The 57,671-nt window shown below is 54.4% G+C and carries 51 protein-coding genes, 1 pseudogene, 1 CRISPR repeat array and 1 riboswitch (1 of these 54 running past the window's edge); of the genes and pseudogenes, 20 read left to right on the plus strand and 32 right to left on the minus strand.

Features of this window, described 5'->3' with window-relative positions; translation table 11 throughout:
- Positions 1-286 precede the first annotated feature (286 nt).
- Positions 287-1,679: direct repeats of the CRISPR family, unit length 37 nt; unit sequence GTTCCAATCCTCGATCGCCCCGAAGGACGATCGCAAC.
- Positions 1,680-1,863: 184 nt separating this feature from the next.
- From cas2 to secG, 13 genes are all read right to left on the minus strand, one after another.
- Positions 1,864-2,154, minus strand: a complete 291-nt coding sequence (gene cas2, locus JX360_RS09215) for a CRISPR-associated endonuclease Cas2 (protein WP_244350365.1) — start codon at positions 2,152-2,154, stop codon at positions 1,864-1,866.
- 11 nt (positions 2,155-2,165) lie between these two features.
- Positions 2,166-3,197: a type I-C CRISPR-associated endonuclease Cas1c gene (cas1c, locus tag JX360_RS09220; RefSeq protein WP_244350366.1), complete on the minus strand. Its 1,032-nt coding sequence runs from the start codon at positions 3,195-3,197 to the stop codon at positions 2,166-2,168.
- Complete coding sequence (gene cas4 / locus JX360_RS09225) at positions 3,194-3,811, minus strand: CRISPR-associated protein Cas4 (RefSeq protein ID WP_244350367.1); 618 nt, start codon at positions 3,809-3,811, stop codon at positions 3,194-3,196. The genes cas1c and cas4 overlap by 4 nt, the downstream gene beginning before the upstream one ends.
- The gene (locus tag JX360_RS09230; RefSeq protein WP_244350368.1) at positions 3,801-4,247 is read right to left on the minus strand and encodes a DUF29 domain-containing protein; all 447 of its coding nucleotides are present in this window, start codon (positions 4,245-4,247) and stop codon (positions 3,801-3,803) included. Before JX360_RS09230 ends, cas4 begins: the two co-directional genes overlap by 11 nt.
- Positions 4,248-4,249: 2 nt before the next feature.
- Positions 4,250-5,191, minus strand: coding sequence for a type I-C CRISPR-associated protein Cas7/Csd2 (gene cas7c, locus JX360_RS09235; protein WP_244350369.1), 942 nt, complete (start codon positions 5,189-5,191; stop codon positions 4,250-4,252).
- On the minus strand, positions 5,184-6,953 hold the full coding sequence (gene cas8c, locus JX360_RS09240) for a type I-C CRISPR-associated protein Cas8c/Csd1 (RefSeq protein ID WP_244350370.1): 1,770 nt from the start codon (positions 6,951-6,953) through the stop codon (positions 5,184-5,186). The genes cas7c and cas8c overlap by 8 nt, the downstream gene beginning before the upstream one ends.
- Positions 6,950-7,636 carry a type I-C CRISPR-associated protein Cas5c gene (cas5c, locus tag JX360_RS09245; RefSeq protein WP_244350371.1) on the minus strand — a complete coding sequence of 229 codons (687 nt, stop codon included), beginning with the start codon at positions 7,634-7,636 and terminating at the stop codon, positions 6,950-6,952. Before cas5c ends, cas8c begins: the two co-directional genes overlap by 4 nt.
- A gap of 242 nt (positions 7,637-7,878) precedes the next feature.
- The gene (locus JX360_RS09250) at positions 7,879-8,532 is read right to left on the minus strand and encodes a hypothetical protein (protein ID WP_244350372.1); all 654 of its coding nucleotides are present in this window, start codon (positions 8,530-8,532) and stop codon (positions 7,879-7,881) included.
- A gap of 23 nt (positions 8,533-8,555) precedes the next feature.
- Positions 8,556-10,814 (minus strand): CRISPR-associated helicase Cas3', encoded by a 2,259-nt coding sequence (cas3, locus tag JX360_RS09255; RefSeq protein ID WP_244350373.1) that lies wholly within the window; start codon positions 10,812-10,814, stop codon positions 8,556-8,558.
- Positions 10,796-11,203: a cation transporting ATPase C-terminal domain-containing protein gene (locus JX360_RS09260; protein ID WP_244350374.1), complete on the minus strand. Its 408-nt coding sequence runs from the start codon at positions 11,201-11,203 to the stop codon at positions 10,796-10,798. Before JX360_RS09260 ends, cas3 begins: the two co-directional genes overlap by 19 nt.
- 136 nt (positions 11,204-11,339) lie before the next feature.
- The gene (locus JX360_RS09265; RefSeq protein ID WP_244350375.1) at positions 11,340-12,014 is read right to left on the minus strand and encodes an HAD family hydrolase; all 675 of its coding nucleotides are present in this window, start codon (positions 12,012-12,014) and stop codon (positions 11,340-11,342) included.
- A gap of 48 nt (positions 12,015-12,062) precedes the next feature.
- On the minus strand, positions 12,063-12,722 hold the full coding sequence (locus JX360_RS09270) for a YqiA/YcfP family alpha/beta fold hydrolase (RefSeq protein ID WP_244350376.1): 660 nt from the start codon (positions 12,720-12,722) through the stop codon (positions 12,063-12,065).
- A 13-nt stretch (positions 12,723-12,735) separates the two neighbouring features.
- Complete coding sequence (gene secG, locus JX360_RS09275) at positions 12,736-12,975, minus strand: preprotein translocase subunit SecG (RefSeq protein WP_244350377.1); 240 nt, start codon at positions 12,973-12,975, stop codon at positions 12,736-12,738.
- 241 nt (positions 12,976-13,216) lie between these two features.
- On the opposite strand from secG, the gene JX360_RS09280 reads away from it, so the two are divergent.
- The 6 genes from JX360_RS09280 to JX360_RS09305 all read left to right on the plus strand — a co-directional run bounded on the left by JX360_RS09280 (position 13,217) and on the right by JX360_RS09305 (position 20,389).
- Positions 13,217-13,759 (plus strand): cyclic di-GMP-binding domain-containing protein, MshE-related, encoded by a 543-nt coding sequence (locus JX360_RS09280; protein ID WP_244350378.1) that lies wholly within the window; start codon positions 13,217-13,219, stop codon positions 13,757-13,759.
- 367 nt (positions 13,760-14,126) lie between these two features.
- A complete protein-coding gene (locus JX360_RS09285) occupies positions 14,127-15,197 on the plus strand; it encodes a 3-deoxy-7-phosphoheptulonate synthase (RefSeq protein WP_244350379.1) in 1,071 nt (356 codons plus the stop codon).
- 166 nt (positions 15,198-15,363) lie between these two features.
- A complete protein-coding gene (gene folB, locus JX360_RS09290; protein WP_244350380.1) occupies positions 15,364-15,810 on the plus strand; it encodes a dihydroneopterin aldolase in 447 nt (148 codons plus the stop codon).
- Between the two features lie 12 nt (positions 15,811-15,822).
- Positions 15,823-16,404, plus strand: coding sequence for a MiaE family protein (locus JX360_RS09295; RefSeq protein ID WP_244350381.1), 582 nt, complete (start codon positions 15,823-15,825; stop codon positions 16,402-16,404).
- Between the two features lie 34 nt (positions 16,405-16,438).
- Positions 16,439-17,773 (plus strand): sensor histidine kinase, encoded by a 1,335-nt coding sequence (locus JX360_RS09300; RefSeq protein ID WP_244350382.1) that lies wholly within the window; start codon positions 16,439-16,441, stop codon positions 17,771-17,773.
- 213 nt (positions 17,774-17,986) lie between these two features.
- A complete protein-coding gene (locus tag JX360_RS09305; RefSeq protein WP_244350383.1) occupies positions 17,987-20,389 on the plus strand; it encodes a DUF1796 family putative cysteine peptidase in 2,403 nt (800 codons plus the stop codon).
- 56 nt (positions 20,390-20,445) lie between these two features.
- Here the strand turns inward: JX360_RS09305 and JX360_RS09310 are convergent, their stop codons facing one another.
- Entirely contained in the window at positions 20,446-21,567 is a 1,122-nt protein-coding gene (locus JX360_RS09310) for a hypothetical protein (RefSeq protein ID WP_244350384.1), read from the minus strand.
- A gap of 152 nt (positions 21,568-21,719) precedes the next feature.
- Here JX360_RS09310 and JX360_RS17730 point away from each other — a divergent pair, with 152 nt between their 5' ends.
- The 5 genes from JX360_RS17730 to JX360_RS09335 all read left to right on the plus strand — a co-directional run bounded on the left by JX360_RS17730 (position 21,720) and on the right by JX360_RS09335 (position 26,776).
- On the plus strand, positions 21,720-22,508 hold the full coding sequence (locus JX360_RS17730; RefSeq protein ID WP_244350385.1) for an AMIN domain-containing protein: 789 nt from the start codon (positions 21,720-21,722) through the stop codon (positions 22,506-22,508).
- Positions 22,439-23,617 carry an N-acetylmuramoyl-L-alanine amidase gene (locus JX360_RS09320; protein ID WP_341830546.1) on the plus strand — a complete coding sequence of 393 codons (1,179 nt, stop codon included), beginning with the start codon at positions 22,439-22,441 and terminating at the stop codon, positions 23,615-23,617. The genes JX360_RS17730 and JX360_RS09320 overlap by 70 nt, the downstream gene beginning before the upstream one ends.
- Positions 23,618-23,731: 114 nt before the next feature.
- Positions 23,732-24,607, plus strand: a complete 876-nt coding sequence (gene murI, locus JX360_RS09325) for a glutamate racemase (protein WP_244350386.1) — start codon at positions 23,732-23,734, stop codon at positions 24,605-24,607.
- 115 nt (positions 24,608-24,722) lie between these two features.
- Entirely contained in the window at positions 24,723-25,565 is an 843-nt protein-coding gene (locus tag JX360_RS09330; RefSeq protein WP_425244382.1) for an ABC transporter permease, read from the plus strand.
- 38 nt (positions 25,566-25,603) lie between these two features.
- Positions 25,604-26,776: an RNA-guided endonuclease TnpB family protein gene (locus JX360_RS09335; RefSeq protein WP_244350388.1), complete on the plus strand. Its 1,173-nt coding sequence runs from the start codon at positions 25,604-25,606 to the stop codon at positions 26,774-26,776.
- Positions 26,777-26,857: 81 nt separating this feature from the next.
- On the opposite strand, the pseudogene JX360_RS17930 reads toward JX360_RS09335, so the two are convergent.
- The 3 genes and pseudogenes from JX360_RS17930 to metH form a co-directional block, all read right to left on the minus strand.
- Positions 26,858-27,264 (minus strand): annotated as a pseudogene (locus JX360_RS17930) (type II toxin-antitoxin system VapC family toxin).
- Positions 27,261-27,506, minus strand: a complete 246-nt coding sequence (locus tag JX360_RS17935) for a FitA-like ribbon-helix-helix domain-containing protein (RefSeq protein WP_425244381.1) — start codon at positions 27,504-27,506, stop codon at positions 27,261-27,263. Before JX360_RS17935 ends, JX360_RS17930 begins: the two are co-directional and overlap by 4 nt.
- Before the next feature lie 65 nt (positions 27,507-27,571).
- Positions 27,572-31,240 carry a methionine synthase gene (gene metH, locus JX360_RS09340; protein ID WP_244350389.1) on the minus strand — a complete coding sequence of 1,223 codons (3,669 nt, stop codon included), beginning with the start codon at positions 31,238-31,240 and terminating at the stop codon, positions 27,572-27,574.
- Between the two features lie 645 nt (positions 31,241-31,885).
- On the opposite strand from metH, the gene rpoD reads away from it, so the two are divergent.
- Entirely contained in the window at positions 31,886-33,103 is a 1,218-nt protein-coding gene (gene rpoD, locus JX360_RS09345) for an RNA polymerase sigma factor RpoD (RefSeq protein WP_244350390.1), read from the plus strand.
- Positions 33,104-33,379: 276 nt separating this feature from the next.
- Positions 33,380-33,556, plus strand: coding sequence for an NAD(P)-binding domain-containing protein (locus tag JX360_RS09350; protein ID WP_244350391.1), 177 nt, complete (start codon positions 33,380-33,382; stop codon positions 33,554-33,556).
- Between the two features lie 46 nt (positions 33,557-33,602).
- On the opposite strand, the gene murA is transcribed toward JX360_RS09350, so the two are convergent.
- From murA to JX360_RS09370, 4 genes are all read right to left on the minus strand, one after another.
- Complete coding sequence (gene murA / locus JX360_RS09355; protein ID WP_244350413.1) at positions 33,603-34,958, minus strand: UDP-N-acetylglucosamine 1-carboxyvinyltransferase; 1,356 nt, start codon at positions 34,956-34,958, stop codon at positions 33,603-33,605.
- A gap of 282 nt (positions 34,959-35,240) precedes the next feature.
- Positions 35,241-35,690, minus strand: a complete 450-nt coding sequence (gene ndk / locus JX360_RS09360; RefSeq protein ID WP_244350392.1) for a nucleoside-diphosphate kinase — start codon at positions 35,688-35,690, stop codon at positions 35,241-35,243.
- Between the two features lie 106 nt (positions 35,691-35,796).
- Positions 35,797-36,483 carry a HupE/UreJ family protein gene (locus JX360_RS09365; RefSeq protein WP_244350393.1) on the minus strand — a complete coding sequence of 229 codons (687 nt, stop codon included), beginning with the start codon at positions 36,481-36,483 and terminating at the stop codon, positions 35,797-35,799.
- A 28-nt stretch (positions 36,484-36,511) separates the two neighbouring features.
- A riboswitch (cobalamin riboswitch) is annotated at positions 36,512-36,653 on the minus strand.
- 108 nt (positions 36,654-36,761) lie between these two features.
- The gene (locus JX360_RS09370; protein WP_244350394.1) at positions 36,762-37,274 is read right to left on the minus strand and encodes a hypothetical protein; all 513 of its coding nucleotides are present in this window, start codon (positions 37,272-37,274) and stop codon (positions 36,762-36,764) included.
- 151 nt (positions 37,275-37,425) lie between these two features.
- On the opposite strand from JX360_RS09370, the gene JX360_RS09375 reads away from it, so the two are divergent.
- The gene (locus JX360_RS09375; protein WP_244350395.1) at positions 37,426-37,779 is read left to right on the plus strand and encodes an MGMT family protein; all 354 of its coding nucleotides are present in this window, start codon (positions 37,426-37,428) and stop codon (positions 37,777-37,779) included.
- Between the two features lie 107 nt (positions 37,780-37,886).
- Complete coding sequence (locus JX360_RS09380; RefSeq protein ID WP_244350396.1) at positions 37,887-39,962, plus strand: bifunctional metallophosphatase/5'-nucleotidase; 2,076 nt, start codon at positions 37,887-37,889, stop codon at positions 39,960-39,962.
- Between the two features lie 93 nt (positions 39,963-40,055).
- Here the strand turns inward: JX360_RS09380 and JX360_RS09385 are convergent, their stop codons facing one another.
- The 3 genes from JX360_RS09385 to JX360_RS09395 form a co-directional block, all read right to left on the minus strand.
- Complete coding sequence (locus JX360_RS09385; RefSeq protein WP_244350397.1) at positions 40,056-41,444, minus strand: AmpG family muropeptide MFS transporter; 1,389 nt, start codon at positions 41,442-41,444, stop codon at positions 40,056-40,058.
- Between the two features lie 123 nt (positions 41,445-41,567).
- Entirely contained in the window at positions 41,568-41,825 is a 258-nt protein-coding gene (locus JX360_RS09390; RefSeq protein WP_244350398.1) for a DUF3146 family protein, read from the minus strand.
- Between the two features lie 193 nt (positions 41,826-42,018).
- Positions 42,019-42,360 (minus strand): DUF3155 domain-containing protein, encoded by a 342-nt coding sequence (locus JX360_RS09395; RefSeq protein ID WP_244350399.1) that lies wholly within the window; start codon positions 42,358-42,360, stop codon positions 42,019-42,021.
- Between the two features lie 656 nt (positions 42,361-43,016).
- Between JX360_RS09395 and JX360_RS09400 the strand changes: the two genes are divergently transcribed.
- Entirely contained in the window at positions 43,017-43,550 is a 534-nt protein-coding gene (locus JX360_RS09400; RefSeq protein WP_244350400.1) for a DUF4168 domain-containing protein, read from the plus strand.
- A gap of 1 nt (position 43,551) precedes the next feature.
- Here JX360_RS09400 and JX360_RS09405 read toward each other — a convergent pair whose 3' ends face one another.
- On the minus strand, positions 43,552-45,330 hold the full coding sequence (locus tag JX360_RS09405) for a response regulator (RefSeq protein ID WP_244350401.1): 1,779 nt from the start codon (positions 45,328-45,330) through the stop codon (positions 43,552-43,554).
- A gap of 261 nt (positions 45,331-45,591) precedes the next feature.
- Here JX360_RS09405 and JX360_RS09410 point away from each other — a divergent pair, with 261 nt between their 5' ends.
- The gene (locus tag JX360_RS09410) at positions 45,592-47,133 is read left to right on the plus strand and encodes an NAD(P)/FAD-dependent oxidoreductase (protein ID WP_244350402.1); all 1,542 of its coding nucleotides are present in this window, start codon (positions 45,592-45,594) and stop codon (positions 47,131-47,133) included.
- A 6-nt stretch (positions 47,134-47,139) separates the two neighbouring features.
- On the opposite strand, the gene lpxB is transcribed toward JX360_RS09410, so the two are convergent.
- The 5 genes from lpxB to JX360_RS09435 all read right to left on the minus strand — a co-directional run bounded on the left by lpxB (position 47,140) and on the right by JX360_RS09435 (position 51,615).
- Complete coding sequence (gene lpxB / locus JX360_RS09415; RefSeq protein ID WP_244350403.1) at positions 47,140-48,348, minus strand: lipid-A-disaccharide synthase; 1,209 nt, start codon at positions 48,346-48,348, stop codon at positions 47,140-47,142.
- A complete protein-coding gene (lpxA, locus tag JX360_RS09420) occupies positions 48,345-49,286 on the minus strand; it encodes an acyl-ACP--UDP-N-acetylglucosamine O-acyltransferase (protein WP_244350404.1) in 942 nt (313 codons plus the stop codon). Before lpxA ends, lpxB begins: the two co-directional genes overlap by 4 nt.
- Before the next feature lie 232 nt (positions 49,287-49,518).
- Positions 49,519-50,019 (minus strand): 3-hydroxyacyl-ACP dehydratase FabZ, encoded by a 501-nt coding sequence (fabZ, locus tag JX360_RS09425; RefSeq protein ID WP_244350405.1) that lies wholly within the window; start codon positions 50,017-50,019, stop codon positions 49,519-49,521.
- A gap of 145 nt (positions 50,020-50,164) precedes the next feature.
- Positions 50,165-51,031: a UDP-3-O-acyl-N-acetylglucosamine deacetylase gene (lpxC, locus tag JX360_RS09430; RefSeq protein WP_279611388.1), complete on the minus strand. Its 867-nt coding sequence runs from the start codon at positions 51,029-51,031 to the stop codon at positions 50,165-50,167.
- Positions 51,028-51,615, minus strand: coding sequence for a hypothetical protein (locus tag JX360_RS09435; protein ID WP_244350406.1), 588 nt, complete (start codon positions 51,613-51,615; stop codon positions 51,028-51,030). The genes lpxC and JX360_RS09435 overlap by 4 nt, the downstream gene beginning before the upstream one ends.
- A 30-nt stretch (positions 51,616-51,645) precedes the next feature.
- Here JX360_RS09435 and JX360_RS09440 point away from each other — a divergent pair, with 30 nt between their 5' ends.
- The 3 genes from JX360_RS09440 (at position 51,646) to JX360_RS09450 (ending at position 55,139) form a co-directional block, all read left to right on the plus strand.
- A complete protein-coding gene (locus JX360_RS09440) occupies positions 51,646-52,455 on the plus strand; it encodes an RNA methyltransferase (RefSeq protein WP_244350407.1) in 810 nt (269 codons plus the stop codon).
- A 139-nt stretch (positions 52,456-52,594) separates the two neighbouring features.
- Positions 52,595-53,824 (plus strand): serine hydrolase, encoded by a 1,230-nt coding sequence (locus tag JX360_RS09445; protein ID WP_244350408.1) that lies wholly within the window; start codon positions 52,595-52,597, stop codon positions 53,822-53,824.
- Positions 53,825-53,942: 118 nt separating this feature from the next.
- Positions 53,943-55,139, plus strand: a complete 1,197-nt coding sequence (locus tag JX360_RS09450; RefSeq protein ID WP_244350409.1) for an RNA-guided endonuclease TnpB family protein — start codon at positions 53,943-53,945, stop codon at positions 55,137-55,139.
- A gap of 195 nt (positions 55,140-55,334) precedes the next feature.
- On the opposite strand, the gene JX360_RS09455 is transcribed toward JX360_RS09450, so the two are convergent.
- Together JX360_RS09455 and JX360_RS09460 are read right to left on the minus strand one after the other, a co-directional pair.
- Positions 55,335-56,993, minus strand: coding sequence for an ABC transporter permease (locus tag JX360_RS09455; protein WP_244350410.1), 1,659 nt, complete (start codon positions 56,991-56,993; stop codon positions 55,335-55,337).
- A gap of 125 nt (positions 56,994-57,118) precedes the next feature.
- A protein-coding gene (locus JX360_RS09460) for an ABC transporter substrate-binding protein (protein WP_244350411.1) crosses the window boundary here: on the minus strand, positions 57,119-57,671 show its 3' portion. 449 nt of this gene lie beyond the right edge of the window; the window shows 553 of its 1,002 coding nt (coding positions 450-1,002); its start codon lies off the right edge, out of view; its stop codon occupies positions 57,119-57,121.

Raw genomic sequence — 57,671 nt, forward strand, 5'->3', positions numbered from 1 at the left:
AGGACGATAGTGCTCCGCACGGCGCAGAGCGCCATCGCAACTCTCTGAGTATTGCTTGGTCATGGGGATGGTGTTCCAATCCTCGACCGCCGCAAGGCGGCGCGCAAGCTTCGCCCCGAAGGACGATAGTGCTCCGCACGGCGCAGAGCGCCATCGCAACTCTCTGAGTATTGCTTGGTCATGGGGATGGTGTTCCAATCCTCGACCGCCGCAAGGCGGCGCGCAAGCTTCGCCCCGAAGGACGATCGCAACGCGCACCAGGGATCCCGTGGTTAGCCAGATGCGCGTTCCAATCCTCGATCGCCCCGAAGGACGATCGCAACCCACCGCTCATCCCCGTCACCAGGTAGGTGACGTTCCAATCCTCGATCGCCCCGAAGGACGATCGCAACGACTGTTAGGAATTGTCATGTGACTGACCTAAGACGTTCCAATCCTCGATCGCCCCGAAGGACGATCGCAACGCACCAGCCGCTGGGCTTGGCGCACCGTGACGGGGTTCCAATCCTCGATCGCCCCGAAGGACGATCGCAACCTCCATGGAGATTCTTCGCCGTTCCACACTGGGGTTCCAATCCTCGATCGCCCCGAAGGACGATCGCAACAGTTACGTCACCAACCCAACTAGGGTAGATTGCCCGTTCCAATCCTCGATCGCCCCGAAGGACGATCGCAACCGCTGCTGCTGAGGCGAAAATCTACCAGTCCGTGGTTCCAATCCTCGATCGCCCCGAAGGACGATCGCAACCTCGTTAGAGGGACAAACCGACCACGGGGCCTTTTGTTCCAATCCTCGATCGCCCCGAAGGACGATCGCAACCTATATTCGCTAGATTCATAGGTGACGCTATGGATGTTCCAATCCTCGATCGCCCCGAAGGACGATCGCAACGAGTCAACCTGTATCTACATTAAGCCCACGTCCGGGTTCCAATCCTCGATCGCCCCGAAGGACGATCGCAACCCCGCATTCTGACGATAAGCAACTGTGGGGTGACGGTTCCAATCCTCGATCGCCCCGAAGGACGATCGCAACTACCGCTCGTGAAGCCACGCGGAAGGTGGAGGAGAGTTCCAATCCTCGATCGCCCCGAAGGACGATCGCAACTCAGGGTCTAATCCCGATTGGCGTAAGTAGTACCAGTTCCAATCCTCGATCGCCCCGAAGGACGATCGCAACGTGGGTGTTATCCTCTAGGATCCCAGGAGGAGGGTTCCAATCCTCGATCGCCCCGAAGGACGATCGCAACCGTGGATGAGATGATCACCGCTTACCAAACAGGGGTTCCAATCCTCGATCGCCCCGAAGGACGATCGCAACCTCAAACGTCAGATGCACCAACTGACGGTGAGTGAAGTTCCAATCCTCGATCGCCCCGAAGGACGATCGCAACGGATCCCTGTCGGTGCGGTTACGCACCGCACAAGTTCCAATCCTCGATCGCCCCGAAGGACGATCGCAACGTTTGAACAGTTAGCAACCGATTACACCCAGGATCTAGTTCCAATCCTCGATCGCCCCGAAGGACGATCGCAACGGTTTGTTGACTGCCATCAGGCCGAGCCAAAGTCCGGTTCCAATCCTCGATCGCCCCGAAGGACGATCGCAACTATTCGCGGTGGTATCGGTAGCGGTATTGCGGTTCCAATCCTCGATCGCCCCGAAGGACGATCGCAACGCCATTATTCTAAACCCTTGTTCAGCAAGGGATCCAGCCATTGAAATCGCGAACCCGATTATTGCTTGCCATTGTCCTGCTAACACAGCAACATTGGGATCCCTCAAATCCTTGCTGAGCAAGGTATCCAGCTGATCGCGGATCCCCCAGGAAAACAGCCACCACTGGAGGTTCGCGCAGGCCATCATAAGATCAATGGCTCCTCGAAATCGACATATCGATCCACCCCATAGCACTCTAGGTTTTTCTCTCGAGGAGCAGGCAAACGGTAGAGCCGTAAGCTATCCAGTTTGGGATCCATAATCTTGGTCAGTTTTGCCCGCAATTTTTCGTACTGAGCTTGGTCAACCCTGCATTCAAACACCGAGTATTGCACCCGCTGCCCAAAATCTTTGCAAACCATCGCCACCTTGCGCAGTCGTTTCTTGCCTGCTGGTGTCTCGGTATTCACGTCATAAGTCACCAAAATGTCCACAATTGGATCCTTCAACGAAACAGAAACGGTTGATAACAGGGTAGATCGCCCCGTAAATAACGGGCCAAAAGCCGAGCCTGAATATGTGCAATCAGACCATAGGGAATTTTGGAGTTCAAAACTGGGTGGGTGATCTCTTCTTGTTTGCGCTTTTGGTAGGCTGCCAAAAACGTTTTGCGGGCTGTCTCAGTTAGGTAGATTCCACCTCCAGGTCTATCCACAAAATCATCGGGTTTGATCTGATTGCGATTGATAAGGGTTAGCACCAAGCGATCCGCTAGCGGAGCACGCAATTCTTCCATCAGATCCAAGGCTAGAGCCGGTCTGCCGGGGCGTAACGCATGAAGAAAGCCCACTTGAGGGTCGAGACCCACCGATTCACAGGCGGCCACACACTCATTGCTCAGGAGGGCATAGGCCAGAGATAGCAAGGCATTGACAGGATCCCGTGGAGGGCGACGAGACCGTTCTGTAAACCCGAAAACATCTCGATTAAGGCGAATCATGCCGCTAAACGCCGCGAAATAAGCTCTCGCCGCAGAGCCCTCAATGCCTCGCAACACATCCAGATCGGATGCCTGTTCAGCTCTACGGATGCCGTCAGCTTGGGCTTCAGCAGCTTCGTTTAGAGAACCTTGGTCAGGGGATCCCTTGCCTTCCCGTGCGGCCCGTTTCAGCACAGTACGAGCATTTTGCAACTTTCCAGCCACCATGAGACGAGCAATTTCAAGGGTTTGCCCCGGATCATTGAGGACAGCATATTGAGCCTGACGCAACAGCACATTACCCGTGGTCGGGCCATTCAAGCGAGCGTGAAAGCGACCATATTCGGATAGCCACACCACATCACGGCCATCCTCAGCACAGCGATGGAGCAAAAACGGGCTGACCAGAACATTGCCAAAGACCACAATACTTCTGAGGTGATGGAGCGGAATCTGAAAAACCATTTCTCGTTCCACCTCAACTTTGAGAGTTTCGTGGTCAAGCCGTAGATAGGATCCCTGGGTTTGGATATAGAGGGTATTCAAAATAGGCTTCATGGTTCTGGGTCAATATAAAAGGGATCCTGAAAGACGAAATGTTTAATCACAGAGGGCATACATAGCTCCAAAAGTGAGCAATCTGGGCAACGAGCATCATCAACGGGTGGAGGAACCCGCTGCGAGGCCAAAAGCTCACGAGTAGCTTGAATCGTCTGAATAACCGATTGGCGTAAATTAGGATCGGCTAGGTCAACCTCTCGCCGACGTTTGGACGCGGCATGATAAATTGCCCCGCGTGGCACTGGGATCCCTAGCATCTCTTCCAGACATAGGGCCTGAGCACACAGTTGAATGTCATCGGCCTCTCGGGCTTTTTTGGAGCCAGACTTGTATTCGACAGGATAAGGGATCCCGTTGTCTAGAAACTCAACCACATCCGCCACCCCAGTTAAGCCCAGCGTCTGCGACCAGAGGGGCATGGCTCGTTCGACATGGATCCCGTCTTCCGTTTGAAAATCTGGCTCATGCACCCGCTCATGCAGCCGTTGTCCCCGCAGAGTGTAGAGATTTTCCTCCCAGATTTGCTCAATATGAATCAGCGCACATTGTCGCGGGCAAAAGGCCATATGTTGTAGGGCACTGATCGGGATCCACTCGTCTTCATGTTCCATTGGGTAAGAAGCCCTCATCCAGAACTTGATCAGGGGTATAGGGACAGGTTTGTGGAAAATGTGAAGTAGCTAGCCCCGTTTCGTCTACAGCCTGATCGCAAGACAATCGGTATATGGTTTCAAGATTTTCCTCCATAAAGGATTTGAGGCTAGGACTATCCTGAAGTAAATCTTTCACCCTTTGACGATGTTCACGAATGGTCACCTTCCAACTATTAGTGCGTTTCTCTGGTTGATATTGCCACTTGAGGAGATGCATGATCAAAACAATTAGATTGCTTTTGAGAGAGCGTCTATCTGATTTTCCCAAACTCTCAATTTCCTCCGCAATGTTATCAATATCTAACTGATCCCACTGCTGAGATCTCAGTAAGTTCGCCATCTTTTGTGACCATAGATAGTAGTCTTGGTCATATAAAGAAGTCTGAGCAGTCATGGTTATCCCTCTAGGAGCTTAGTCAGAGTAATGCCCGATGGTAAATCGCTCTCCTGAATGGTTACATCGTAATCGGTGAACTTGCGGGGTGTCAGGATCCCATCCCGACGACGAATTTGGATTCGTTCAAACAGTTTATGGGCCGGAGCATTGCCTAGCTTTTTCTCATGGCTGAAGATGTACAGTCCCCTGGGAGCCATTTGTCCACGACTGGCACTGCGGTCGAGATCCCACATAAACATCAGGGCATCCCAGAATAGCTCTAAATCTTTGGATGTCACTCCCGTTTGTTCTGCCAGATAGGGAGAGAAAAAACCGTGAGTAACATAAAGACCGTAGGGAATCAGGGTTTTACGTCCCATTTCGGTCACTTTCCCGCCACCCTTGCGTCCACTTTCATTGTCCTCCGCCGTCATCACTTCTGCGTCTTCTGCTTTGGTAATGGCAATACGTGTGATGGCCAAATCTAAGGGCATGATGGGATCCACAGAACGAGCAAACGTAATCTGAATTGGGCCACGCACTTGACCGCAATTGACCCCTGTGGTCATGACTGCTCCAAACATACGTATGTCATAGAAGTTCTGACACATCCAGGTGCGAGCTTTGGTGACATCCTCCCGTTTTTGCTTGGTGCCTGTGGATTTGATTTCAGCAGCCTCGTAGGCGCGAGCATGGAGATCATTCAGGGCAATGCCCTTATTTTGAACGTAGATTTTGGTGGTTTCTGCCTGTCCATATTCCAGATCGATAAAGTTACGGATCTTACGCTTGAGACAGACATCGGTCACTAAGCCCTGCATGGTTTCTGGATCGGTTCTGGGCAGGTTGCCCCCATCGGGATCCCCGTTGGGGTTGCCATCGGTGACATCAAAGAGCAAGACAAAATCATGCCGTTTTTTGGGATCATAATGGGTGGCAATTTGCTGTGTAGAGTCAGTCATGATTCAATTCTCCTTGAGTATCCATTTGAGATTGCTTTTTCTTCTCGGCACCTTCTGCGGCACGTCGGCGGTTGTCGGCTCGTTGATGGTAGTAACCCAGCCCAAATAAACTTTGTTGTTGCATGGTTAGTGAGGTGGGCAGTGCGGCGGGATCCAATCTGACCAAGATTTCTTCTAGTTGCCGTTCTAGAGCTTCATAAGTTCCTTTGGAGTCTTTGCGGATTTTGGCTAGGTGTGGCTGAGCCTTGGCGATTAGATCCCCCAAGATCTTTTTGGGTGTGGTGGAAGCCGCACTGTAGTAGCGATCCACCAGAGTTGTGTTGATACCTCGTTGAGCGGCCCGTTGGATGATCTCCAGTTGAGCAAAGAGTCGACCACAGTGATAGGCGGCCTGATCTGGGGGATCCAGCTCAGGATTGAGGTTGAGAGCTTCGAGATCGGGCATAGGGCGAGATGTCCTCCTCCAGTGAGATAACAAAATCAGCTTTAACAATGCAGCACGGGCATGGGGGATCTCTCCCTCCACGGCAATGCGACGGGTCGCTCTTGTTAGCAGGCTATCTGGGAGTGGGTCTCCCGATAGGGCACAGCGGAGCAGCGCAGTTGGGACAGTAGGCTGCATTTCTTTGGCAGGATCCCGGTAGGCACTGGCAGCTAGGGCATAGATGCCAAAGGGTTTGCTGGGTTGACCATAGGGATCCACAATTTGTTGATCTTGAAACCACTGTTTGAGATGCCGTTGCACATCGGGAACTGTGGTTTGCAACCAACTGCGTACCACAGCACGGGCATTGTTTGCAGTGAGTGAGAGGGCATAAAACTCATTTTCATGTCCCTGAACAGAATAGTTTTTCTCGCCTTTGAGTGCAGACTTGAGGAGGTTCTGAACATCAGCAGCCTGAGGTTTATCTAAGTAAGAGAAGAAATCAAACTCCTCAGGATCCCGGGTCCAAAACACGAACACACTTGAACCAACTCGCAAGTGAGTGTGTTCTTCGGCCAGCAAGTAATTGAGTGCCTTGCCAAACTTTTCAGCAGCCGAACGGGAGATGGGAGAGGTGAGAGAGTTTTTTAAGCCATAGGAGGTAAAAGCATCAGCATTAGCTGAGACCAAGGAAGTACCTGAGGGCTGTCCATCAGGGATCCCTTTGATGGGTTCAGGCAGTCGATCCACCACTTGCGTTTCTTGACCCGTCACCAGACACATCATCACAGGTAAAGATGATTCTTCTTCATCGCCGCCAGCCGTATACCGTGCCCAAAACTCCTGAATGGCTTGGTTTTCGGGATTTGCATCGGCAGGGATCCGTTTGCCAATCCGAAAGGTAACGACATCACTGGGATCAAATCCTTCGGGGAGTTGAGCTTGTGAGGGATCCCAATTATTTAAAAAATTTAGTATGGTTTGAACAGCAGGATCTTTGGTGGCTGCAACACAAGCCTGGACTAGCTCCTTGAATTGTTGATGGCACTTAGAAACCCGTTCTAGCTTGGATCCTTCCTTGGGGATTCCTAGAACGTATTCGCCAGTATCCGCTAGCAAAACCGGTTGAATAGCAACCGTACGCTTTTTTGGTAGTTTGGGAACTGTTTGCTCAAGCCCTCTCTGTGTTGCTTTGCTATCTCCACCTCTAGGTGTAAAACCAACCAGCTGACTTTGTGGATTTAATTCAATCCACCAGCGAACCTTAGTTTTTCCATACATCTCGGGAGGCAGATCTAAGCGAGTTTCTGCAAACTCCTTCAGTTTGGTTAAAATCATCCTGGGATCCTCAAAACACCGTGTTCCAAACGAGCGCGAAAAAACTTTGGTTGGGCATTTCCCTTGACAATTCGGGATCCCTGACCATCGTGAGTGAGATAGTGAATGGCTCCTGCCGCATCTTCGACAAACCCGACATCCTGTAACATCAAGCCCAACTCATCGCTCAGATCAATGGGCTGCTCTGTTCCATCAGGTTCTGAGAAATAGGCGGTGAATTCACGGGTGCCTAGGTAGGGCTGATGGTGACATTGCCCCTGGGCTACCCGGCGACGAAACTGATCTCGATATTTAGCAACAGGATCCGTGGCGTGAGGTTTGAGGTTGATATCGGCCCAGATAACATAAGCCACATCTCGTAAACAGAGGGTATGTCTCTGGGCACGGTCATCTTCTGCAAAAAATCCTCCCACGCCCTCCTTGCTCCACCCCTGAGCAGATCGCTCACTTTGCCAGGTGGTGATCTCGTTCCGCAAAATGGAGAACCGGCGAATCGGCTTCAGCACCCAGATTTCCCGCACCTGCCAGGTAAACTCAGGTTTCCAAAAGATGGCTTCCAGGATCCCGCGTGCTGCACTGGGGGTCATCACCTCATAGCTGACCCGCTCTGCACCAAATTCAGGACGGGTGAAACAGGCAAAATCACCCCACGCTTTCACGGAGAGCCAATTTCCGTACCCCATTATACCTCCCTGCCCATCTCAACACATGGTATTTTTTGAAGTCTAGCTTAAAGGATTGGGTCGATTGAATCATAGGTCACAGGCTTATGCCCTAACTGGATCCCCTTCAACAGGTCGTACCCCCCTCCCAAAGCCAGAGATTAGGGGCAATCTCAACGCGGGATCCCTCAGATGGGCAAAATTCTTGGAGGTGAAAGTTAGCCAAAAACAGCTGCAGGATACGGACAGACAGGATGCTGGACTCACTGATCCTCTTCCCGCTGTAGCATCCACATCAAAATGGCCATCACATCTTCTAAGTCAGTGGGCACTCGATAGAGCATCAAATCTTGAACGATACATTTTTGTTGTCGGTCAAGGGATCCAAATTGCCAAATATCGCCCGTAGTGACAGCTCCATAAATGATCTTGTCTTTTGAATCAATCCAAGCATCTAAAGCAATTAGCTCGGCTGCAAGCTGCACAAACCCTCGCCCTAAATCTGCTTGTTTAGCCTCGACAATTAAAACATGGTGCTTCGATTTGAGGTAATAGTCCACATCTCCTCGCAAGAATTGATTCACTTCGATTTTGTACTCGATATTAACCTTGACATCAACTAGATGAACAATATCAAGAATAATTGGAGCAATTAACATCTCACGGCGGCTAGCCTCGCTGCTCAGATCAACATGTTTCTGTGCCACTATGATCCGCTGCTTAGTTGATTGGGCTTGCGGAGTCACCTTGTTTTTATAAGCAGATGCTCTTTCAAATAAAGCCAGTTCCTGATGGGTGAACGTGACTCCCAATTCTTGGAGAATCTCGTCGATGGGGAACCGCATTTCAAAATAGCTGCGAAACGTATATGTCTTACTTGGATCAAGAATGGATTGCCGCCGCAGTGAGGAGGTCATTGTGTTATCCACCAATCATGAGATCAAAGAATGAGATCAATGGGATCGTAATCAATCGATTTTGATCCTAGCTGAATTCCTTTCAACGGATCATACCCCCCCTCCCAAAGCCAGAGATTAGGGGCAATCTCAACGCGGGATCCCTCAGATAGGCGAAACTCGTAGGGCCGTAGGTTGACGAGATAGGGTTGAAGGGCACGGTGATCTCCTGAAAATAGACCTCGGCGGCGGATTTGTCGCATAATCTGCTCACACGCTGGGTCATAGTTCACCACCACAGGCTGGGATCCCTCTGGAATCAGACGAAACCGCTTGGCCACCTCAGGGTAGTTCTGCCGCTGGCGGAGAGCTTGGATCCCTTGTTTGTCAAGCTCTACGGTTTGGTAAAGTCGCTGAAAGTAATCTTGAAACAAGTCAGGATCTGACAGGTTGAGCTTGATGTGTTTCAGTAATTGTTGGGTTGCCGCCACTGCTGAGCCATAGTCCCCTCTCGGCATCCCCCCTTCGACAGGTTCAAATATCACCACCCGCCCCAAATCTGACTGCAAACCCTCCCGATTGCATCGTCCCGCCGCCTGCACAATCCGATCCAGTGGCCCTAAAGCCCGATACACCACCGGAAAATCCAGATCTACCCCCGCTTCCACCACCTGAGTTGAGACCAAATAACAGGGATCCCCGGCTTTGAGTCGTTGGCGTACCTCGGCTAGCACCTGGCGGCGATGCTGCCCACACAACAAAGTTGAGAGGTGAAAGAGACCCTCTTGGGATCCCAATGCATCCAACACCGCCAGAGCATCTTTACGGGTATTGAGAACTACCAATGCCTGATGCTGTTCACTCAAATCTGTGGCCAGATCTGACCAACTCCAGGGTTGAGGAGGCATCTCAAACCGAACCCGATTGAGCTGGCGAAAATGGGCTTTAGCTTGGTCAGGTGAAATCATATCTTGAACATGATCCAGCCCTCGCAAATAATAGGAACTTCCCTCTAATGCGGGCTGAGTTGCTGTGCATAAAACCACGGTGACATGGTAGTTCTGCACCAATTCTTTCAATACGTTTAAGATGGGATCCAAAAGACCCAGAGGTAAGGTTTGCACCTCGTCTAAGATAATCACACTGTTGACGATATTATGAAGCTTTCGGCATGCGCCAGGTCGGTTGGCAAATAAACTTTCAAACAGTTGTACGGTAGTGGTCACTATTAGAGGCGCATCCCAGTTTTGGGTGGCCAACCGGGCTTGAGCTTGAAACCGAGTTGCTCCCTCATCCAGTTGATCCTGTTGCTCTTGGGAGAGAGCCACGGGATCCCGGACTGCGCTGTGATGTTCGAGTACCGCTTCCGCCCCTAGGATCTGTCGATAGACTTCAGCAGTTTGCTCAATGATGCTGGTGTAGGGAACGGCCACAATCACCCGATCCATCTGGTGAACGAGGGCATGACGTAGGCCGAACGCCAATCCACTGCGGGTTTTTCCACCTCCTGTTGGCACCGCCAAGCGATAGACACCAGGATCCCTTTCTGCGGCATCTACACAGGCTTGATAGACCTCCGCGCGCACACGATTCACAGAAGACTGGGCAGTGGTTGGATCCACCTGGTTCATAAAATCCTGCCGCTCTTGTAGGAAGGACTGCCATAGTGTTGCAATCGTCGGGTAAGTCCCTCGATGTTGAGCTTTATCAGGGTCAAAATGGGCTTCGGTATCCAAATAGTCAGCATCCACTAAGGCTGAGAATAAAAATCGGGAAAACAGCTCAATTCGGAAGGGATCCCGACCGAGGCGCTCAATCTCTTGCCTGTACTCAGGTGACGGTTCCAGGGGGATCCCGTCTTGTTTAGCTCGCTGTAAAACCGACTGATAAACCGTTTGCCATGAGGCGTCCTGACGTTTTTCTGCCAGCTTATTTCTCAGATCTGCCAAACTTGGGATCCCGCTGTGATGCCCATAGATGAGAGAAGCTATGGGAGGACAAATATGTGCGGCTAATACAGCTCCGTAGATGGCGTGGGGTTGACTACGCCGGGGCGGTGGAGCCCCTTGAGTTGATGCCCGATGGCACTGTTCAAGATAGCTCTGAAATTCTGGGTTGTATTTCCCTAAATCATGCCAAAGCCCTGCATAAAATCCCAGTTGCTCCGTGCCTATCCGCATAGAAAAAAATTGAGTTGCACGGGCAACTGAGTATAGGTGATCCTTCAGGACATGCCACGTACCGGATGGATTGGGAGTGTGGGCATGGGCTGGGATCCCTGAGGTCATCGTTTCCTTATCCACAGTTTGCGCAGCTCCTCAGCAGTCAACAGCAGGGCCGGACAAAACAGCAACAGCAGCCACTGAACCTCGGTGGGGGGAACGGTGCTGAACACTTCTTGAAAAACCGGCAGGTAGATAAACGCCAGCAAGGCCACACACTCGGTTCCCAAGCCTACCCACAGAAGAGGATTGTTTCGCCTGTTCCACCGAAAGGTCGACACCCATGACTCCACCACATCCCCAAAAACCCTAGCATCGTCCGGATCTGCAGGCACCTGTACCGTCCCGGTGGTGGGGGCATAGCCGGATCCCGTGACCCGTTCTTGCAGGGGATGTTCTCCAGCGCGGGGCAGGGGTTTGCCCGCCCGCAGCGCAACTGCCTCCCGGATGCCGAGTGGATAGCGACTCATACACCTCTTCAATAGGCAATGCCCAAATCGGCTGATGAACGGCTACCACATCTCCCCTGCCCTGCTGTCAGAAGACGGACAAATTCAGACAAATCAACAGAGTGCTAACACATCCTCAACCGGGATCCCGAAACATTTACATCGGGATCTCCAGTAGATTAGCTAGATCCGCAAAGCTCTCCACCACCGCATCAGCCCCTGCCTGCCGCAAGTCTTCTGGCCCGAAAGAGGTGGTGATGCCCACCGCAAAGCAACCGGCTCCCTTGGCCGAGCGGATCCCGTGGGTGGAATCCTCGATCACCAAACATAAGCTGGGATCCAACCCCAGGAGGGCAGCGGTTTTCAGATAGGGTTCTGGGTCAGGCTTAGCCCGTTGAATGTCTTCGGCGGTAATCACCCCATCAAACCAACGGCCCAGGTCAAAGCGGTTAAAAATGTGCTCCTGATCCCGACGGGTGGCGGAGGTGGTCAGGGCAAGGGTGGCGAACCGTGGACGACTGGCGGCCAAAAACTCCAGCACCCCTGGCACCAGAGGAACCTGCTCCAGTAGATCGGCAAAAGCCCTGGCTTTTTCTTCGATGAGGCGCTGGATAGCAGCCTGCCGCTCCTCCTCAGGAGTGTCTGTAAATTGCTCGATAATGTAGGCGAACATATCCCAGTCGGTGCGCCCCTTAAATAAGAGAGAAATGGGGGCCAACTCTATCGACAGGTGGCAGCGTTGCAGGGCAATCGCTCCTGCTTGGGCATGGATGGGCTCGGAGTCGACGATCACCCCGTCCATGTCAAAAAACAAGCCGTCAAAGGATGGCATGAAAAGGGCCTGTGGTGATGGGGATCCCAGCTCAACAATTATTGTTGTTTATTGTGTACCTTCACAGGCGTCGATCCAGCCACAAAAGCGACAGCTGGCTTGCCAAATCGGCTCCAACACATTGGTCAAACTATGATCGCTCTCTAAGGGCATTAGTTGTGCCCAAGGGCGATGGGCCACGTAGTCTCGGCTGGCTTGAATCGGGATCGTTTCGTCCTGGATCCCGTGCAGGATCAGGGTGGGCACAGGGCGTTGTAACGCGCCATCTGGATAGCCCTGCGCATCGGTGACAAAACCATACTCCAGAGGCAGTGGACGACCTTCCCCATAGTGAAAGACAGATAGGGATCCCGTTCGTTGCCAGGTTTCTACCGCCTCAGCACCCAAGCGGGGCAACCAATGGCTCAAAAACCCAAAGGCTGGAGCCAAAAGGATCAATCGCTGTACACAAGCCTGCCGTTCTGCCACCCAGGCTGCCACCACTCCCCCCAAGCTAGAGCCGATTAGAGTCGTTGGAGGATAGGCACACTCCGCTAGCTGCCAGCATACTTGTTGGATTTGACGGGTAAGCGTGAGCTGAGAAAACTGACCCTGGTTGAGATCCGGCACCTGAAGCAGGATCCCTATCTGCTGCAAACGCCGCTGAAAAAAGGCCGCCTTGGTTGATTTTGGCCCAGAGCCGAATCCATGCAGATAGATCACCGACACGCTGTCGAGGCCTCTACTGACCGGTAGCTGCCGAAAGCCAACCTGCCCCCAACACCACGCTGATGGACAGGAAGAGGGTGGCCACTGTCCAGGTGATGCGGTTTAGATTTTGCTCCGCACTTTTGGAGCTGGAAAACAACTGGGCCTGCCCGCCAATACCTGCCAAGCCATCCCCTTTCGGGCTGTGCAGCAACACCAAAATGATCAACAAGATGGCTGAAGCAGACCAGAGAAACTCAAAAAACGCTTCCATTACAGACGGATCCCGATAGGGCAGAGTTCTAGAGCCATTATCACCTGAAACATGCCCCGGCTGCACTCGACTGCCCTAATGTTCTGATCTGAGTCCCATGGACTCTAGGCTCAGCGCTTGAAGTAGGGAATGGGCCCAAGTCAGGCTCACTTAAAGAAAGTTAAGGCCCTATTATACTTCCCTTTAGAGGAACTGGTTATGATGTTTACAGTATTTTTCAGAAAAAGGTGGGTAACGACCAATGACTTTCCCTTCTGGCCCTCCCAGTGTTACGCAAAAGCCTTCTGCACAGCTCATTGGCCAGGTTTTACTGCAGGCTGGATTGCTCACGGAAGCTCAGGTACAGGTGGCCTTGCAGGATCAGTCTTACTGTGGGGTGCGATTTGGCGAAATTTTGGTCACCCGTGGCTGGATTAAACAAGAGACTGTAGATTTTTTGGTAGATCAGTGGCCCGAATTGTTGCAACGACGCGACAAAATGCCCCTGGGAGAATGTTTGCAAGCTGCGGGTCTACTGACACCTTTTCAGGTAGAACAGGCGGTTCGGGAACAACGCATCAACGGTATGCGCATCGGTGCGGTCATTGTTTTGAATGGTTGGTTGAAGAAAAACACGGTCGATTTCTTTTTGCAAGGCTTGGCCCCCAATCGCGTTACCGAGTCGCCTTTCATCACTAAGCCTCGCACAACGGGCCACCCTCTTTCCAAGCCAACCTCCAACACGGTGAAGAGTCAGGGGGAGGAGCTGGTAGACGAAGACATTGACCTTGAGGATCTTAACTGACTCGGTTGAAAGGCTTGCCCTGAGTGTGGGTTGAAGGGCGAGTAGTGACTCCAGTGCCTGAAGAGCAGAGCTTGCCGTACGACTGCAGAACTGCAGAATTTAACCTTCTCTTGGTGCAGTTCCGTCCCCTTTTCGGGTATATTCATCTCATACAGGTTTTGAGTTCTCTCTGACCATGTCCTTGCGTGCCGCCCACTTTGGCTACTTTACCTTCCCCTGGCAGTGTCCAGGGCGGATGGGTGGCGCGTAAACAATAACCAAAGTTTACCCAAGTCAGTCCTGAAGCCCTGAGCCTAGTGCCGGGGTTTTTTTAATGGCCTGATTTCTACCCAGCCAACCGACTCGCTCTCTTATGAAGGACAAATCCATGCCCCCCCAAACCGACAACTGCAATATCCAGGAGGTGACGCCCCTGATTGCCCCTAGCCTGGTCAAAGCCGAGTTCCCCCTCACGGAAACGGCGGCCAAAGTCGTGCTCTCTACCCGGCAGGCCATCCGCAACATTATCCACGGACGGGATCCCCATCGCTTGGTGGTGATTGTGGGTCCCTGCTCCATTCATGACCCGGAAGCTGCCTTGGAGTATGCCCATCGCCTGAAGCAGGTTGCGGATCAAACCCAAGAGCATCTGGTGATTGTGATGCGTACCTACTTCGAGAAACCTCGCACCACAGTGGGCTGGAAAGGGCTGATCAACGATCCCCACCTGGATGGCTCCTGTGATATTGCTACCGGATTAAAACTGGCCCGCTCGATTCTGCTACGGGTGAATGAGATCGGCTTGGCCTGTGCCACCGAAATGTTGGATCCAGTGACGCCACAGTACACCGCTGACTTGGTCAGCTGGGCGGCGATTGGGGCCCGCACCATCGAAAGTCAAACCCACCGGGAAATGGCCAGTGGCCTCTCGATGCCCGTCGGCTTCAAAAACGGTACCGATGGTCGTCTACAAATTGCCCTGAACGCCATCCTTTCCGCCAGTCACCCCCACAGTTTTCTGGGTATCGGGCAAGACGGCATGACTGCCCTGATCAAAACCAGTGGTAACCCGGATCGGCATATTGTCCTGCGGGGCGGGGGAGGTAAAACCAACTATGGCCCTGAAGATGTGGAACGGGCGGCTCTGCTGATGGAGGACCAAGGGATCCCGCGCTCCGTGATGGTGGACTGCTCCCACGACAATTCCCAGAAAGACTACCGCAACCAGGGATCCGTCTGTCGGGAGGTACTGCGGCAATACCAAGCCGGTCAGCGGGCCTTGATGGGGGTGATGGTGGAGAGCAACCTCAACCCTGGCAAGCAAACCTGGTGCGAAGGTGCTTCCCTCAAGTACGGCGTTTCCATTACCGATGGCTGCATTGGTTGGGAAGAAACCGCAGACCTGCTGCAGGAGATGGCGGCGACAGTAGCGGGGGGAGCCTTGGCCCTCAGCCACTAGGGAGAACAACCCTTGCGGTTTGGCCGGATTCCAATGGAATTTCTTGTTGGGTTTCTTAAGGAATCCAAAAGGGAACGGAGAAGTCGGGCCACTCTCTCCTATCGTCGAATCATGGTCTTGTCATGCCCTGTGTGGGATGAGGCCAAGGTAGGGTTTGGAGGATGTGATGGAACTACAGATCCCCACCAGTGTCAGCAGCAACGGTCGGCAACCCTACCTGGATCCCGGTCAAACCCCTCAACGCCCCCCTGAGCAGTTGCGGGATCGGCTGATCGTGTCCGGTCTACGTTACTACGGCTATACCGGCTTTGATGAGGCAGAGCGGGCCTTGGGGCAATGGTTTGAGGTGGATTTCGAGCTGTGGGCAGATTTACGTCCGGCGGCCATGAGCGGCCAACTGTGCGATACGCTCGACTACCGTTCGGCGGTGGCTGGCATCGCAGAACTGGTGAGAAGCAACCAGTTTGTGCTGATCGAGAGTTTGGCCGAGGCGATTGCCGAAATGGTGTTGCGGGAGACAGGGGCCAGCCAAGCTAAGATCCGATTGACCAAGTGTCATCCCCCGCTCCCAGATTTGACGGGGCAAGTCACCATAGAAATTATTCGCCCCTAGATTTTGGCTGCTGTGGCTACTCTGCAACTGGCTTCTCGCACTTCTGATGCCTGGATCGAACAGGCTACCCAGCACATCGACCTGATTTTGCTCGACCACGCCAATTGCGAGAAGAAAGCAGCGGGCAATGCCCTTAGCTTATTGTTTCGTTACCCCTCCAATGGGCAACTGGTGGAAACTCTCTCCCCTTTAGCCCGTGAGGAGCTCCAGCATTTTGAGCGTGTCCACCGCCACTTGCAACGGCTGGGGATCCCGATAAAACCCTTGTCTGCTGCTCCCTACGCCAGCCTCCTCAATCAGCACCTGCGCCGCCCCGAACCGGATCACCTGCTGGATGCGCTGTTGGTGGCAGCCATTATCGAAGCCCGCAGCCACGAACGCTTGGGTTTACTGGGGATCCATGCCCCAGACCCGGAATTGCGACAGTTTTACCTGTGGCTGACGGCAGCCGAAGAACGACATTTGCAGATCTACCTGGATTTGGCTTTGGCCCACTTCTGTGCCGATCACGTGCAGGAGCGGCTCCATACTCTGTTGCAGGTAGAAGCCGAGATTTTATCGACCCTTCACCCCGAACCTCGTGTTCACAGCTAAATCGGCCTATTCCTCCAGTTCCAATTCAACCCGGATGTTCCAGTCAACGCGGCAGCGATTGGCCCTTTGGTACACCGGGATCACGGCGGTTTTTTTATTGCTGTTTGCCGGCAGCTTCTACTGGTACGTACAGGCCACTTTGATTGAGCGGGTGGATGATACCCTCGGCCATGTGGTGGAAATCGTCGAGCGGTCTTTGGTGGTAGATGAGACTCTGTTGGATCCCCAGCAAGCTCGCCACAGTTTGGAAGCCAGTTTTCGGGATGATCCCAGCACCCTGGAGGATGATCACATCGATCTGGAGTGGTTTGACCCGCAGGGGAAGCTGATCTGGTCGACCGTGCCCGGCGGGATCCCTGCCCCTTTGCTGACAGAGGGGTTTTTACACACCGCCCGCATTAACCCCGGCTACTGGCTACGGCAGTATACCGAGCCGATCCTTGCCGGCCATGCCCTCCTGGGTTACCTACGGGTCAGTCACCCCTGGTTTGAGGTGAGCAAGCCAACGCGACAGTTGATTCGGGATCTCTCCCTGTGGATAGTGGCCAGTTTGGCCTGTGTTGGTTCGATTGGTTGGATGCTGTCGGGTTTGGCCATGCAGCCGGTGCGTCATTCTTACCAGCAGCTGAAGCAATTTACCGCCGATGCTTCCCACGAGTTGCGCAGTCCTCTGGCGAGCATTCAAACCACCGTACAGGTGGCTCTGGCGGATCCGCAGCTGGATACGGACACCCGGCAGCGGTGGCAAATTGTTGAACGGCTAAGTCTGCGTCTGGGCCGATTGGTGGACGATCTGCTGTTTTTGGCCCGTCAGGACAGCGGTATGGCCCCGTTTCAGCCCCGTTGTTGTGCGTTAGATGCTTTGCTGCTGCAAGTGGTGGAAGAACTGCAGGGCCTGGCCCAGCAAAAAGGGATCCGCTTGCAGTTGGACATTGCCGACCCGCCCCAGTCTATGCCTGGGGATCCCTTCGGGTTTTGGGGAGATGAGAATCAGTTGGCCCGTCTTTTCACCAACTTAATTGAGAATGCGTTGCTGCATACTCCCGCTGAGGGGAAAGTAGAGGTCACCCTAGAACAGCGGCTAAAATCCGGAGCCCCAGAGTTGTGGGTACAGGTGCGCGATAACGGGGCGGGGATCCCTCCTGAATCCTTGCCCTATGTGTTTGATCGCTTTTATCGGGTGGATCCAGCTCGTAAGGGGGATCCCTTTCGGGTAGCTGGTTCGGGCCTGGGTTTGGCGATTGTGAAAAGCATTGCCGAGCAGCACCAAGGGCAGGTGAAGGTGGAAAGTACGCTCGGGCAGGGATCCACGTTTCAGGTCATTTTGCCGCAGCGTCAGTCGGAACTCTGTACTCCAGAGAATCTTTGACCAGAAGGGCTGAAAGTGTCCTGGAAAACAGACGATTCCAAGCCAATATGCTAGCGTTGACTTAATGTTAAGTTAATCTTTACATTCAAAAGTCACTGTTCTGAGTTTATACCCTAAAGTCTTGGATCTTTAAGGTTTAGGTTTTCTGGTTTGCCTTTAACCCTGTGATTTAAGTTGGGTTCTCCAGGTACTCCCTAAGATTAGGGAGGGAAGGTGGGGTTGCAGGTTGAGAATTTGCATTTCAATGCCTATTGGAGTGGTCTTGACGGGTTTTCCGTTTGCCAGTGCTTCCTCCTGCACCCTCAATCACCCTCGACTCTGTTTACGTTTTCTATGTTTATGTATCGTTTCCAGGTTCAGGCCGCCACTCAGCCGGGTGAGTTCATTGCTCTGGTGGGATCCATTCCTGCAATGGGGCAGTGGGATCCCCGTCGTTGTGTGCGTTTGCAAACGGATCCCCGTCTTTATCCACTTTGGTGGGTGGAATTGGCTCTCAATAGTGAAGACTTGAATGAAGATTGGGCGAGGAGATCTGCACGCATTGAATATCAATATCTCCGCATTCAGGCGAATGGCCAAGTGGCCTGGGAATCTACTGGAGTTAATCGCTGGATCCCGTTTGAACCCCATCCTTTACCTGGGGTTGTGATCGTTGAAGATGGAGTTTTTGGTCGGATCCCTACCTATCCCTATGGCTACTATGCCCAACCCATTGCGAATCCCGAACCGCAAGATTTGGGTGGGCTAAAGATTGTTGTTTTGGGAAGTTCGGTTGCCCTGGGTTGTAGTGCCTGGTTGTTGCGGGGCTGGGCCTGGCATTTGCAACAGGCTTTGCAGAAGCGCTACGGTCATCAACTGCTCAATTGCTCTGAGCTGGGGGCCAATGTCCGACGAACCCTAGCTCGTTTTTCGCAAGTGGTCACTCCTGAGAAACCGGATGTTGTCATTATTGCTTTGTCTTTGGGCAATGAAGGACTGGCTTTTAGTCCACCAAAAGATTACTCAGCCATTCAAAAACGCTTTGAGAATGGTCTTCAGCAGTTAATCCTGATGACGGAGCAGATAGGAGCCTTGCCGATTTTGGGTGGGGTTTACCCCCATGGAGACTACACGGCTGAACACCATAGCCTACTTTGGGAAACTCACTATCACATGCTGAGTTGGGGCTACCCAGTTTTCAACTGGTTGCCAGCCTTAGAAGATGGTCAAGGGCGTTGGAAAACCGGTCTCTGTTTCGATGCCGCTCACCCCAACTCCAAGGGACATGAATTGATGTTTGAGTCCGTTGATCTTGCGCTTTTTGATCCCCAGCAAATGATGACAGCTTCTCAAGCTCTTCCTCACAAGGAATTGCCAGTCTTTTTCGATGGCCAGGGTTTTGGCCTCACAGCCGATAGGGCCACAGGTTCCCTGCGGGTTATGAACATCACTCCCTATAACTACACCCTCAACCCAGACTGGCAGGCTCTACAAACAGCACTGCAAACAACATTCCAAAAGGGTGCTCTGCAGCCGGGACTCTACATTGCAGAAGATTCTACTCCTGCAACTTTATTGCACCTGTTGATTCGGGAGGATGGTACGCTCAAAACTCCTCTCACCATTCCTGCGGGTGGAGATTTCAGGTTTTTCCCTTCAAGACAGTTTTTCTCACAACAAGGGATACAACCTCTTTTTGATGATGGATGCCTAGTGCTACTCCAATGCAAGCGGTCAGTGGATGGAACAGAGATTCCTCCTTGCCTGTACGTGATCAACACAACCGAACATGAGTACAACATTCACCCCATGTGGAAAGAAGTCCGGGCAGCTCTCAAAGCCATGCCAGCGGGGGTTTATCAGGATCCCCAAAAACCAGATGCTCCGTTCCGAACCATGATGATTGGAGCAGATGGGCTGGAAAGTCGGGTCAAAGCTCCACCCCACTCGGTCATGCTGCTGGAGTATCGATGTCCCTTGTCGGAGATCAGTCGAGTTGCCATTGTTCCGCTCGGGGATCGCTGTGCGGTACGAATGCTTCTCTATAAGTTGGAATATGATGGGCCTGCATTTCCTTTTGATTTGACCCGCACCAGCAACTTAGCTGATGTGGCGGATATGATCCAGAATGATTTTCAGGGTATGTGGGATCCCTGCTACTTGCACTACAATCCTGAAGAAAAACGCATTTATCACAGCAAATGGACAGGATTATCTTTCGGTCACGAGGTAGAAGAGAGTGATGATCCCATCCATGATATGAGGCCGGTTCACGAACGGATGCAAACTCGGTATAGTGCGCGTGCCAAACGCTTTAGGTATGTTTTAGAAAAAGCTGATAAACTTCTATTTGTGCGGACGGGCGGCTGTCAACGCAACGTGGTACTCGACTTGATGACCAAGCTGGAAGCCAAGTGCCAAGGCAAGCCTTTTGTGCTGTTGATTCTCTCTCCACAACCTTCTGAGGAATTTGCAGGGATCCCCAATGTTCTTCATTATGATCTGGAGTTTAACCCCGATCGCATGTATGCGGATCACGACCACTGGAGGCACTGCACCGAGATCATGGGAAGTATCCTCCACTCACTAGGGATTTCCAGCCAAAATCTTTTCTGGTGCCCTCCCCAGGTGTCTTAAATGATCTTAAATAAAATGAACAAATGAATCAGTGGAGAAATCCCTCTGGGGCTAATTTAGCGGCGTTTGCCAAACCCAATCACAGCATCAGTCCAGAGGGTAAGTCGAGTCTGAAGATTAAGCCAAATCTCATCGTTCATGCGTAGCAAAAACACCCCGTATAAACCAAGCACCACCAAAGCACAGAGATCCCCCAACCCACTGTAGGTTTGGATAATTTGATCTGCACTCCAGCCGAAGTCGTAATTAAGGCGGTTCATATCGCCGCCTGCATCCCCCTGCCCGCCAAACAAAGTCCCCCACGGAATCTCAGCTAGGCCCAGTTGAATGGTGTGCCATTGCCAGAAGCTTTTCCACAGACTGCTTGCTGCGATCCCCAGCACCACAAAGCGCCAAAAATCCCATCGCCAGCGATCGGGAAATCGGAAGTAGAAACAGGCAATCAAAAAGGTACTTAGATAGAACTCTCCTCCAATGCCGCCAAACACAAATAACATCTCCTTGGTACGATTGGGCATGATCCAAGTCATATAAAACTGCAACAGAGCCAGAACGATAGCCAATACCTTTGGCCAGAGGATTCTTTCTTTCCAGCCAGATCCAAACAGTAAGCTGAGCAGAAATAAAATCCCAAAATAAACAAAGGGATCCCGCTGTAAACTGATGCTTGTCCACCCGAAAGGCAAGGGCAACGCACGATGCCCACTCCACCAAGCAACCGTGGCATGGCCGAACTCGTGGATCCAGATGTGCAAGGGTAAATGGAACAATTGCAGCCAGCCGATATTGTTCACCATCAAGGCCACCACAAATGCAATCGGCAAAGCCCAAACATTAACCGTTAAGCTGTCAAAAGCAAAGCGATCCAACCGCCGTTGGGAGCCCAGTCGCAGACTCCGCTGCCACAGCAGTTGGGATCCCTGTAACGCTTGAATTTCTATCTGACCCAAGCGTGGGATCCGCAGTTGCTTCAAGATCTGAAAGATCCGTGCTGTGGTGGCTTGGGGGGCAAGGGACTGGTGTTGAGGGGATCCCAGCAGTTGAATCCGCAGCACCTCATCCGTAAAGCTCACCTGAACCGGCCAGCGTTGTCGCAATAACTCTGCCCGCACCACCTGCACGATCGATTTGGCATGTCCAGCCTGCGCTAGAGCAAGTGGATCTGGTTGGCCTTGCATCCCTATGAGCTTTACCCTACTCTACGACCATAGAAGATAGGTTCCCCTGCAAACAACAGTGACAATAGTGAAATTGCGCTCCTCCTCAGGCCGCCCCGAAAGGACGCTGGTATAGTTGAGAGCAGCAGGTGTGCTGGAGTTTGTGGGGTGTCATGCCTGAATTCGACAAGCTAGGGGCAAGACGGGATCCCGGTGATGGTCAACGCTATGCAAAGCAATGCCGGATCCCTTCGGGCCTGTGGGGAGCGATGCTGCTATGGGGCTTGGCTGGAGCCGGCCTGTTCTCCCCCCAACCTGTTCAAGCGCAAGCAACAACAACGGGCTTATCCCGGATCGAAAACTGGCAGTATAGCCCTGAGCAAGGGCGCTTAGAGGTCAACACGCAAGGGGAGGTACGGCCCTTCCTATTTATTTTGCAAGATCCACCCCGTGTGGTCTTGGACTTCCCGAATACCCGTTTTGGACGGGATCCGCAAACCCAAACCTTTTCCGGTCGAGTTGGATCCCTGCAAATTAGCCAGCTCACAGATACGATCACCCGCTTTGTGCTGCATCTGCAACCGGGGCAACCCCTCAGCCTGAACCAACTGCAACTGCTCACCGCGAATCCTTCCCGCTGGGCCGTTCAATTTACCCAGGCCGGGAATCTCTCTTTATCTTCCCCCCTCCCCCCCTCCAGTGGTGCATCGGCCCCCCCCCTTTGCCCACCCCACCCCCTCGCAGCCAAGCCCCCAGTCTGCCCCTCCCTCCGCCAGCCTCCCGTTCCGGCAACCAAATCTTGGCGGTATCCCCAGAATCGGAAGGCTTTTTCATCCGCACTCAAGGCAGCCCCTCCACCACGGTGCGGCGGATTCTCGACCCGGATCGAGTGGTGGTGGACTTTCTGCAAACCTCCCTCAGCTCCGCCCTCACCCAGCGGGCCTACACCATCAACCGGCTAGGGGTTTCCCGCCTGCGAATCGGGCAATTTGAGCCGACAGTAGCGCGGGTAGTGCTGGATGTGGATCCCTCTAGTAGCGACTGGGAAGCCCGCTATGACCCTCAGCGGGGAGGCATCTGGATTCAACCGGCTGGGGGTGGAATGCAGGCCAGCCTCCTGCCCGATACGAATGCTTCGGGGGCCAGTGGGCCCCTGGCAACGCTGCAATCGGTACAGCTTCAGGGTAATCAGCTAACCATTAGTGCCGATGGGTTCATGTTTTACCGGGCCGGATGGGATCCCGACAGTGGGGGGTATCGCATCAGTGTGGCCCCTGCCCGTCTGCCGCAATCCTTGCCAGATCCCGGCTTGCCTGCCAATGGACCCGTGGCTCGGATTCGCTTTGTTCAGGAGGATGAGCGAACCGTCAGCATCCTGGTGCAGCCCTCTGAGGAGTTTAATGTTTTTGAGCCCAACCCCGGCCAGGGATCCCGTCGGATTACCCTGCAGTTACAACCCCTCAATGCCCCTTTGCCGATGGCTCAGCCGCAAGTGTCGCCGTCCCCTCAACCGGGGCAATTGCCGGTTGGGAGGCCAGTGATTGTCATTGATGCAGGACATGGAGGCCGGGATCCCGGCGCCATCGGCGTGGATGGGATCCAAGAGAAGCACATCACCCTGTCCATTTCTAAGCAGGTGCAACAGCTGCTCCAGGAGCGCGGCTATGGGGTGGTGATGACCCGTACGGATGACCGGGAGATTTTGTTGCAGCCGCGGGTGGATATCGCGGTACAAGCCAATGCAACCCTGTTGGTGAGCATTCATGCCAATGCTCTGGATCGTTCTAGCGTCCATGGGATCGAAACCTATTACCTCCGACCGGATAGCGCTGAGCTGGCCGCCACCTTGCACCGCAGCTTGGTCAGGGCGACCGGAGCTGCCGATCGGGGAGTGAGACGAGCGCGGTTTTTCATGGTGCGGGAAACCCCGACAGGAATGCCTTCTGTGCTGTTGGAGTTGGGCTATCTGACCAATCCAACGGAAGGGCGAAAATTGTCCACGGCAGAATATCAGGCCATCCTATCCCGAGCCATCGCGGATGGCATTGAAGCCTTTTTGCGCAACCGTTGAGCTTGCGCTAGGGGAGAGCCGTCGTCGAGACTCAAAAAGGGTCAAAAATCATGGATCCTCAGATCCAGCAGGTCAAGCCCCGGTAGGTGTGAGTGGTGTTGAGGAGCGTTAAGCATGGTGCCTAAATGGATGTCGGGGGAAGGGCCGGATCCCCGTTGGCCGATTGGGGTCTTCGATAGCGGCTTGGGGGGACTGAGCGTGTGGCGAACCCTGCGGAGGCAATTGCCCCATGAACAGCTGCTCTACTTTGGCGATACAGCACGAGTCCCCTACGGAGAACGTTCCCCGGAAGAGATCTTGACCTTTGTGCGGCAAATTTTGACGTGGATGCAGGCGCAGCCGGTCAAGTTGGTGGTGATGGCCTGTAATACCAGCTCCGCTTTGGCTTTAGACCGCGTGCGTCAGGAATTTGCCCTGCCCATGTTCGGCCTAATTTTGCCCGGTGCCCAGGCAGCCTTAACTCAGGGATCCCGAATTGGGGTGATTGCCACGGCAGCCACGGTCAACAGCCGCGCCTACTCAAAAGCGATTCAGGAATACAGCGCTCTCGATCCGAAAAGATTCCTCCACCCCATTCAGTGTTGGGAACAGGCGTGCCCAGAATTTGTCCCCCTGATCGAAGCAGGGGAAACGGATAGCCAGGCTCTACGCCAAGCTGCCGAATGCTATTTGCAGCCGCTGTTGCAGCAGGGGATCGACACCCTCATCTACGGCTGTACCCATTATCCGGTTCTGGATCCGATCCTGCAGCCTCTGTTGCCTCGCTCCGTCAAACGGGTGGATCCGGGGGTAGCCTTGGTGGGATCCCTGGCGAAAGAACTGGGATTGTGGGGGCTGCGTTATCCTCACTCTGGCACCCGGACAGGCAGATGGGACCGATTTTGTGTCAGCGGGGATCCGGAGCGATTCGCCCAGTTGGCTACCCCTTGGTTGGGCTTTCGACCGCAGGTGGAGCAGGTGGAATTGCCGGTATTGGATGTGTGTGGCTGATGAAGCGACCACCTAGGGTGCTACACGTCGTGCAGAACACAAACAATAAAGCGCACTAGACTCATTACAATTTGGGACAGCCGGTTTGGATTGCAGGATAGTGCCGATGGGACAAATGCCAGCTTGGTTGCGTGGAGTCAGTTATGCCCTCTATGCCTTTCTGTATCTGCCCATCTTGTTGATTATCCTTTATTCCTTTAACCGCGCCCGCTTTGGCTTGGTATGGACAGGGTTCACCTTTGACTGGTACATTTCGCTGTTCCAGAATCCGATGGCCTGGCGAGCCACTCAAAACACCTTGATCCTGGCTCTGGTCAGCACCCTGATCAGCACGGTGTTCGGATCCCTGTTGGGATACGGTCTGTATCGCTATCGCTTCCCTGGGAAAAATGCCTTTCAAGGACTGATGCTCCTGCCCGTGATCATCCCAGATATCGTGATGGCGATTACTCTGCTGCTGTTTTATCGGTTTTTGCGCTATTACACCGGCTTGTTCGAGCTGGGTTTGGGGACGATGATCCTGGCCCACATCACCTTCCAAATCTCTTTCGTGGCGATTGTGGTGCGCAGCCGGTTGCAACTGCTGGATCCTGCTCTAGAAGAGGCAGCTCATGATCTCTATGCCAATACCTGGCAAAAACTGCGCTATGTGACACTCCCACTCGCAATGCCCGGGATCCTCGCGGCTGCCCTGTTGGCCTTTACCCTTTCGATTGATGATTTTGTCATCTCCTTTTTCACCAGTGGGCCGGAAAGTCTCACTCTGCCCATTCTGATTTATAGCTCTGTACGGCGAGGGGTCACCCCTGAGATCAATGCCCTCTCGACGCTGATCATTCTTGTCACTTTGGTTGTGGTGATCGGATCCCCTCTGCTCGGTCGCCTCCGCCAAGGCCCCCATTTTACCAACCTTACGAAGAGCAGCGTAAAGCCCCCGGTTTCCAACCGGGGGATATAAGCGCACAGGCTGAATTTATAGTACATACAATAGTCCCCATGAAACGGGTCACCACCACACTCAAGCTCAAGTTTCTTGACCTCAATGCGGTCAAAGCAGAGATGTTCGACCAGACGGTTTGTGCGACAACCGAACTGGCAAACGAACTGCTCCGCATCAGTCCGAAGGAACGAAAAGCCTTGACAACCGCCAAAGTGGTAACCCCACTCAAGTCGGCCCTCTCCAACCAGGTGATTCGCATCCTCAAAGGGAAGGCGGGTAGGCGGGTCAAACACTTCAAAGTGTTCTGGCCAGAGGTCAACAACCAAAACTGGAAGCTGCACAAAGTAGGTAGCACCTACTCAGTGAGCTTCCCCACAATTCAGGGTGACAAGCGGGTTCCCCTTGAGGTTGGCAGTTCCTACTATGCCGAGCGTCTTGAGCGCATCCTGGCCGAACAGGATTGTGAACGGGGAACCTTGAAACTCATGAAGCTACGGGGCTGTTGGTACGCGGTTGTATCTATCACTTGGGAAGTTCCCGAAGTGAAGAGTACGGAGCGACTGGGTGTTGACCAGGGGCAGAACCGTTTGGCGGTGGCGGCCACCCGTTGGGGTCGGGCGGTGTTTTTTGGGGGTGGAGAGGTAGCCTATCGTCGTCGTCGTTTCCAGAAGCGTCGTGCCCAGTTGCAACAGGCGGGTAAATACCGAGCACTCAAGCGACTGGAGCGCAAAGAAGCCCGTTGGATGAGGGCGGTCAACCACACCGTTAGCCGTCGCATTGTACGGTTTGCCAATGCGGTAAATGCGGATGTGTGGATGGAAGACCTCTCAGGTATCCGCCAATCCAGACAGAGCCAGAAGGCGCGTTCGGATGCCGGGAAATCGCGCCATACCTGGTCGTACTACGACTTGGAGTGGAAGGTTGCCTACAAGCTGGAGATGGCGGGTAGGACGCTGCACAAGCGCCCTGCTGCCTACACATCCAAAACTGACCACAGGACAGGATTGATTGGGAAAAGGAGTGGGCATCTGTTCACTGGGCAGGACGGGTATTGCTGTGATGCCGACTGGAATGCCGCCATAAACATTGCCCAGTGGGACGGCTTTTCGTGTCCCCTGAGTCTAAAAGAAGCCGTATCTGTAATGGGTACGGTCGGCTCAGGGGATGGGGTAGTTGGCAATCCCCTGAACTCCATGAATCCCTCACAGCTTCAAGCTGTGGGGAGCTAGAAGGGAGAATCCCCCGGTTTCTAACCGGGGGAGTGTCAATAAACTAAATAACTAAATAATAGATACAAATGGATCAATAAATCAGCTCCCAGGGAGAGTCATAGCTAATTTCGGGAAAGCGCCCAAAAGCTTTTTGTCCAGAGTAACTAGTTTGGTGTTGAGGGTGACAGCCAAAGCCACGAACTCGCAATCGTAGGCAGAGCAGTCACTTTTTTGGACAAGCTCCAAGACGGTCAGCGAGTCAACTTCAAATTCTGAACCTTCCAGTAAGCTCTCAGCCTCTCGCTGCAAGCCCATAGCCTGCTCAAAAGAAATATCAAAGAAATATCCCCACGTCTCATGTATCCAGCCAGTATGTTTCGAAATTCACTGCGCCAAAGGATCGGGGCAGCCCAGTTTGGCTCCTGCTCCAGTAAGGATTCGGCAGCAGCAGTGTACGTACCTGGCAAGTACAGGTACGCCAAAACATTGGAGTCAACCACGATCATGGACGGCCCTGCTGCTTAAAGGCCTCAATGTCCTGCAAATGGAATTTCCCTGGGAACAAGGAGGCCCGGAGTTGGCGAGCTCTGGCTAGGCGTTCACCAGGTGAGATCTGGGTTGGCAGCAGTACGGATTCTAAGCACACGATGGCTTCACTGTTCAAGCTGCGCCGATTCTTTTCTGCTGAGGCTTTCAATCGCTCATAGAGAATGTCAGGAATATTCTTCAAAGTCAGGCTTGTGGGCATGGGGAACCACCATAAGGGAACCACTATGGTTCTATCCTGCTAGAGATTAGAAGAACCCGTCAAGCTCACGCACTAAAGTAGCGAGCTGCCGGATGATAGGTGATGATTGCAGTGGTGGATTGTTCCGGATCCAACTGATCGCTTTCATCCATGGTTAGGCCAATCCGATCCGCCTTGAGCAGATCCAACAAAACCCGTTGATCAGGAATGTGTGGGCAGGCAGGATACCCAAAGCTATAGCGGGATCCGCGATAACCTTGGTGTAAAATCTTGCGGATATCAGAGCTATCTTCCTGGGCAAATCCCAACTCCCGCCGGATACGGGCATGACACCATTCCGCTAAGGCTTCTGCGAGAGTGACCGCCATGCCGTGGAAATAGAGATAATCGGTGTACTGGTTATTGGCGAATAAATGTTGGGCATAGGTGGTCGCTTCTGCACCCACAGTTACGGCTTGCATTGGGAAAACATCCACCAATCCTGTAGAGCGATCCGCAAAAAAGTCGGCAATACAGTAGCGATTTCCGGTTTTTTGGCGAGGGAAAGTAAAGCAGGCCAACTCTCGGGTTTGAGGCGTCCATTGAAGACGCTCCACCGTCGGCAATTGGAAATAGGTGTTGGAGTCGGGATCCAGCAGAAACAACTCTGGAAAACTAGCCGGATCGAAAATGATCAAACGATTCCCTTCAGCTTGGGCGGGGAAATACCCATACACAATCTTGGGATGTAGGATGTCCTCGCTAACAATCCGTTCTTTCCAGCGTTCGATTACTGGATCCACTTGCGTAGCCATAAACTCGGCAAACTCCTCAGCAGATTGCTCACGGGGCTTGCGAATTTGCCATTGCCCCGCCACTAGGGCTTGCTTATCGATGTAGAAAAAGACCTCTGACCAAGGGATCTGATCCGAGGTCAGGATTTTGGAGCCCCAAAAGGGTGGAATCGGTCGCTCCGTATCTAGGGTCACGGCTTCCGAACGACGGGTATCTTGCTCCTGTAGCTCAATCGGTTCGGGGGTGGATCCCACCGTCACTTCCGGGGCAGGGAGGGTAGCGTCCATCTCTTCTGGCTCTAGCTGGACTTTGTCATGAGCATCGGAGTGGGATCCCCCATTCTGGGATCCGTTCAAAAAGCCCAGGTGATCATCCCATTGTCCTGCGGCTTTGGCAGGCATCAATTGATCCATAAAGTGCAGATCGGCAAAAGCATCCCGACCGTAAATGACTTGGCCTTTGTAGGTCTTTTGGCAATCTTCCTCCACAAAGCGGCGCGTCAGAGCAGCCCCCCCTAGGATCACAGGAACAGTAATGCCCCGCTCGTTAAATACCTCCAGATTTTCTTTCATAAAGGCAGTGGATTTCACCAGCAAGCCACTCATGGCAATACAGTCAGCTTTATACTTTTCATAAGCCTCAATGATATTTTCTACCGGTTGCTTGATGCCCAAATTGATCACTTTATAGCCATTGTTGGTGAGGATAATATCCACCAAGTTTTTGCCAATATCATGTACATCCCCTTTGACGGTGGCAATCAAAAAGGTACCCTTGACCGCATCTCCACCTACTTTTTCCATGAATGGCTCTAAATATTTGACTGCCGCCTTCATGGTTTCCGCCGACTGCAACACAAACGGCAGCTGCATCTTCCCTGAACCAAAGAGTTCCCCCACCTCTTTCATGCCATCCAGCAGAAAGGTATTGATGATTTCTAGGGGTGGATACTTTTGTAGAGCTTCCGCAAGGGTATCTTCTAAGCCAATCCGTTCCCCATCAATGATGTGTCGTCGTAGGCGTTCTTCTAGGGGCAAATCCGCCAGGGATCCCGTAGAGCGCAGATCTTTCCCCGAGACACCCTCAAACAGTTGCGTCAATTCAGTCAGAGGGTCATAGGTACAAATCCCCTCGGTATTAAACTGTCGCCGATCCCAGATCAAATCCCGACACACCTGCTGCTGATCCTCCGGGATTTTACTCAGGGGCAGGATCTTGGCAGCGCTAACAATGGCCGCATCCATACCCGCTTCCCGACATTCGTGCAAAAACACCGAATTCAACACCATGCGGGCGGCAGGGGATAACCCAAAGGAGACGTTGGAGATCCCCAAAACAATATGGGCTTCCGGAAACGCTTGGCGAATGCGGCGGATCCCTTCGATAGTGGCAGCCCCATTGCCCCGGTCTTCCTCAATGCCGGTAGAAATGGGTAGGGCTAATGGGTCGAAAAAAATCTCGTAGGGCGGGATCCCGAAGGCGACCGCTTGATGGTAGGCTCGCTCGGCAATCTGAAACTTTTTCTCGGCAGTACGGGCCATCCCCTCTTCGTCGATGGTACCCACCACCACCCCAGCACCGTAAAGTTTGGCCAATTCCAGTACCTTCAAAAAGCGCTCTTCGCCATCTTCGTAGTTGGTGGAGTTGAGCAAACATTTGCCCCCCGCCACCTTCAGGCCCGCCTCCATCTTTTGCCACTCGGTTGAGTCCAGCATCAGGGGGATTTGGATTTGCGTGACCAGCCGCGACACCAGCTCGTGCATATCCCGCACGCCATCGCGGCCCACGTAGTCCACGTTGACATCCAAAATATGGGATCCCTCCCGCACCTGTTCTCGGGCTAGGGCCACCAGACCATCCCAGTCTTCCGCATTGAGCAGCTCCCGCATCTTTTTGGAGCCGCTGGCATTGACCCGCTCGCCAATGATCAAGAAGGAGTTGTCCTGCGCGTAGGGCTGGGGAGCATAAATCGACGCTGCCGCAGGGATCCGCTCTACGGTTCGGGGTTTGGGTCGCAACCCTTGCACCGCCTCGACAAGAGCGGCAATGTGATCCGGTCGGGTTCCACAGCAGCCCCCCACCACTGCCACGCCCAGATCCTGGACAAAATGCTGCAAATGAAAGCGCAATTGTTCGGGGGTGAGTTTGTAATGGGCCTGGCCACCAATGTTTTCCGGCAGCCCGGCGTTGGGAATACAGGAAATCGGGAACGGGGAATGTTTGGAGAGATAGCGGATGTGCTCCGTCATTTTGTCGGGGCCGGTGGCACAGTTGAGCCCCAGCACATCAATCGGGTAGGGTTCCAAAATCGCCAGAGCCGCCCCAATCTCGGTGCCCACCAACATCGTCCCCTGCACCTCAAAGGTGAGCGAGACCACCACCGGCGGGCGAAGCGCACCTTGTTCTGTAAAACCTTTTTCTGTAAAGACTTGTTGCACAGCCGCCAAGGCCGCCTTGGTCTGTAACACGTCCTGACAGGTCTCAATGATCAACAGATCCGCCCCGCCGTCGAGCAACCCCCGCACCTGTTCGGCAAAGCTGGCCCGCATCTCATCAAAGCCAATGTGTCCTAGAGTCGGTAATTTGGTGGTGGGACCAATAGAACCGGCCACAAAGCGGGGTTTGTCAGGGGTGGAATACTCCTGCGCCACCTGCTTGGCCAAACGCGCCGCCGCCACATTCAGTTCGTAGGCTTTGTCCGGGATCCCGTACTCCGCCAAGACAATCGAGGTGGCCCCGAAGGTGTCCGTCTCGACCACATCCGCCCCCACCTCCAGAAAACCTCGGTGTACCTTTTCCACTGCCTCCGGTCGAGTCAGCACCAACATCTCATTACAACCTTCCAACTCTGGGCCGCCAAAATCCTCTGCCGTTAGGTTTTGAGCTTGCAGCGAGGATCCCATCGCTCCATCGAAAACAATCACGTGCTCCTGGAGCCGCTGCAGGAAGGGATGCGTCATAGGAGTCTAGTCCCAAACGGGGTGAAAGTCTGATTCAGGTTAGCATTCGGCCATTTCTCTGGACTACGCGAGTGAGTTAACTCCCTGCATAGGGATCCCCATTCCTGGTGATGATTGGGTGAAGTTAACATTTTCTTTGCCTGCCCCATTGCTGTTTGCCAAAGAGCGGGCTAACTTAGGAAGGACGTTTTGGTGTGAACGGCTACAGTTGCCTGCAGAGGCGCGATTCAAAGCCAGTTGTGGGTTGTTGTAGGGGAACTTCTCCTTGCCTGTTGGGAGTTGTTGAGGTGCTGAATGTCCTGCCCTCTTCATCAAGTGCCTCGCACTGTATCGGAGGATCGGCGAAGAGAAGGGTTCACCTTTTGGAGTCTCAAAAGGTCCTGCTCACCAAAACGAGTTTTGCGCTAATTTCGTTGAACCCTATGAGCGATATCTGCTTCGAGATTGACCCGAGCGATCGGCTGTTAAGAGGCGGGCAGACTTGCCTAAAGCAAGTAAAATTTTTGCCTGCGGATCCCTACTCTCTCCAGTTAGGCTCTCTGGGCATCGGCGAACGCAGGGATGGCAGTCGCTCTCTTCCCTTTGGTGTTTAGGTTCTCTTAGTCGCCTTTCGTTGTCTGTGATCAGGATCACGAGGAACTCAGCATGACTCAAGCAAAGGAATTGGTGAAGTCTGGTAAAACAGCTCTTCTCGAACCGGATTTGGAAAATCGACCTTCCCTCCCTCTGGGTTCTGATCAGGACAACGGAGCGGACACAATCGAGATTGAACTGGATGCCAGTGACACTGATGCTTTTGATGAGGAAGACGAAGAAGAGGAAGCCCTAGAAGAGGAGGGCGAAGCCGCCAGTACTGAAGCTAAGGGGCGTTCGAAGCGTAAAGCCGCCAGCAAAAAGAAGCACTACACCGATGACTCGATTCGGGTCTACCTACAGGAGATTGGGCGCATTCGGCTGCTGCGAGCAGATGAGGAAATTGAGCTGGCCCGCAAAATTGCGGATTTATTGGAGCTAGAGCGGATCCGAGAAGCAATTTTTGACCGCATGGGCCTCTGGGAAGACCCGGAAGAAGTGCCAGATGCCCTCTGGGCCGAAGAAGTAAAGATGCCTTTACCAGATTTTCGGCGGCGGTTGCATCGGGGGCGTCGGGCCAAGGAGAAGATGGTGCAGTCTAACCTGCGTTTGGTGGTTTCCATCGCTAAGAAATACATGAACCGGGGCCTATCCTTTCAGGATTTGATCCAAGAGGGATCCCTGGGGTTGATTCGGGCAGCCGAGAAATTTGACCACGAGAAGGGCTACAAGTTCTCCACCTATGCCACCTGGTGGATTCGGCAAGCCATTACCCGTGCCATTGCTGACCAATCCCGCACGATTCGCTTGCCGGTGCACCTCTACGAGACCATCTCCCGCATTAAAAAGGTTACCAAGCTGCTTTCCCAGGAATTGGGTCGCAAACCCACCGAAGAAGAGATCGCCACCCGTATGGAGATCACCATCGAGAAGTTGCGGTTCATCGCCAAGTCGGCTCAGCTCCCCATCTCTTTAGAAACTCCGATTGGCAAAGAAGAAGATTCTCGCCTAGGGGACTTCATCGAGTCAGATGGAGAAACTCCAGAGGATCGGGTGGCCAAAGTCCTGCTACGAGAAGATCTTGAAAGTGTCTTAGAAACCCTCACCTCACGGGAACGAGACGTACTCAAATTGCGCTACGGCTTGGACGATGGCCGCATGAAAACCCTGGAAGAGATTGGGCAGATCTTTAACGTCACCCGTGAACGGATCCGGCAGATCGAAGCCAAAGCCCTGCGAAAACTGCGGCACCCTAACCGCAATAGCGTCCTCAAGGAATACATCCGCTAAGCTACCCATGAGTTAATTGGGCTGGGTTAGTGGATGCGCTGCTATCCAATCCAAAACTGCAGACGCCTGCCCCCCAGAATAGTTCATCACCAAACAGGGTTGAACCCAACAACCACAACGCCGATAGACGCAAGATACCTATGAGCTGGGCTTGCATCTGCATCACCACCTGATTGGCCGGCCTCCTCCATATCCGCCAAGATGCGCTCACAGCACTGGAAATAAAGCGAAATAAAGCTGTCCGGCTTCCGTGAGATTGAGCTTGCGGGTGGTGCGTTGCGAAAGTCTGGCCCCCAAGTGCCTTCCCAAACGGAAGAGGTGGGGTTTGAGGCTGTTGATGCCGGATCCCTGGCCAGTGCCCGCTTGCTAGAACCCTATGCCATGCTCTGGATTAAGTTGGCCATGAGCTTTGAGCAAGGCCGCACCTTCGCCTTTGGCCTGCTCCGCCGTTGAGCCAGCTTACCCCCACCAGCACAACCAAGAGGCGGGCCACACCCTCTCAAGCCGTAACCGGGATCCGCGCTGTGCTTTCCCCCCGATGCACCTTTGCCCCGACATTGCGCAGCTTCTCGTCAATAGCTTCGTAACCGCGATCGATGTAGTGCAATCCGTGGATGGTAGAGGAGCCTTCAGCCGCTAACCCCGCCAACACCAGTGCCGCACCCGCCCGCAGATCGGTAGCCACCACCGGGGCAGCAGAAAAAGAGGGCACCCCGCGGATTAGGGCCACACGGTTTTTCAGGCGAATGTCCGCTCCCATGCGGTTGAGTTCGGGAATGTGGTGCATCCGGTTTTCGAATACCGTCTCCTCGATGGTGCAACTGCCTTCACTGAGGGCAGCCAAAGCCATGATCGGCGCTTGTACATCCGTAGGGAACCCTGGATAGGGCAACGTTTGAATATCCGTAGCCTGACAGAGCCAACCGGATTCCAATTGGGCTGGAGCAATGCGCAGTCGATTCGGGCCTTCTTCTTCCACCCGCAGTCCCATCGCTTGCAATTTGGCGATCACCGCCCGCAGATGGTCAGGAATAACCGGGCCAACCGTCAGGTTAGAACGGGTGATGGCCCCAGCAATGAGATAGGTGCTGGCCTCAATGCGATCGGGGATGACAGTGTATTCCGTGCCATGCAAACGGGGCACCCCCACCACCACCAGCGTATTGGTGCCTACACCGCGAATGCGGGCTCCCATCGCCTGACAAAAATGGGCCAAGTCCGCCACTTCTGGTTCCTGGGCGGCATTTTCGATCACCGTTTCCCCGTCCGCCAGCGTTGCCGCCATCATCAGGGTTTCTGTAGCACCGACACTGGGATAGTCGAGGTAGATGCGAGTCCCCACCAACCGGCGAGCATAGGCATGAACCACCCCATGTTCGATCTGGACGGTTGCTCCCAATGCCTGTAACCCACGCACATGCAGATCCACCGGACGGGATCCGATGGCACAGCCGCCAGGTAAAGGCACTCGTGCCACTCCCAAACGCGCCAACAACGGCCCAGTGATAAAAAAGCTAGCCCGCAACTGACTGACCAATTCGTAGGGAGCTTGGCAGGTTTTGAGGGAACTGGCATCTAGGTCGAGGGTATGACCGACATGGGAAACTTTGACCCCCAACGTGGTCAGGATCTGCCCCATGCGTTCGATATCCAACAGACGCGGTACATTCTGAATGCGACAGGCAGCGGGGGCCAAAAGGGATCCTGCCATGAGTGCCAGAGCTGAGTTTTTCGCTCCGCCAATGGGAATATGGCCTTGTAAAGGGTGCTTGCCGGTGATGTGCAAAACGGGGCCAGCGGCTTCGGGCAGGGATCCGATTCCAGCTAGGGTTGGCGACGGTGCGAACCCTTCCATGATGTCTTTCAATCTTCCTCCTCACCCACTAAAAATGATCGAGATGATCAACTTTCTCCAAGGGGATCCCTTGGAGAGAGAAGCAGCAGCCAAACGTGCCAATTGGAGCCTGGTGGAGGAAGGAAGAGAAGTGCTACTGGCTTCGCCTCTATCTTACCGAAAGGGATGGGATTTGCAGCGGCTGCTGGTGGGGATTCAAATTCACGTTTACACAATCCTTGGCCTTGCGAGAGGAAGATTGACCCTGCTTTCAAGCTAGGCTCAGAGCAATGTACTAATCAATCACTCATAAATCCAGCTTTGGGCGCTACTTGTCCAGTTCACCAGTTCTGAGTCGCCAAACCAGAGGGCAATTTCCCGTTGTGCCGTTTCCAAGCCATCGGAGCCGTGGATGATATTCCGGCCAATATCAATGCCAAAGTCCCCGCGAATGGTACCTGGCTCAGCCTCAAGGGGGTTGGTTTTGCCGATCAACTTGCGGGCGGCGGCTACCACCCCTTTGCCTTCCCAAACCATGGCAACAACCGGTCCAGAGGTGATAAATTGCACCAACCCAGGGAAGAAGGGCCGCTCTTTGTGCTCGGCATAGTGGTTTTCCGCCAGCTCCTGGCTCACCTGCATCAGCTTCAGGCCCACCAGTTGGTACCCCCGGCTTTCTAGGCGTTGGATGATGGTGCCCACTAGGCCCCGCTGCACACCGTCCGGTTTAATGGCGATAAAGGTGCGCTCCATGTGTTTTCCCCTCGTTGTTACAGATCTTCACCGTTATCCTTGTACTGGATTAGGGATCCCCAGCGCAAGAGAGCCGATCAGCAGACTTGGAGACTGGCGCATCCCGTCACCCCACCACCGCCAAGGTGAGGAAGCCCGCCCCCACCCCCGTGATGATCCAACCGGCCCAGCGGGTCAGCCCGGAAACACGGGATCCCAAATACTCAGCCACCCCCAAGCTAAGGAGGGCTACCCCGTACTGAATGACGGTAAACCCGATCAGATACCACACCAAAGGCATCCATCCTGCCCCGATAATCGCCTCAGCATAGGCATAGCCATGAAACAACCCCGCCAGGGATCCAAACAGCAGCAGCACCCAGCCCTTGACCTGCCTTGCCAGCACCAGCAGCAACCCAAACAGCACCACCGAACCGGCAATGCCCAATTCCATGAGCCAAAGATCAAGGCCGGCAATGTGGAGCCCGGTACCCCCTAGAGCCGCCAGGACGAAGCCCAAAGGGATCCCGTAGCGCCAGTTTTGGCCGGCAGAAATCAACCCAATGGCGACAATAAAAGCCAGATGATCCAACCCAATCAGTGGATGGGCCAGCCCCGAGAGGAACCCCTGCCACCACGACTGCGGCAGTTCTCCCCCAAAAGCATGATGGGCAAAGGCCGGAGAGAAGGACAACCACACCGCCAGTGCCCCCAAGACAGCAACCCAGTTCCGGGACACTCTCTTGCCTGACACATAAGCCATATAGGGGAAAGGATGAGATCCCGCCGGGGATCCCTGCCAAAACGGAGACATACTTCTGTACCTCGCAGAATAGGAATGGCGTTCACTGCAACAGACGGCGGGCATTCTGGCTGGGGTGAAATCACCCTTCACAGCTGCGGGACAGCGACGGTCTTGCACCGTACTTTCCCCCTTACCTCCGACGGCTGCTCCCCGACGGAACCGCTGACTCTAGGGTGGGTTCTGTGGGATCCCCAAACCTGAAGAGCAATCGCAACCCTATCACAGCTGGCCGTCACCGCTGATGACATTCGGTGAACTCCCCCTCCCTAAGCGGTCTGAGATTGGATTTAAGGGCGCTCGGTGTAGCCTTGTAAATTTTCCGGCTCAAATTGGCGCAGAATGCGAGTTGCCTCTCGGATGCGGGCTTCGGTATCTTCCTGCAGGATAAGCAAATACTTGCCCGCGTTCAATCGGTTGCGATAAGCCAAGGCATCTCCCGATCCACTGCTCAGGCCCACCCCACCCCCGACGAAGAAGCTGCCCATCGCCGCTGCTGCCCCGCCCAACAGTCCACCAATCAGGTGATTGCCGACGGATCCCGCCCAAGCGAAGGTCTCCAACCCGCTCAAAATACTGAATCCGACCCCTGCTAAAAAGCCAAAGGGCACCAACCAAACTGCCATACGATTCATCTGCTGACGGGCTGACCGGGCTGGATCGATGAAGCCAAATTCATCGGCAGTTTTATACCCTCTTCCCAAAAGATTGAGTTGACTGAGGGAAAACCCCGCCTTTTCCAGGGCGCTATAGGCAGCCTCAGCAGCGATGCGATCCGGCAGTACGGCAATCAAATAGCTCATGGCTTCCTTGAGTTAGTTTGGAGGATTTATTAGAGGGTTTATTTCATTCTCGGCTAAGTCTGAGTACAGCTCTAGTGCCGGTTTCCTCCAACAATGCCGGTGTCCTTGTCCAAACCGGTTAAAATCTCCTTCGTGCAAACTGGAGCCCCATGTGCTTCCCCAAGGGCCTTCTGCTAACCTCTACCAGCGTTTTTACGATGTTGTCCGGCGGATCCCGACTGGACGGGTGGCCACCTATGGGCAAGTGGCCCGCTTGGCCGGTTATCCCGGTTATGCGCGACAGGTGGGGTATGCGCTGTTTCGGCTCCAAGGGGAAGAGACAGATATCCCTTGGCAACGGGTGATCAATGCGCAGGGGCGAATCTCCTATTCACCGTTTCGCCTCGGTCAAGATCACCTGCAAAAAGTTCTCTTGGAAGCGGAAGGGATCCGATTTGACTCCGACCATCGGGTGGATTTGCAGTGCTTTGGCTGGGATCCCGCTAGTCCTGACGACAAAGCTTAACCCTAGCTTGACTCAACCTTAAACTTACCATAGCGATACCTCCATCCCAACCCTGGTAACGTGAACGCGGACGCGCCTTATCTCGTGGATGGAGTGAACCAATTGTCATGAAAGTATCTCGTTACGCTCACGCTGCGCCGGAGCCCGGCGTACAGAGGTTTACCTCAAGGGGGTGGGCCTGGGTTCATTTGAACGCTTGGGCCAAATCCCTTTGGATTGGGTTGTTCTGCTTGGTGATTGGCCTAACCAGCGCCTGTGGCAGCAGCAGCAGCAGCTCAGTGGCTACCGGCGGTGGTGCCGGCTTTATCGGCACGGATCCCAATGTGGTCTTATCGACGCAGCCAACCGCTTTTACCCTGCAAGTGCTGCATGCTAGCGACCTGGAAGCCTCTTTGGCTGCCGTAGAGGATGCACCCCGCTTTTCGGCAGTGGTGAACGCCCTGCGCCCCCAGTTTCCCAATACGGTGGTGCTTTCCAGTGGGGATAACTACATTCCCAGCCCCTTCTACAATGCCAGCACGGATCCCTCGCTAGCTGGCCGCTACAACCGCACCCCTGGCAAAGCAGATATTGAGATGATCAATGCCATCGGGTTCGAGGCCGCTGCCTTTGGCAACCACGAGTTTGACCAAGGGACTCGCCAAATCCGTGATTTGATCCGACCGGACAGTGGCCGTGGCTATGCAGGGGCACGCTTCCCTTACTTAAGCGCCAACCTGACCTTTACACCGGATAGTGATGGAATTACTGCTTCCGATATCGCGGCAGATGGACAGGAAGCCAGCAGTATTCGCAACAAAATTGCCCGCACTGCTGTGATTACCGTCGGTGGCGAACGCATTGGTTTGGTGGGAGCGACCACCACCCGTCTAGCGGGTATCTCCAGCCCTGGCCCTCGTGTGACAGTGGAGGGAGGGTTCGACGAAACCGATCAGGTGAATGCCTTTGTGTTGCAACCCTATGTGGATGAGCTGACGGCTCAGGGGATTAATAAGATCTTCCTGCTGGCCCACCTGCAGCAGTTGCAAAATGAAGTGGATTTGGCCAGCCAGTTGCGGGATGTAGATGTGATCATCGCGGGGGGATCCCACCGGGTGATTGCCAAGCCTGAAGATCGTCTGCGCACCGATTTGCCGGATCGCCGTACCGGCGATTACCCGATTCTGCGTACCTCTCCCAGTGGCCAGCCGGTGGCGGTGGTGAATACTGCTTCTAACTACCGCTATGTCGGTCGTTTGGTGGTCAGCTTCGATGCCAACGGCGTGATTAGCAACATCGACCCGGTCAGTGGTGCCTATGCCACCGATGATCAGGGGGTGGCGGCTGTAGGGGGTACCCCCAATCCCGATGTGCTGCGGGTGGCCAACGACATTGGCAACATCATTCGCGCTAAAGATGGCCGTACCTTTGGTTCCACCGCCAATTTCTTGAATGGGTTGCGGGCGGAAGTGCGCACGGAAGAAACCAACCTGGGCAACCTGACTGCTGATGCTAACCTGGCCTACGCCCGGACAATTGACCCCAGCACGGTCATCTCCCTCAAGAATGGTGGTGGTATTCGCGCCCCGATTGGGGCTACTACGGGTGGCGGTGGCAACGAGCCGGTACAACGGATCCCGCCCCTTGCCAACCCGGCTGCGGGTAAACGAGCTGGACAGATTTCTCAGTTGGATATCGAGAGTTCTCTGGCCTTCAACAATGGACTTTCCCTGCTGACTGTCACGGCCAGTGAGCTGAAACAAGTTGTTGAGCATGGAGTCGCTCAAACCCAACCGGGAGCTACACCAGGTCGTTTTCCACAAATTGGCGGGTTTGCCTTTAGCTTTGATCCCTCCCGTCCACCGGGATCCCGAATAATTTCCTTGCGGGTGGATACACCAAGTGGCCGAGATGTGGTGGTACGCAACGGTCAGTTGGAAGGGAACCCCAACCGTACCTTCCGTCTGGTAACTCTGGGCTTTTTGGCCGATGGTGGGGATGATTATCCTTTCCCGAGGCTCTCCAACGCCAACCGAGTGAATTTGGCGCCTCCCTCGGGCAATACCTTCGATACACCCGGTAGCGAACAAAATGCCTTGGCTCTCTATTTACAGCGGATTGGCGTGTTCACTGACCCTGACACTCCGACGGCTCAAGATACCCGTATTCAAAACCTCTCGGTCCGTAGGGATACGGTGCTGTAAGGCTGTTTGTCCGAATCGGAGTTGATCTCAATCTGCATTTGAAGAAGGGATCCCTGCTGGGGTGGGGATCCTTTTTTGTACTTATCTTTGTGCTCAGTGTAGGTTTGCTTCTCCAGACTCTGCCGCTGTTTCTCCACCCTCGCTAACCATGACTGGAGTTGCAGAAGGGATCCCTGTAGAGGGGCCGATCCAAAGCAGAAGCAGCATGGCCGGAGCTGCCGTTACCGCCGTAATCAAGTAAAACAGCGGCCAATCTACCGCAGCAGCCAAATAGCCCGATCCGGCTCCGGCCAACGTCCCGCCTACCGCAAACACACTGGTGAGCAAGGCATACTGGGTGGCGCTGAACTGCCGGTCACACAGACTCATCAAAAAAGCCAAAAAGGCGGCGGTGCCCATACCCCCAGCCATATTGTCAAAAATCGTCGCCCCGATCAGCAGCGGGTAATTTTGTCCCACCAACCCGATCGCCCCTAGGCCCAAATTACCGATCCCTTGCAACACCGCAAAGATAAACAGGCAGCGGTAGGTGCCGATGCGGCTCACCAGTTCCCCGCCAATAAACGCTCCTGTCAAAGTGGCAAACAATCCCACCCAACTGCGAATAATGCCCAGGTCACTGGTGCTAAACCCCATTTGCAGCAGAAAAGTCGGGGTCATTTGCCCCGCCAAACTATCCGGCAGCTTGAAGCAGACCACAAACAGCAGAATCACCAAGGCTAAGCGATGTTGCCAAAAGGATTGAAATGGCTCGATAATCGCCGCCCGTAAGGAAGTCGGTTTGAGGGCGCTGTTTTCCGGTTCTGGCGCCAGAAAAGATGTGATTACCCCAATCAACATCAGCAACGCCATGATGCCGTACACCTGCCACCAGGGCAAATAATCCGCCAGAATCAAGCCCACACCACTGCTCACCAGCAGGGCCATGCGGTAGCCAAACACGAAAATAGCTACCCCCGCCCCCATCTCCCGTTCTTCCAAGACATCGGTACGGTAGGCATCCACGGCGATATCTTGGGAAGCACCGAAAAAGGCCACCAACAGCCCCACCACGAAAATTGGTCGGGTCAGCACAGTGATCCCCGGCCAGGTTTGGGCCAGTTCTTCTAAGCCCAGCCCTTCCAGCCAAGTTTGTGTCGGATCTTGAAAACCCAATAACCCCAAACTCAGCAGCAACAGCACTTGTGTCAGGGCCATCCACCCCCGTCGCCGACTGCCCCGCAGGGATCCCGGTGCCGGCAACAAAAACCGATCCAAAACGGGGGACCACAGAAACTTAAAGGAGTAGGGCAAATTCAGCAGGTTAAATAGGCCGATGGCGATGGTGGTCAGACCCGCTTGCGTCAGCCAGGCATTTAGGGTGGTGTTGATCAACAGCAACGGTAGCCCTGATGAAAACCCCAACAGCAGCAGGATCCCCATCTTGGGATTACCGTATACTCCCAAGGCTCGTTTGAGGCCGTTTGTTTCTGCCCAGACCATATTCACTCCTCTCCACAACCCAACCACACTCAGGGATCCCTGGGATCCACGATATTGACAGTTACTTTAACAGGTTCATTCCCTTGGAATTTGCTCCAGTCAAGCTGGGGATGGGGAAAGCCTCTAGAGGCTACTGCGAATCACAAACGAGTAGTTACTGCCTGGCTCCAGCAGGTAATCCGACTTTTCCAGAAAGCGGCTCAAGGGTTCTCGAATTAGGGCCCGACCCACAGACGGTTCAACTTTGAGCTCCCCAGCTCGAAAGCACCAGCAAAAATGCCAAACCCAACCATTGGCATTCACTTCTCCCTCGATCGCGCCATCCTGCCAGGAGTAGCGGGTGATTTGTACATGGGCAGTGGTCTGGGGCAATCGACTCATGAAAACTCTCCGGATCGGATCCCTTCCGGTGCCATGCAACTGACAACTGGAGTCAGACAACAACCCATCTTAGAAACTAGCCCAGGTCAGGAACCTGAGCAGTATGGATTCTTTTGAGGATGCTAGCAATAAACCCCCCAAGGGAGGGGGGCTATTCTGCAAATTCATCCTGCTGGGAAAGACGAGCGTCAATTTATCGAGCAGCAGTCGCAAGAGTCTTCGATGTTTTTCGTTCAGGCTTCTCAGCCGCAACCTCTGCTAACAAGGCCCGCAAGCTGGGGAAAAGGAAGTGGTTCTCCTCGACATACTGAGCCCCAAACAGTCCTTTCTCCGCCCAAAAGAATCGATCAATTGTATGCTCGTTTCGCCGAACCAAGATGAGTGCCGGTGGCTGAATAGACTGATCCTGAATATACTTCCGGGCAGCGGTTACAGACTTCTCCTCACCACTATCCAAATTAAATTGAGGAATATGATCTAAAATTTTGCGCCCCTCTAAACGGCGGCGACTCTTACGCTTTCTTCTCCTAACCAATGTAAGCCTCCTGTAGAAGGATTACTAAACAACCGCACAAAATATATCAGCATTCCTTAAGAAAATCAATAACTTACACCCTCTTTTTATTGCATTTTTTACAAAACAACAAACACGAAGAGCCAGAACGAAAGGCAATAAGAATCTAGGGCTAATGACCAACTCACTCCTCTTGCAAAACCGTTCATCTGTTGAACAGAACTCAAGAAGCTCATTCCCAAAAGGAGCACTGATAAGGCGTTCTGATGGAATCAGATGATGATAAGTAGGAGTCACAAACTGTTGGGCCAAGCCCCTGAGAAGACAGTCAGTTACTTGTTGCAAAGAAGTTTCCTCTGCATCTAGTTTCTAGGCTAACATTAACCCAATCGCTACTCAACAGAAAATATACCTATACTTAGCCCAAAAAGCTGCGCTAAGGTCGCTAAGGTTCAGATCCTGTTAACAAGAATTGCAAAGTTTGAAAACAACCCAGCCGAAACAGCACCGAAGGGCTGTGTGACAAGCAGACAGGGCATAATGACTCTACAACCAACTCCCCAATTCCACAATAGGTTTCTAGCACTGCGCTGAACCGATTAGACGGGGGACAGACATCTTGCTAGTCTGGCTTCAGACCTAGCTTGGCCGTGGAGTTTGGATAGGGAGTCTGGGGCATGATGAAGTTTGCGTTTCTGATGGGTCTGCTGCTGGGGTTGGGATCTCTACAGGCCGGATCCTGGCCTGCCCTACCAACCTGGGCGCAAGGGTCTACCCCGCTGCCTAGCCCTACAGCTCCGGCTTCTCCCGCTTCCGGAGGAGCTCCGGTTCCGTCGACTCCCAGCCCAGCCCAGGCAGGTCAAGCTTCTCCCACCCCAGGGTTGACCGCAGAGCAGGTTACGGATGACCAGGTGGAGCAGTTGGTACAAATTTTGCTGGAGTTGGATCCCTTGATTCGCGAAGCCAGCGCCCAACTGCGGGAAACTCAGGATGAAGATGAATATGAGCAAATTATGCAGCGGACAGAGACCCAAGCCAGCCGCATTGTTGAGGAGCAAGGGCTGACGGTGCCTCAATATCGTGAACTGATGACCTTGGCCAACGAAAATCCGGTTCTGAATCAGCGGATCCGTGTGCGTCTGCAGGAAGTGATGGAAGAAATGGAATCTTCGGCTTCTCCAGCACCGGCCACTCCGGCGCCTACACCTTAGGTTAGGCTGACTTGCCCTTACTAGAAAGGGAGAGAACCCGAGGCAACCGTAAGGTAAAGCAGGTGTGCTCAGCTTCACTGCTCAGGTGAATGCTCCCTTGCAGCAAGACCATCCGCTGTTGCACGAGGGCCAACCCCAGCCCTGTCCCCCCTTGTCGCCAGGGATCCGGATTGGGCACCCGGTAAAACTTTTCGAAAACCCGCTCCTGCTCTTGCGGAGGAATGGTAACGCCGGTGTTCAGGATCTGGATCTCAAGATGATCGGGATGGTTGTGGACACTCAGGCTGATCAGTTGGTCGGTCGGGGTAAATTTGTGGGCATTTTGCAGCAATTCTGCCAGCACTGCGCGCAGGATCTCTGGCAAAGTACAGATGGGGGGTAAATCGGGAGGGCATTCTAGGCTAAAGAGCTGATTGTGGCTGCGGGCTAGTTCTGCAAACGGATCGGTGATTTGGGGCAACCACTCTTTCAAGTCCAGCCAGTGGGGTTGCTGCGAGCCGAACAACACCTCCAACCGCTGCAACTCCAGCAAATCCTCCACCAACTTGATTTCTCGTTCACACTCCTTGTCCAAAACATTCAGGTAACGGGCGACCTTTTCTGCGTCGGGCGGTTTGGGGATCCCATTGCTGGGCAGTAGCGCCGAACTGAGCAAACGGATCCCCATTTTGATGCTGGAAAGCGGGGTGCGTAGCTCGTGGGAAACGGTGCTGAGAAAATCGTTTTTGAGGTGATCTAACCGCTGCAACTCCTGCACCTGCCGATCCAGTTGCGCGGTGCGGGCCTGTACTTTCTCCTCTAGGGTGTGGTTGAGTTCCTGAATTTGCTGAAACAACTCCGCCTGCTGAATGGCGATGGAAAGGTGATCCGCTAGAGCCAAGATCAGGTCGTGACTGGTGGCCAGCCAACCGGGACGAGCGGTTTTCAATTGTAAACACAGGCTACCCCAAAGGGTAGGAGGAACAGATTCCGCACTTTCGCTGCTGCCGTAGAGGGGCACCAACAGCCAACTGCCGGGATAGGCTCTGGCCATGGAGGGGATGCAGATCCAGTCTTTGGCCTTGCTGACGGTTTCAAGGGTCACCACTTTCCCCTGCTTCAGGAGCTGTGCTATCGGGTTATCAGAATCAGGGATCGAGCAGCCGAGGTAGCTATCTGCTTGGATGTGATATTCGGAGATGACGCGCCAATCCTGCTGCTGTGGTTGATAGCGGCTAATGCTGACCCGATCCGCCTCCAGCAACTGACAAATCTCGCGGGTGGCCACCGAAAAGACTTCATCCAACTCCAGCGAGGTGCGAATCGCTCGCACAACAGAGTTCAGCGCTTGTTCACGGGCTGCCTGTTGGCGCAGATTGAGAAGATTTTGACGTGCCTTGAGCAGGTGTTGAATGCGCTGTCGCATCACCGGCCAGTGGATGGGTTTGGTGATGTAGTCGCTTGCCCCGGCAGCAAAAGCTTTGTCGACAGAAGCCTGATCGTCGAGGGAAGTGATCATCAAACAGGGTAGGTCTGCATCCAAAGCTTGTAACTTTTGGCAACACTCGAATCCATCCATCCCCGGCATCAGGGCATCCAAGAGGACGATTTGCGGCTGAGTTTGAGTATAGAGGGCGAGGGCTTGTTCGCCTTCTTCTGCTTCCACGACTCGATAGCCTTCGTGAGTCAACAAATGCGCCAAATACGCCCGTGTTGAGAGGTCATCATCCACCAACAGCACAGTCGAAGACGAAAAGTTCGCCAATCGATCCTCAGAAGTGTGGACTAGAGGGGGCTGCACCTGGGGTTACTCCACTTCGCTGGCCAATCGCGATCAGAACCCTAACGGCAACTGGGTATGGCCTATTGTCTAGCTTAAGAGAGTTTTGAGGCGTCTGGTATCAGCCAAAACCTGGATCGATAGGGCGATTTTTCCGTAACTTGTGCGTCATCTGGAGGAAACATTGGCCACCAAGAATTAACCAGGATAGAAAGAAAGCCTTTTGTGGCCCAGAGCCTGACTCACTTTCCGTTAGGATCCATAACGGTGTGAGGAGATGCCATGGCTACCTTTGAAGAAGTTGAAGAAGTTGTCCCATCACTGGACGGGATCCCGGAGCGGCTATCTGGAGTGGGGTTAACTGTGGTGATTGGGGCAGGTCCAGCCGGGTTGAGTGCCGCCTATGAGCTGAATCGCAAGGGGTGGCCAGTGACGGTTTTGGAGGCAGACCCGGCCCAAGTGGGGGGGCTATCTCGCACAGCCGTTTACCAAGGCTATCGCTTTGATATTGGGGGGCACCGCTTCTTTTCCAAATCCCCGGAAATTGAGGCGTTGTGGACGGAGATTCTGGGTGCGGAGATGCAGGTTTGTCAGCGGCTGTCTCGTATCCTTTACCAAGGGGTTTTCTTCGATTATCCGATTCGCCCTTTTGATGTTTTTGCGAAATTGGGACCGATCTTTACAACCTTGTGTTTGCTCAGCTACCTAAAGGCGCGACTGTTTCCAAGACCTAAGCTAGTTTCCTTTGAAGATTGGGTAATCGATCAATTTGGAGAACGGCTGTATCGCACTTTTTTTAAGACCTACACCGAGAAGGTCTGGGGGATCCCTTGTAGCCAGATCAGCGCCGATTGGGCAGCCCAACGGATCAAGGGATTGTCGATGGCCTCTTTGATTCGCAAAACCTTGTTTCCAAAAGGAGAAGGGGTAATTAAAACCCTGATCGACCGCTTTCGCTATCCCCGTTTGGGGCCAGGGCAAATGTGGGAGCGCATTCAAACTCTGTTGGCGGAGGCGGGACAGCCAGTGCAGTTGGATCGCAAGGTGATCCAGATCCATTGGGATAAGGGCGGGATCCATAGGGTGCAGGCCCGCTCCCAACAGGGGGAGCGCTTTGGGGTGATGGGGCAGCATTTTATTTCCACCATGCCTTTGCGCTCTTTGGTACGGTCTTTGGTGCCAGCGGCTCCGGATCCGGTGCGAGAGGCTGCTGAACAGCTCCGCTACCGAGATTTTTTGACGGTGGTTTTGGTGGTGGATGAACCCAATTTATTCCCGGACAATTGGATTTATATTCACGATCCCTCGGTGCGGGTGGGGCGGATCCAAAATTTTAAGAACTGGAGTAGAGATATGGTGCCCAACCCTGAGGTGACTTGCTTGGGTTTGGAGTATTTTTGCTCCGTAGCGGATCCCTTTTGGCAACTCTCTCAAGCCGAGTTGTTAACTCTAGCAGAAACCGAATTGCGTCAGTTGGGCCTCCTGAAGAAAGCCCACATTTTGGATGGCACGGTGATTCGCGCCCCGAAAGCCTATCCGGTTTATGACCATGGTTATCAAACCCATATCCAGATTATTCGTGCCTTTTTGGAAGAGGTCTTGCCCAATTTGCAGCTGGCGGGTCGCAATGGCATGCACCGCTACAATAACCAGGATCACGCCATGATGACGGGCCTGCTGGCTGCACGCAACATTTTGGCCGGAGAACGGCGCTACGACCTCTGGCGGGTGAATCAGGATGCCGAGTATCTGGAGGAAGGGGATCCTTCGGCGGCACTGGCCGGAGGGCGGGCAGTACCGCAGGTGATCGGTCAATCGGGTTAGGTCGGGTTAAGGCAATTGGGGATCCGGCTGTGCACCCGTTTTGTCATCCAACACCTCCAGGATGGCCTGAGCCGCCCGACGCAGTACCCCCGGCTCTCCCAAAGCCGCTCGCATGGCGGCATAGTCGGCTTGCAGTTGGGCTTGCCGCTTTGGGTCGGTGAGCAAGGCTAGGGCTAGTTCCAGCACCCTTTCCGGTTGGGCTTGATCCTGGAGCAGTTCCGGCACGATGGGGCGCATTTGTACCAAGTTGGGGGGAGACATGAAGGGCACAGTTACCTTCAGCCAATGGCGGGCAATCCAGAAGGTAATTGGGTTGAGGCGATAGATTACCACCTGTGGGATCCCCAAAATGGCCGTTTCCAAGTTGACAGTACCGGATTTGGCCAAAACCAGATCCGCAGCGGCTAAGACCAGGTGATGGGCCTTATGGGGAGAGGGAAGGGGCAACGACTGGGGATCCAGCAGGGTGAGATCCAACCCAAGGCGGCGGGCAGCACGGGCAATAGGCTGGGCAAAGCGAGGGGAGGCCAAGGGCACCCAAAAGCGCACCTGTGGCAGGTGCTCCTGCAACAAACGGGCGGACTTGAGCAGGATCGGCAGCACGGAGCGCAGCTCTTGCTGACGGGAAGCGGGCACCACCACCACCAGGGTTTGTTCCGGTGGGATCCCTAGATAGGCTCTGGCTGCGGCACGGTCGGGCACCGTCGCCAGAATATCGAGTAGCGGATGTCCGACATGCTGAACCTTGGCCCCTGCTGCTTGGTAGTAACGAGCCTCCTGCGGGAAAATCGCCAACATCAGCTGCATCTGCCGGGCCAGTTGGTAGGTCAGACGGCTATCCTGTGACCACACCCACTCCTGGGGGGCGATGTAGTAGATGGTCGGGATCCCACGCCGCTGCAACAACCGGGCAACACGACTATTAACCCCGATATAATCCACCAGCACCGCGATATCCGGCGGATCTTGGGCCAGAAAGCGACGAATTTTCCATTCCGTCCACAGGGCCGGGCCGATGAAGGGGAGGGCTTCCAAAACTCCAATCGAGCTGATCTCGGTGGTGCGGTGCAACAGGTGGGCACCGGCTGCGGCCATACGCTCTCCGCCGACAGCGGTGATGCGCAGGTGCGGACGTTGATGCTGCAATTCACGGATGAGATGGCTGGCCTGCAGATCCCCTGAGACCTCCCCCGTGCAAATGAACAGGTGGCTCACTCGGTGTCCTTTTCATCCATCTCTAGAGCATCTGTTTCTGAAGAGCCTTGTCGGCGCAAAGCCGGTAAAGGGCCGCGTCGCTGCGGCTGGGAAAGGGAGTCTTCCAAAAATTGCAGCAAATGGTTCAGGGATCCCGTCTCATCCACCAGTTCTTTCCCCTTGACAGACCGGATGCTATACCCGCCGCTGGCACGAACGCTGTTGCGCAGGGTTTGCAGGGCTTTTTCCAGAGGCAGGCCAGAACGGTAGAGCCACCGGTAGGCTTCCCGGAGTACCGGCAGGGATCCCTCCATCGACTTGGCCCGCCGCAACCCTACCAAATTTAAGCCGCGAATGCGGGCCGGGTGACCTTCCACCAACATGTAAGGGGGGACATCCCGGTCGATGCGACTCATTGCTCCCACCATGGCCAAGCGCCCGACACGGGTGAATTGATGGATCCCGACCATACCGCCAATACGGGCCTGTGACTCGATGTGGATATGTCCGGCCAAGGCGACGGCGTTGGTGATTACCACCTGATTTTCGATCACACAATTGTGAGCCACGTGGGCATAGGCCATGAGCAAATTGTTGTCGCCGATCAGGGTGGCTTCCCCCTCATTGGTGGCGCGGTTGATGGTGACGAACTCGCGGATGCGATTGCCCCTGCCAATCACCACCTGCGAGGGAGCGCCGTTGTACTTAAGATCCTGCGGCTCTGTTCCCAACACGGCTCCTGGAAAGATCTGGTTGCCCTCGCCAATTTCCGTCCAGCCATCGATGACCACATTCGCCCCAACTACTGTGTGGGCGCCAATACGGACATGCTCACCAATTACCGCGTGTGGACCCACTTGCACCGTTTCGTGCAACTCAGCTTTGGGATGGATCACCGCCGTGGGATGGATCCGTGCAGAGGAGTTGGGAGTGGATCCCGCTGAAGCCAACGAACTCATTTCTAACCCAGCTAGCAAATGTGGTTACGCTCCCAACCCTGCGAATGATGACGAAGGCTTGATTCCGCTCAGCATCCGAGCCTGCCCCTATCCCAACACTTTAGCAGGGTCTTTTGGCGACAAGTCGCTGCTTCTGCCTTCGCCCTACACCTACGGCACCCTATCAGGAAAGGTGGCCCACAGGGCAACAGGCCAGGGATCCCTCTTTCCCCCAAAAGTTGTGGTACCGCCATCAATCCACCAAGGAGAACATCAGTTCTCCCTCCGTCACCAACTGGCCTCCCACCTGGGCTCGGCAAAACATCTTGCCAATCCGCTTCTGGCGAATAGTGAGCAAATCAGCAGAGAGCAGCAGTTGATCTCCTGGCAGCACTGGGCGGCGGAAACGAATGCTATCGATCCCGGCAAAAAGTGCCAACCGCCCCGCCACATCCGGCAGCTTGGTGAGCACAATTCCCCCCACCTGGGCCATGGCTTCAACGATCAACACCCCCGGCATAATCGGTCGGCTGGGAAAATGGCCTTGAAAGAAGGGTTCGTTAAAGGTGACATTTTTCAAGCCCACGGCCCGCTGCCCTGGCTGATACTCCACCACCCGATCCACCAGCAAAAAAGGATAGCGATGGGGCAGAATCTCCAGAATTTGGTCAGTGGTGAAGACGGCTGGGGCTATTGCCAACTGGGCTGCCGCCTCAGCAGAAAGCGGGGGAGTGGGAGGGACGTCGGTGGGCATGGTGAGCTAGGAAGAGCAAGACAAAAATTCGATGGGCAAACTCAATCTGCAAACCTGATCGGGGTCAAAGCAACAAGCAATCGGCGATTTCCACAGCAGCTTTGACCTTAGGTATCAGGATGGATAACGGGATCCCTTCCCGGCTTCACTGCGTATGGATCAGCAGGGATCCGCTCTGAAGCAACTGCTCTGAGAGACGGTGATGCAGGGTATGCCCCGCCTTGTAGGCGACAATATGCCCCTGCAATCGATAACCCAACAGGCTGAGATCTCCTAGTAAATCTATCAGTTTATGGCGCACCGGCTCATCCGCATAGCGCAGCGGCCCCAACCACTCCGTTTCAGTACAGACAATGGCATTCTCCAGGCTGCCCCCTTTAATCAAGCCCCGCTGCCGTGCCAGTTCCACATCCTGCTGCCGGGTAAAGGTACGGGCTGGGGCGATGCTCTCGACAAAATCCGCTGCACTGGCTGTCCAGCTGAGCCACTGTTGCCCGATCGGCGAGTTGGCAAAATCAATGCCATAGGTGAAGCGGGCAACAGGGTGGGGGACGGCGCTGACAAATGACTCCCCGACCCAGACGGTGACCGGCTCTTTGATCACCCCCAGCAGCGTCGGTTGATCCTGCGCCAGGATCCCAGCTTGGGCAATCGCTTCCACAAAGGGCAACGCCGAGCCATCCAAGATCGGCAGCTCCGGCCCATCCACTTCTATACGGCAATTATCGATGCCCAGGGTGTAGAGGGCGGCCAACAGGTGTTCTACGGTCTGCACCTGAGATCCTTCAGATCCTTCTGGACAGGTATTTTGCAACAGGGTAGAAAGATGAGCCGGGGCCAGGGATCCCAACTGGGCCGGGATGATGGGGGATCCCGGTTGGTCAACCCGGACAAACACTCGCCCTGTATCCACAGGTGCAGGATGCAGGGTACAACGCACCGAGAGACCCGTGTGCAAGCCAATGCCCTCTAGGGAGATGGAACTGGCCAGCGTGTGTTGCAGAACTCTCATCGCTCCCGGCCTTGGTCGAAAACGCGATAGTACAGCTCCCGATAGCCCACCCGCAAGCTGCTGCGGGCATCCGCCAATTTTTCTTTGCGACTGCGGGTGCTGTAGGTACTAAAGACTTCGTAGGTATCCCCCTCAAAGAAAAAGGATGAGACATCCGACACCTCCTCCCCACCCAAGAGCTGCCAGCGCCCCCCTCGAAACGCGAGTCGATAGTGAGCCTTGTCCAGGCTGCCGGATGGGCGATCGATAATGGCGTTGATCGTACCTTCGTACTCTAGGGTGGGATCCGAGTCTGTACCTGAAATCGGTCTGACCTCCACCGAGATATCCCGGTAGCGACAGTTGGGCCGGTTGCACAGGCGGATCGTTTGCATTGCTTCGCCAATCGCTTCCAGACGTTGTTGGGCCACCGTCTGTGGGGTATGGGGAACAACTTCAGCGACTGGCGAAAGCGCTTTTGGAGCGACTTCAGTAGGGTTTGCCGCCATCGCCACAGATCCCCACCCCACCCCCATCAGCAACACACAGGCCAAGCTCAACCAACGGCAAAGGGATCCCATAGGCGCAAACTGTGACAGAATCAAACCTCTCTACTCTAGAGGATCCCGACAGCGGTGCAGCCCTTTTCCCAATCTGGCTGTGAGCGACTGGCACAGGTGCGGATTGTGTTGGTGCAACCGGCCGGGCCACGCAATTTGGGCTCGATTGCCCGAGTCATGAAGAATATGGGCCTCAGCCAGTGGGTCTTGGTGGATCCCCAGTGCGATCCGCTGGATACGGAAGCCCTGACCATGGCCGTACACGGGGCGGATCTGCTCTATCAGGCCCAGAAGGTGCAGACTTTGCCGGAAGCCCTACAGGGATGTGTGCAGGTCCTGGGGACAACCGGGCGCATCGAACAGTACCCCCCGGAATGGCAAATCCAATCCCCCCGTCAGGCATTCTCTTCTTTACTGGCCAAGCTAGAAAGTGGCCCTGCTGCTCTAGTGTTTGGCCCCGAAGATCGCGGCTTGAGCAATGAGGAGCTGGCCCTTTGCCAGTATCAAGTGCAAATTCCTACCGATGCAGTCTACCCTTCCCTGAATCTGGCCCAGGCGGTGGGCATTTGTTGTTACGAATTGCGCACCCTCAGTTGTGAACGTTCTGATTTCATTCACCCCCCTACGCCTCTGGCACCCTTTGAGCTGGTGGAAGGGTTTTTTCAGCACCTAGAGACGCTGCTGTTGCAGATTGGTTACTTACACCCCCACACCGCGCGCCGCAAAATGCTCAAGTTTCGTGCCTTGTTTCAGCGGGCAGGACTAACGGTAGCGGAGGTGGCGCTGTTGCGCGGGATCCTGCGGCAGTTGGGTTGGGTTCAGAAAACCCTGCGGCCTTCTCATCGGATTCCACCGGAAGAAGAACCCCCCAAGCCGGGATCTTGATCCTGTCCTAGCTAGGGTTTACATTTGGAGACACTCCTTGCAGGCCAGGTTGGGAATCTGTGTGTTTAATGAAACGTGTTTAATGAAACCAGGCTCCCCGGAGTCACTTCAGTAGGGTTGTATTGAGGAAATGGCCAGTATGACGAGGACAAGGGAGGTGAAGGGACGTAACCCCCTCAAAGGTTCATCTCCGGATCCCCTGCGTCGTCAGCGTCGCCCCTTGCGTTCTGCGGAAATCTCCTCTGGTCCAACCAACCTCAACACCGGTTCATCTCCGGTGGGATCCCTAGGGTCGTCTTCGTCGCCACCGCTGCGGCTTTCCCGCCAAAGAGCCATCACTCGCCTGCGCAAACGGGCTGCCCAACCTAGCCGTCTGAACCGCTCTCAACTTTTAGGAAGCGTGTTGCTACGCGGCTTGAGCCTGAGCATTGTTCTGGGGTTGATGATGGCGGGCCTGTCACAATTGCTGCAATCCACCCCCCCCGCCCTGCCGGAGCGAACTCTCACCCCTACTGGCTCTACGGAAGCTGGAGATTCTCTCTTATCCCCTTTGGCGACGGATAGTTCTGCGGGAGAAAGGATCCCGGCTTTGCAGGAGCGTTTGGCGGCTTTGGCTGCTCAGCCAGGGTTGACGGCAGGGGCTTTGTTTTGGGATGTGGAAACCGGAAACTTTGCGGGGGTACAGCCGGATCAGGCTTTCCCTGCCGCCAGCGTGATTAAAATCCCGATTTTGTTGGCCTTTTTCCAAGCCGTAGAAACAGGCCAAGTGCAGATGGATGAGATGCTCACCCTGCGGGAGGATCTCAAGGGAGGTGGAGCCGGTGTATTACAAACCCGGGCCATTGGATCCCAGGTTTCGGCTCTAGAAGCGGCCACCCTGATGGGCACCGTCAGTGACAACTTCGCCACCAACCTGATTATTGACCGCTTAGGTGGACGGGAAGCCCTGAACCAAAAGTTTCGCCAGTGGGGCCTGCAACATACGCAGATCTCTTGGTGGTTGCCGGACTTGGAGGGCACCAATACCAGTAGCCCCCGCGATATGGTTTGGCTTCTCAGCCAAGTGGAACAGGGACGGATGCTGAACCGCCGCAACCGCGATCGCTTCCTAGATATTCTCTGGCGTACCCAGCGGCCCTCCTATTTCCGGCCCAGCCTAGGTCAAGAGGTTCGCATTGCCCACAAAACCGGCACCTTACGCTCTGTGGTGGGAGATGCCGGGATCATCGACCTGCCCAATGGCCGCCGCTACTTGGCAGCTGTATGGGTGAAGCGAGAAACCCCCAACGATGCCAAGGCGGAAGAGTTGATCGCCAATCTATCGCAAGCCGCTTACGAATACTGGTCTGTTAACCAGGATCCTCAGTGATTAGCTCGACAGGGATCCCTTACGAAAAGCAGCGTAAAGCCCCCGGTTTCTAACCGGGGGATATAAGCGCACAGGCTGAATTTATTCAGCAACAGAAATAGTACATACAATAGTCCCCATGAAACGGGTCACCACCACACTCAAGCTCAAGTTTCTTGACCTCAATGCGGTCAAAGCAGAGATGTTTGCCCAGACGGTTTGTGCGACAACCGCACTGGCAAACGAACTGCTCCGCATCAGTCCAAAGGAACGAAAAGCATTAACAACCGCCAAAGTGGTGACACCACTCAAGTCGGCCCTCTCCAACCAAGTGATTCGTGTCCTGAAGGGGAAAGCCGGCCAGCGGGTCAAGCACTTCAAAGTGTTCTGGCCAGAGGTCAACAACCAAAACTGGAAGCTGCACAAAGTAGGTAGCACCTACTCGGTGAGTTTTCCCACGATTCAGGGTGACAAGCGGGTTCCCCTTGAGGTTGGCAGTTCCTACTATGCTGAACGTCTCGAACGTCTTTTAGCTGAGCGGGACTGTGAGCGAGGGACTCTAAAACTGATGCAAATACGTGGGGTTTGGTATGCCGTTCTGTCTATCACTTGGGAAGTTCCCGAAGTGAAGAGTACGGAACGGTTAGGTGTTGACCGGGGGCAGAACCGTTTGGCAGTGGCGGCCACCCGCTGGGGTCGGTCGGTGTTTTTTGGGGGTGGAGAGGTAGCTCACCGTCGTCGTCGTTTCCAGAAGCGTCGTGCCCAGTTGCAACAGGCGGGTAAATACCGAGCACTCAAGCGACTGGAGCGCAAAGAAGCCCGTTGGATGAGGGCGGTCAACCACACCGTTAGCCGTCGCATTGTGCGGTTTGCCAATGCGGTAAATGCAGATGTGTGGATGGAAGACCTCTCGGGTATCCGCCAATCCAGACAGAGCCAGAAGGCGCGTTCGGATGCCGGGAAATCGCGCCATACCTGGTCGTACTACGACCTGGAGTGGAAGGTTGCCTACAAGCTGGAAATGGCGGGCAGGACGCTGCATAAACGTCCGGCTGCCTACACATCCAAAACCGACCACAGGACAGGATTGATCTGCTCCGCAGGGCCGGAGGCCATTGGGAAAAGGAGTGGGCATCTGTTCACCGGGCAGGACGGGTATTGCTGTGATGCAGACTGGAATGCCGCAATGAACATTGCCCAGTGGGACGGGTTTTCGTGTCCTCTGAGTCTAAAAGAAGCCCTGCCCGTAATAGGCAGGGTCGGCTCAGGGGATGGGGTAGTTGGCAATCCCCTGAACTCCATGAATCCCTCACAGCTTCAAGCTGTGGGGAGCTAGAAGGGAGAATCCCCCGGTTTCTAACCGGGGGAGTGTCAACCCAAAAGTCAGCTATCTGACGACCGGGAGGATCATGGCGGCCCCAACACCTGCTATTAACAAGCAAGGATTCCCCTATCTAGGGAAAACCCAGCACAGGATCGGGTGCAGTGAGTTCTTGTATCGGGATCCTTATCCAACCATTGGGGGGATCCCCTACCCCCGATGCACAGCGTTCGGAAAGTTGGGCCTGAGCCAGTGGATCCCTGCCGCAATAGTAAACAAAGTCAGCACCAAGAGAGTGCTCAAGGCAGCTGCTTGGTGGGTATAGCCTCCCTGTTGCAAGCCAAAAACCAGCCATCCCAACGTTTCCGTTCCCGATCCAACCAAGAGTGCGGACAGAGTTAGTTCAGCAAAAGATTGCAAAAAAACCAACAACATCGCTGCTACCAAAGCCGGTGTGAGCAAAGGCAGCAAAACATAGCGGAAGCTCTGGATCATGTCCGCCCCATCGATGCTGGCCGCTTCCTCTAAGCTGGTGTCGAGGCTACGCCAGGCAGCTTGAATGGGCTGCAATGCAAAGGACAAAAACCGCCCCAAGTAGGCGATCAAAATGAGCCACAGGGTTCCGTAGAGAGTTAACCCAGGCAAAGGAGAGGGCAACCACACCAAGATTAGAGATAAGGCAAAAATAATGCCCGGCAGAGCATAGGGCAAGTCCACAATTAAGCTAAGAACCGGAAGCAGAGGCGTTTTCAATCGGGTCAGCGCGTAGCCCAAGATCACCGCTACACAGCTACTGAGTACTGCGGCTGCCGAGGCCAAACCCAAACTGTGCCAGGTGGCGCGGCGAGCCCGCTCCAGCTCAAAAATCACAAAGCGGAAATGCTCCAGAGTGAGATTGGATCCCAGCAAAGGCAGTCCGTAGGCCCGTAGCAAGGCAGTGCTCGCCATGGCAAACAAAGGGCCGACAATCACCAACGCAGCGACCCCCATCAGGATCCCGCTCCCCAACCAGCGAACCCAGCCCAGGCGATACCGTTCGGGTGGTTCATGACCGGGATCCAACCCCTCCTGCCCACGCCCCCTCTGTTGGAGACCCAGAAAGAGAATAGCCGGTAAACCAAACAACACCGCCAGCGCTGCACTGCGCCCAAACCCATCGCTGCTGAAGTTGATCACCTCCTGGTACAGCAAGGTGGGCAGGGTAATGTACCGCCCTGGGATCGCCAATAAGGCCGGGATCCCGAAATTTCCAAAAGCTCCCAAAAAGACCAGCACCGCCGCTGCCCCGATGTAGGGCCGCAATAGAGGCAACGTAACGTAGAGCCAAACCTGCGGCAGATTAGCCCCATCCAAGCGAGCCGCTTCCTCCGTCTGTTTCTGGAGCCGACTGAGCCCCGCAACCAGCGTCAAGTAAGCAATCGGCAGGGTAAAGAGACTGAGAAGGAGGATGATTCCCCCCGGCGTGTAGAGGCTCCACAGCGCCCCCTGTCGCCCCAAAACTAGCCGTAGCCCTTGCTGCAAATAGCCCACCGGCCCAGCCCATTGAATCCAAGCCAAAGCCAAGACCTGCGGCGGAATCACCAAAGGAGACAAAAAAAGCACCCGCAGGATCCCTCGACCCGGTAAGTCCGTTTGGGTGGTGAGCACCGCCAGTACCAGGCCACCCATGAGGGCTAAGCCTGTTGAGGCCGCCGATACCCACAGGCTGTGCCGCAGCGCCAGATGAACTCGCGGGGTTTCCAATAACCAATGGATATTCTCAAGACTGAGTGCTCCCTCACGGCTTAAGGCCCGCTGCATCAGCATCAGCAGGGGATACCCATGGGTGAAGACCAAAATAACGGCTACCCCCATCAGCCAGGGAGCCACAGGGTGCCTCAACCCCTTCCTCCATCCGAAGGAAAAATCGCTGCGTTTTCGCAAGAGTCTTTTCAGCCTGTCTTTAGCAGTCCATGAGCAGTCTATTTGATTAGCTGGTGGGAGATCCTCCCAACTTACTCCCCAAACAACTCAGAAAAGCGAGCTTTATCCGCCTCACGGGTCTCAGCCAACTCCGCAGCAGGAGCACTTAAAACCGTCAGCTCACTCAGAGCAGGAAAGCCCTCCGGTGGCGTGACATCCTCCCGAAGCGGCATATAGCCAATGTCCACAGCCACCTGCTGCCCTTCCTGAGACAACAGAAAGTCCACAAAGGCTTGCGCCGCCTCCAAATTGGCCGCCCCTTTCACGATGCCGACAGGCTCTGTGATCAGCGGCACCCCTTCACGGGGATAGATCACATCCACTGGGGATCCCTCATTACGGCTGCGAATGGCGAGAAAATCCACCACCATCCCATAGCTTTGTTCACCGGCAGCCACATTACGCACTACCGCCCCATTGCCCTGAACCAAGACGGCATCGTTATCCTTGAGCGCTTCGTACCAGTTCCACCCCAGTGCCGGGTTGCGGGTGATGACCCCCAAGTTATAGGCTGCAGCACCTGAGTAGGTGGGGCTAGGCATAACCACCTGACCATCGGGAACTTCCGCCAAAGCCGCCCAACTG

Origin of the sequence: Thermostichus vulcanus str. 'Rupite', from assembly GCF_022848905.1 — a bacterium.
In the GTDB taxonomy this organism is placed as follows: domain Bacteria; phylum Cyanobacteriota; class Cyanobacteriia; order Thermostichales; family Thermostichaceae; genus Thermostichus; species Thermostichus vulcanus_A.

Bases quoted from the DNA above. Each gene is read 5' to 3' on its own strand.
- cas1c (WP_244350366.1), bottom strand. From the start codon at position 3,197: ATGAAGCCTATTTTGAATACCCTCTATATCCAAACCCAGGGATCCTAT.
- cas4 (WP_244350367.1), bottom strand. From the start codon at position 3,811: ATGGAACATGAAGACGAGTGGATCCCGATCAGTGCCCTACAACATATG.
- JX360_RS09230 (WP_244350368.1), bottom strand. From the start codon at position 4,247: ATGACTGCTCAGACTTCTTTATATGACCAAGACTACTATCTATGGTCA.
- cas7c (WP_244350369.1), bottom strand. From the start codon at position 5,191: ATGACTGACTCTACACAGCAAATTGCCACCCATTATGATCCCAAAAAA.
- cas8c (WP_244350370.1), bottom strand. From the start codon at position 6,953: ATGATTTTAACCAAACTGAAGGAGTTTGCAGAAACTCGCTTAGATCTG.
- cas5c (WP_244350371.1), bottom strand. From the start codon at position 7,636: ATGGGGTACGGAAATTGGCTCTCCGTGAAAGCGTGGGGTGATTTTGCC.
- JX360_RS09250 (WP_244350372.1), bottom strand. From the start codon at position 8,532: ATGACCTCCTCACTGCGGCGGCAATCCATTCTTGATCCAAGTAAGACA.
- JX360_RS09260 (WP_244350374.1), bottom strand. From the start codon at position 11,203: ATGAGTCGCTATCCACTCGGCATCCGGGAGGCAGTTGCGCTGCGGGCG.
- JX360_RS09265 (WP_244350375.1), bottom strand. From the start codon at position 12,014: ATGCCATCCTTTGACGGCTTGTTTTTTGACATGGACGGGGTGATCGTC.
- secG (WP_244350377.1), bottom strand. From the start codon at position 12,975: ATGGAAGCGTTTTTTGAGTTTCTCTGGTCTGCTTCAGCCATCTTGTTG.
- JX360_RS09280 (WP_244350378.1), top strand. From the start codon at position 13,217: ATGACTTTCCCTTCTGGCCCTCCCAGTGTTACGCAAAAGCCTTCTGCA.
- JX360_RS09285 (WP_244350379.1), top strand. From the start codon at position 14,127: ATGCCCCCCCAAACCGACAACTGCAATATCCAGGAGGTGACGCCCCTG.
- folB (WP_244350380.1), top strand. From the start codon at position 15,364: ATGGAACTACAGATCCCCACCAGTGTCAGCAGCAACGGTCGGCAACCC.
- JX360_RS09300 (WP_244350382.1), top strand. From the start codon at position 16,439: ATGTTCCAGTCAACGCGGCAGCGATTGGCCCTTTGGTACACCGGGATC.
- JX360_RS09310 (WP_244350384.1), bottom strand. From the start codon at position 21,567: ATGCAAGGCCAACCAGATCCACTTGCTCTAGCGCAGGCTGGACATGCC.
- JX360_RS17730 (WP_244350385.1), top strand. From the start codon at position 21,720: ATGCCTGAATTCGACAAGCTAGGGGCAAGACGGGATCCCGGTGATGGT.
- murI (WP_244350386.1), top strand. From the start codon at position 23,732: ATGGTGCCTAAATGGATGTCGGGGGAAGGGCCGGATCCCCGTTGGCCG.
- JX360_RS09330 (WP_425244382.1), top strand. From the start codon at position 24,723: ATGCCAGCTTGGTTGCGTGGAGTCAGTTATGCCCTCTATGCCTTTCTG.
- JX360_RS09335 (WP_244350388.1), top strand. From the start codon at position 25,604: ATGAAACGGGTCACCACCACACTCAAGCTCAAGTTTCTTGACCTCAAT.
- JX360_RS17935 (WP_425244381.1), bottom strand. From the start codon at position 27,506: ATGCCCACAAGCCTGACTTTGAAGAATATTCCTGACATTCTCTATGAG.
- metH (WP_244350389.1), bottom strand. From the start codon at position 31,240: ATGACGCATCCCTTCCTGCAGCGGCTCCAGGAGCACGTGATTGTTTTC.
- rpoD (WP_244350390.1), top strand. From the start codon at position 31,886: ATGACTCAAGCAAAGGAATTGGTGAAGTCTGGTAAAACAGCTCTTCTC.
- murA (WP_244350413.1), bottom strand. From the start codon at position 34,958: ATGGAAGGGTTCGCACCGTCGCCAACCCTAGCTGGAATCGGATCCCTG.
- ndk (WP_244350392.1), bottom strand. From the start codon at position 35,690: ATGGAGCGCACCTTTATCGCCATTAAACCGGACGGTGTGCAGCGGGGC.
- JX360_RS09365 (WP_244350393.1), bottom strand. From the start codon at position 36,483: ATGTCTCCGTTTTGGCAGGGATCCCCGGCGGGATCTCATCCTTTCCCC.
- JX360_RS09370 (WP_244350394.1), bottom strand. From the start codon at position 37,274: ATGAGCTATTTGATTGCCGTACTGCCGGATCGCATCGCTGCTGAGGCT.
- JX360_RS09380 (WP_244350396.1), top strand. From the start codon at position 37,887: ATGAAAGTATCTCGTTACGCTCACGCTGCGCCGGAGCCCGGCGTACAG.
- JX360_RS09385 (WP_244350397.1), bottom strand. From the start codon at position 41,444: ATGGTCTGGGCAGAAACAAACGGCCTCAAACGAGCCTTGGGAGTATAC.
- JX360_RS09390 (WP_244350398.1), bottom strand. From the start codon at position 41,825: ATGAGTCGATTGCCCCAGACCACTGCCCATGTACAAATCACCCGCTAC.
- JX360_RS09400 (WP_244350400.1), top strand. From the start codon at position 43,017: ATGATGAAGTTTGCGTTTCTGATGGGTCTGCTGCTGGGGTTGGGATCT.
- JX360_RS09410 (WP_244350402.1), top strand. From the start codon at position 45,592: ATGGCTACCTTTGAAGAAGTTGAAGAAGTTGTCCCATCACTGGACGGG.
- lpxA (WP_244350404.1), bottom strand. From the start codon at position 49,286: ATGAGTTCGTTGGCTTCAGCGGGATCCACTCCCAACTCCTCTGCACGG.
- fabZ (WP_244350405.1), bottom strand. From the start codon at position 50,019: ATGCCCACCGACGTCCCTCCCACTCCCCCGCTTTCTGCTGAGGCGGCA.
- lpxC (WP_279611388.1), bottom strand. From the start codon at position 51,031: ATGAGAGTTCTGCAACACACGCTGGCCAGTTCCATCTCCCTAGAGGGC.
- JX360_RS09445 (WP_244350408.1), top strand. From the start codon at position 52,595: ATGACGAGGACAAGGGAGGTGAAGGGACGTAACCCCCTCAAAGGTTCA.
- JX360_RS09450 (WP_244350409.1), top strand. From the start codon at position 53,943: ATGAAACGGGTCACCACCACACTCAAGCTCAAGTTTCTTGACCTCAAT.